General features: G+C 64.9%; 47 protein-coding genes, 1 tRNA gene and 1 pseudogene (1 of these 49 running past the window's edge). 23 read left to right on the forward strand and 26 right to left on the reverse strand.

Features of this window, described 5'->3' with window-relative positions:
- Nucleotides 1–109: 109 nt before the first annotated feature.
- Nucleotides 110–223 (forward strand): annotated as a pseudogene (locus tag VQ045_RS10495) (integrase); the annotation flags it as partial.
- Nucleotides 224–476: 253 nt separating this feature from the next.
- On the opposite strand, the gene VQ045_RS10500 reads toward VQ045_RS10495, so the two are convergent.
- The 3 genes from VQ045_RS10500 to VQ045_RS10510 all read right to left on the reverse strand — a co-directional run bounded on the left by VQ045_RS10500 (nucleotide 477) and on the right by VQ045_RS10510 (nucleotide 3768).
- A tRNA-Met gene (locus VQ045_RS10500) sits at nucleotides 477–553 on the reverse strand.
- A 175-nt stretch (nucleotides 554–728) separates the two neighbouring features.
- Entirely contained in the window at nucleotides 729–2396 is a 1668-nt protein-coding gene (locus tag VQ045_RS10505) for a long-chain-fatty-acid--CoA ligase (protein ID WP_331830062.1), read from the reverse strand.
- A gap of 130 nt (nucleotides 2397–2526) precedes the next feature.
- Nucleotides 2527–3768: a Zn-dependent hydrolase gene (locus VQ045_RS10510; RefSeq protein ID WP_331830063.1), complete on the reverse strand. Its 1242-nt coding sequence runs from the start codon at nucleotides 3766–3768 to the stop codon at nucleotides 2527–2529.
- Between the two features lie 144 nt (nucleotides 3769–3912).
- On the opposite strand from VQ045_RS10510, the gene VQ045_RS10515 reads away from it, so the two are divergent.
- The 7 genes from VQ045_RS10515 to VQ045_RS10545 all read left to right on the forward strand — a co-directional run bounded on the left by VQ045_RS10515 (nucleotide 3913) and on the right by VQ045_RS10545 (nucleotide 11920).
- On the forward strand, nucleotides 3913–5469 hold the full coding sequence (locus VQ045_RS10515; RefSeq protein WP_331830064.1) for an ABC transporter substrate-binding protein: 1557 nt from the start codon (nucleotides 3913–3915) through the stop codon (nucleotides 5467–5469).
- Nucleotides 5466–5819, forward strand: coding sequence for an MmcQ/YjbR family DNA-binding protein (locus VQ045_RS10520; RefSeq protein ID WP_331830065.1), 354 nt, complete (start codon nucleotides 5466–5468; stop codon nucleotides 5817–5819). The genes VQ045_RS10515 and VQ045_RS10520 overlap by 4 nt, the downstream gene beginning before the upstream one ends.
- 5 nt (nucleotides 5820–5824) lie before the next feature.
- Complete coding sequence (locus VQ045_RS10525) at nucleotides 5825–6769, forward strand: ABC transporter permease (protein WP_331830103.1); 945 nt, start codon at nucleotides 5825–5827, stop codon at nucleotides 6767–6769.
- Nucleotides 6769–8706 (forward strand): dipeptide/oligopeptide/nickel ABC transporter permease/ATP-binding protein, encoded by a 1938-nt coding sequence (locus VQ045_RS10530; protein ID WP_331830066.1) that lies wholly within the window; start codon nucleotides 6769–6771, stop codon nucleotides 8704–8706. Before VQ045_RS10525 ends, VQ045_RS10530 begins: the two co-directional genes overlap by 1 nt.
- A complete protein-coding gene (locus VQ045_RS10535; protein WP_331830067.1) occupies nucleotides 8699–9682 on the forward strand; it encodes an ABC transporter ATP-binding protein in 984 nt (327 codons plus the stop codon). Before VQ045_RS10530 ends, VQ045_RS10535 begins: the two co-directional genes overlap by 8 nt.
- A gap of 22 nt (nucleotides 9683–9704) precedes the next feature.
- A complete protein-coding gene (locus VQ045_RS10540; protein ID WP_331830068.1) occupies nucleotides 9705–10475 on the forward strand; it encodes a FadR/GntR family transcriptional regulator in 771 nt (256 codons plus the stop codon).
- 86 nt (nucleotides 10476–10561) lie between these two features.
- Nucleotides 10562–11920 carry a sensor domain-containing diguanylate cyclase gene (locus tag VQ045_RS10545; RefSeq protein WP_331830069.1) on the forward strand — a complete coding sequence of 453 codons (1359 nt, stop codon included), beginning with the start codon at nucleotides 10562–10564 and terminating at the stop codon, nucleotides 11918–11920.
- Nucleotides 11921–11964: 44 nt separating this feature from the next.
- Here the strand turns inward: VQ045_RS10545 and VQ045_RS10550 are convergent, their stop codons facing one another.
- The 8 genes from VQ045_RS10550 to groES all read right to left on the reverse strand — a co-directional run bounded on the left by VQ045_RS10550 (nucleotide 11965) and on the right by groES (nucleotide 20193).
- Nucleotides 11965–12345 (reverse strand): DoxX family protein, encoded by a 381-nt coding sequence (locus VQ045_RS10550; protein ID WP_331830070.1) that lies wholly within the window; start codon nucleotides 12343–12345, stop codon nucleotides 11965–11967.
- A 171-nt stretch (nucleotides 12346–12516) separates the two neighbouring features.
- On the reverse strand, nucleotides 12517–13905 hold the full coding sequence (fumC, locus tag VQ045_RS10555; RefSeq protein WP_331830071.1) for a class II fumarate hydratase: 1389 nt from the start codon (nucleotides 13903–13905) through the stop codon (nucleotides 12517–12519).
- Nucleotides 13906–14079: 174 nt separating this feature from the next.
- Nucleotides 14080–14769 (reverse strand): Isoquinoline 1-oxidoreductase subunit, encoded by a 690-nt coding sequence (locus VQ045_RS10560; protein WP_442879848.1) that lies wholly within the window; start codon nucleotides 14767–14769, stop codon nucleotides 14080–14082.
- A gap of 17 nt (nucleotides 14770–14786) precedes the next feature.
- Nucleotides 14787–16946, reverse strand: coding sequence for a xanthine dehydrogenase family protein molybdopterin-binding subunit (locus tag VQ045_RS10565; RefSeq protein WP_331830072.1), 2160 nt, complete (start codon nucleotides 16944–16946; stop codon nucleotides 14787–14789).
- Nucleotides 16947–16949: 3 nt separating this feature from the next.
- Nucleotides 16950–17408, reverse strand: coding sequence for a (2Fe-2S)-binding protein (locus VQ045_RS10570; protein WP_327622448.1), 459 nt, complete (start codon nucleotides 17406–17408; stop codon nucleotides 16950–16952).
- A gap of 282 nt (nucleotides 17409–17690) precedes the next feature.
- Nucleotides 17691–17873: a CsbD family protein gene (locus VQ045_RS10575; RefSeq protein WP_327622447.1), complete on the reverse strand. Its 183-nt coding sequence runs from the start codon at nucleotides 17871–17873 to the stop codon at nucleotides 17691–17693.
- Nucleotides 17874–18149: 276 nt separating this feature from the next.
- Complete coding sequence (gene groL / locus VQ045_RS10580; RefSeq protein ID WP_327622446.1) at nucleotides 18150–19799, reverse strand: chaperonin GroEL; 1650 nt, start codon at nucleotides 19797–19799, stop codon at nucleotides 18150–18152.
- A gap of 97 nt (nucleotides 19800–19896) precedes the next feature.
- Complete coding sequence (groES, locus tag VQ045_RS10585; RefSeq protein WP_327622445.1) at nucleotides 19897–20193, reverse strand: co-chaperone GroES; 297 nt, start codon at nucleotides 20191–20193, stop codon at nucleotides 19897–19899.
- A 284-nt stretch (nucleotides 20194–20477) separates the two neighbouring features.
- On the opposite strand from groES, the gene VQ045_RS10590 reads away from it, so the two are divergent.
- Nucleotides 20478–21341, forward strand: a complete 864-nt coding sequence (locus VQ045_RS10590; protein ID WP_331830073.1) for a TIGR01459 family HAD-type hydrolase — start codon at nucleotides 20478–20480, stop codon at nucleotides 21339–21341.
- On the forward strand, nucleotides 21338–22321 hold the full coding sequence (locus VQ045_RS10595; protein ID WP_331830074.1) for a bifunctional riboflavin kinase/FAD synthetase: 984 nt from the start codon (nucleotides 21338–21340) through the stop codon (nucleotides 22319–22321). Before VQ045_RS10590 ends, VQ045_RS10595 begins: the two co-directional genes overlap by 4 nt.
- Here VQ045_RS10595 and VQ045_RS10600 read toward each other — a convergent pair.
- The gene (locus VQ045_RS10600; RefSeq protein ID WP_327622442.1) at nucleotides 22318–22665 is read right to left on the reverse strand and encodes a hypothetical protein; all 348 of its coding nucleotides are present in this window, start codon (nucleotides 22663–22665) and stop codon (nucleotides 22318–22320) included. The genes VQ045_RS10595 and VQ045_RS10600 overlap by 4 nt on opposite strands.
- Before the next feature lie 302 nt (nucleotides 22666–22967).
- Between VQ045_RS10600 and ileS the strand changes: the two genes are divergently transcribed.
- Both ileS and VQ045_RS10610 read left to right on the forward strand, forming a co-directional pair.
- Entirely contained in the window at nucleotides 22968–26057 is a 3090-nt protein-coding gene (gene ileS, locus VQ045_RS10605) for an isoleucine--tRNA ligase (RefSeq protein WP_331830075.1), read from the forward strand.
- Between the two features lie 209 nt (nucleotides 26058–26266).
- A complete protein-coding gene (locus VQ045_RS10610; RefSeq protein WP_331830076.1) occupies nucleotides 26267–26944 on the forward strand; it encodes a hypothetical protein in 678 nt (225 codons plus the stop codon).
- A gap of 58 nt (nucleotides 26945–27002) precedes the next feature.
- Here the strand turns inward: VQ045_RS10610 and VQ045_RS10615 are convergent, their stop codons facing one another.
- On the reverse strand, nucleotides 27003–27431 hold the full coding sequence (locus tag VQ045_RS10615) for a nucleoside deaminase (protein ID WP_327622486.1): 429 nt from the start codon (nucleotides 27429–27431) through the stop codon (nucleotides 27003–27005).
- Between the two features lie 217 nt (nucleotides 27432–27648).
- Between VQ045_RS10615 and VQ045_RS10620 the strand changes: the two genes are divergently transcribed.
- The 5 genes from VQ045_RS10620 to VQ045_RS10640 all read left to right on the forward strand — a co-directional run bounded on the left by VQ045_RS10620 (nucleotide 27649) and on the right by VQ045_RS10640 (nucleotide 33683).
- On the forward strand, nucleotides 27649–29346 hold the full coding sequence (locus VQ045_RS10620; protein WP_331830077.1) for a pseudouridine synthase: 1698 nt from the start codon (nucleotides 27649–27651) through the stop codon (nucleotides 29344–29346).
- Between the two features lie 6 nt (nucleotides 29347–29352).
- Nucleotides 29353–29937 carry a 16S rRNA (guanine(966)-N(2))-methyltransferase RsmD gene (gene rsmD, locus VQ045_RS10625; protein ID WP_331830078.1) on the forward strand — a complete coding sequence of 195 codons (585 nt, stop codon included), beginning with the start codon at nucleotides 29353–29355 and terminating at the stop codon, nucleotides 29935–29937.
- An 87-nt stretch (nucleotides 29938–30024) separates the two neighbouring features.
- Nucleotides 30025–31440: a M16 family metallopeptidase gene (locus VQ045_RS10630; protein WP_331830079.1), complete on the forward strand. Its 1416-nt coding sequence runs from the start codon at nucleotides 30025–30027 to the stop codon at nucleotides 31438–31440.
- A gap of 28 nt (nucleotides 31441–31468) precedes the next feature.
- A complete protein-coding gene (locus VQ045_RS10635; RefSeq protein ID WP_327622436.1) occupies nucleotides 31469–32800 on the forward strand; it encodes a M16 family metallopeptidase in 1332 nt (443 codons plus the stop codon).
- 4 nt (nucleotides 32801–32804) lie between these two features.
- Nucleotides 32805–33683, forward strand: a complete 879-nt coding sequence (locus tag VQ045_RS10640) for a patatin-like phospholipase family protein (RefSeq protein WP_331830080.1) — start codon at nucleotides 32805–32807, stop codon at nucleotides 33681–33683.
- Nucleotides 33684–33695: 12 nt separating this feature from the next.
- On the opposite strand, the gene VQ045_RS10645 is transcribed toward VQ045_RS10640, so the two are convergent.
- The 3 genes from VQ045_RS10645 to VQ045_RS10655 all read right to left on the reverse strand — a co-directional run bounded on the left by VQ045_RS10645 (nucleotide 33696) and on the right by VQ045_RS10655 (nucleotide 37498).
- Nucleotides 33696–34727 carry a DNA topoisomerase IB gene (locus VQ045_RS10645; protein WP_331830081.1) on the reverse strand — a complete coding sequence of 344 codons (1032 nt, stop codon included), beginning with the start codon at nucleotides 34725–34727 and terminating at the stop codon, nucleotides 33696–33698.
- A gap of 405 nt (nucleotides 34728–35132) precedes the next feature.
- Complete coding sequence (locus tag VQ045_RS10650; protein ID WP_327622433.1) at nucleotides 35133–35555, reverse strand: VOC family protein; 423 nt, start codon at nucleotides 35553–35555, stop codon at nucleotides 35133–35135.
- Complete coding sequence (locus tag VQ045_RS10655; RefSeq protein WP_442873031.1) at nucleotides 35552–37498, reverse strand: monovalent cation:proton antiporter-2 (CPA2) family protein; 1947 nt, start codon at nucleotides 37496–37498, stop codon at nucleotides 35552–35554. The genes VQ045_RS10650 and VQ045_RS10655 overlap by 4 nt, the downstream gene beginning before the upstream one ends.
- Nucleotides 37499–37565: 67 nt before the next feature.
- On the opposite strand from VQ045_RS10655, the gene VQ045_RS10660 reads away from it, so the two are divergent.
- Genes VQ045_RS10660 through lpxK form a run of 6 tightly spaced genes read left to right on the forward strand, consistent with a single transcriptional unit; the run spans nucleotide 37566 to nucleotide 43149 of the window.
- The gene (locus VQ045_RS10660; RefSeq protein ID WP_331830082.1) at nucleotides 37566–38903 is read left to right on the forward strand and encodes a TldD/PmbA family protein; all 1338 of its coding nucleotides are present in this window, start codon (nucleotides 37566–37568) and stop codon (nucleotides 38901–38903) included.
- A 10-nt stretch (nucleotides 38904–38913) separates the two neighbouring features.
- Nucleotides 38914–39696, forward strand: coding sequence for a 3'(2'),5'-bisphosphate nucleotidase CysQ (locus VQ045_RS10665; RefSeq protein ID WP_331830083.1), 783 nt, complete (start codon nucleotides 38914–38916; stop codon nucleotides 39694–39696).
- A gap of 38 nt (nucleotides 39697–39734) precedes the next feature.
- Entirely contained in the window at nucleotides 39735–39968 is a 234-nt protein-coding gene (locus VQ045_RS10670; RefSeq protein ID WP_331830105.1) for a DUF4170 domain-containing protein, read from the forward strand.
- A gap of 48 nt (nucleotides 39969–40016) precedes the next feature.
- Entirely contained in the window at nucleotides 40017–40793 is a 777-nt protein-coding gene (locus VQ045_RS10675; protein WP_331830084.1) for a lysophospholipid acyltransferase family protein, read from the forward strand.
- The gene (waaA, locus tag VQ045_RS10680) at nucleotides 40790–42121 is read left to right on the forward strand and encodes a lipid IV(A) 3-deoxy-D-manno-octulosonic acid transferase (protein WP_331830085.1); all 1332 of its coding nucleotides are present in this window, start codon (nucleotides 40790–40792) and stop codon (nucleotides 42119–42121) included. The genes VQ045_RS10675 and waaA overlap by 4 nt, the downstream gene beginning before the upstream one ends.
- Nucleotides 42121–43149 (forward strand): tetraacyldisaccharide 4'-kinase, encoded by a 1029-nt coding sequence (gene lpxK, locus VQ045_RS10685; RefSeq protein ID WP_331830086.1) that lies wholly within the window; start codon nucleotides 42121–42123, stop codon nucleotides 43147–43149. Before waaA ends, lpxK begins: the two co-directional genes overlap by 1 nt.
- Before the next feature lie 21 nt (nucleotides 43150–43170).
- Here lpxK and VQ045_RS10690 read toward each other — a convergent pair whose 3' ends face one another.
- From VQ045_RS10690 to VQ045_RS10735, 10 genes are all read right to left on the reverse strand, one after another.
- Nucleotides 43171–43386 (reverse strand): DUF2093 domain-containing protein, encoded by a 216-nt coding sequence (locus VQ045_RS10690; RefSeq protein ID WP_331830087.1) that lies wholly within the window; start codon nucleotides 43384–43386, stop codon nucleotides 43171–43173.
- A 132-nt stretch (nucleotides 43387–43518) separates the two neighbouring features.
- Nucleotides 43519–43902: a hypothetical protein gene (locus tag VQ045_RS10695; protein ID WP_331830088.1), complete on the reverse strand. Its 384-nt coding sequence runs from the start codon at nucleotides 43900–43902 to the stop codon at nucleotides 43519–43521.
- A 329-nt stretch (nucleotides 43903–44231) separates the two neighbouring features.
- Complete coding sequence (gene mutL, locus VQ045_RS10700; protein ID WP_331830106.1) at nucleotides 44232–46091, reverse strand: DNA mismatch repair endonuclease MutL; 1860 nt, start codon at nucleotides 46089–46091, stop codon at nucleotides 44232–44234.
- Nucleotides 46092–46216: 125 nt separating this feature from the next.
- Nucleotides 46217–48283, reverse strand: a complete 2067-nt coding sequence (gene glgX / locus VQ045_RS10705) for a glycogen debranching protein GlgX (protein WP_331830089.1) — start codon at nucleotides 48281–48283, stop codon at nucleotides 46217–46219.
- A 12-nt stretch (nucleotides 48284–48295) separates the two neighbouring features.
- Nucleotides 48296–49924 carry an alpha-D-glucose phosphate-specific phosphoglucomutase gene (locus tag VQ045_RS10710; RefSeq protein WP_331830090.1) on the reverse strand — a complete coding sequence of 543 codons (1629 nt, stop codon included), beginning with the start codon at nucleotides 49922–49924 and terminating at the stop codon, nucleotides 48296–48298.
- A gap of 7 nt (nucleotides 49925–49931) precedes the next feature.
- A complete protein-coding gene (glgA, locus tag VQ045_RS10715; RefSeq protein ID WP_331830091.1) occupies nucleotides 49932–51374 on the reverse strand; it encodes a glycogen synthase GlgA in 1443 nt (480 codons plus the stop codon).
- A complete protein-coding gene (gene glgC / locus VQ045_RS10720) occupies nucleotides 51374–52645 on the reverse strand; it encodes a glucose-1-phosphate adenylyltransferase (protein ID WP_331830092.1) in 1272 nt (423 codons plus the stop codon). The genes glgA and glgC overlap by 1 nt, the downstream gene beginning before the upstream one ends.
- A 166-nt stretch (nucleotides 52646–52811) precedes the next feature.
- Nucleotides 52812–55313 carry a glycogen/starch/alpha-glucan phosphorylase gene (locus tag VQ045_RS10725; RefSeq protein ID WP_331830093.1) on the reverse strand — a complete coding sequence of 834 codons (2502 nt, stop codon included), beginning with the start codon at nucleotides 55311–55313 and terminating at the stop codon, nucleotides 52812–52814.
- Nucleotides 55313–56968: a glucose-6-phosphate isomerase gene (gene pgi / locus VQ045_RS10730; protein WP_331830094.1), complete on the reverse strand. Its 1656-nt coding sequence runs from the start codon at nucleotides 56966–56968 to the stop codon at nucleotides 55313–55315. Before pgi ends, VQ045_RS10725 begins: the two co-directional genes overlap by 1 nt.
- A 257-nt stretch (nucleotides 56969–57225) precedes the next feature.
- Nucleotides 57226–57671 carry the 3' end of an NAD-dependent succinate-semialdehyde dehydrogenase gene (locus tag VQ045_RS10735; protein ID WP_327622420.1) on the reverse strand. 916 nt of this gene lie beyond the right edge of the window, so only the last 446 of its 1362 coding nucleotides appear in the window; the start codon falls outside the window, past its right edge; its stop codon occupies nucleotides 57226–57228.

A 57671-nucleotide genomic window follows, 5' to 3' on the forward strand; every position in this document is an offset into this window, starting at 1 on the left:
CCCATCAGCGCCAAAATGCCGAAAAGTTCATTGCCCCTGCATCGAGGGCCGCGTAACGTTCAACCCGGCATCGCCGCTCAACGAAGTTCAACAAACTTCGGGACATCCCCGACTGCGCGACCGAGCACTGTTCGATCTGGCGATCGACAGCAAGCGGCGCGGCTGTGACATTGTTAAGGTAAAAACCGGTGAACTCGTGTTGGGCGGGCGCATCCGGGCCCGGGAGGTGCCACCTACGATTACGCTAAGTGGTCCGGGGCAAATCCTAGTGCATGACGGGCCTTGGCGCTAATGCTGGTGAAGCCGGTTCGGATCGCGAAGCCGACCGTTGCAGGACCTTGGGTGCCGGCGGTCCCGGCAAGGTCGAAGTCTACCATCGGCAAATCGGTAGGGAAACCACGGCGGACCTGCCCGGCTTACTGCCGGGCAGGTCCGCCGTGGTTTATATCGCTATAGAAAGTGACTTATGCCGGAAGTGGTTGCGGGGGTAGGATTTGAACCTACGACCTTCAGGTTATGAGCCTGACGAGCTACCGGGCTGCTCCACCCCGCGTCATGGCCGTGCGCCGCTCTGCGCCGCCGGTGAGTGCGATATATGCGAGGCTTGGCTGAATGTGAAGGGGCATTCTCGCTTTTCGGAAAATCAAACCGGATCGGATGGTCGGCCACCCGGATCGCGCCGCAATATCCTCCGCGTGAGCGGCGGTCCCGCGGCAGCTCCGGCCACATCAGTCCCGCAACGCCCGCCGCAGCACCTTGCCCACCCCGGTCTTCGGCAGTTCGTCCTTGAACTCGACCGCGCTCGGCCGCTTGTAGCCGGTGAGATTGTCCTTGCAGAAGGCCTTGACCTGGTCGGCGGTGATCTGCGGATCGCTCGCCACCACGAACAGCTTGACCGCCTCGCCCGAATTCTCGTCCGGGATGGCGATCGCGGCGGCCTCGACGATCCCCGGCATTCGGGTGACCACTTCCTCGATCTCATTGGGGTAGACGTTGAAGCCGGAGACATTGATCATGTCCTTCTTGCGGTCGACGATCTTGAAATTGCCGCGCTCGTCCATGACGCCGATGTCGCCGGTGCGGAAGAAGCCGTCCTTCGTCATCACCTTCGCGGTCTCGTCCGGTCGGTTCCAGTAACCGACCATGACCTGCGGCCCGCGGATGGCGATCTCGCCCCGCTCGCCCATCGGCAATTCCTCGCCGTCGTCATCGATGATCCGCAACTCGGTCGATGGGATCGGCATGCCGATCGTGCCGCTGTAGTCTGTGGCGTCCGTCGGGTTGCAACAGGCCGACGGCGCGGTCTCGGAGAGGCCGTAACCCTCGCAGATGGAGCAACCGGTCCGCTTCTTCCACAGCTCCGCCGTCGCCGCCTGGACGGCCATGCCGCCGCCGAGCGACAGTTTGAGGTGCGACCAGTCGACGGCCCCGGCGTCCTTGTGCCGGGCCAGCGCGCCGAACAGCGTGTTGACCGCCGGAAACGAGTGGAACTTGTATTTTTTCAGTTCCTTCAGCGTTGCCGCGATGTCGCGCGGGTTCAGGATCAGGATGTTGCAACCACCGGTGCGCATCGACAGCATCATGTTCACGGTAAAGCCGAAGATGTGGTAGAGCGGCAGCGCGCAAACCGTGAGCTGCTGCTCCCCTGTCGGGATGTGCTTCATGGCCGGCATGTTCCACAGTTCCGACTGCAGAACATTGGCGATGATGTTGCCATGGGTCAGTGTCGCGCCTTTCGACACGCCGGTGGTTCCGCCCGTATATTGCAGGACAGCGACGTCGGAACGGTCCGACGCGACCGGCGTGAATTGCCTGTCGCGGCCCTTGGCCATCGCCGCCTTGAAGGGAACCGCGTCCGGTAGATCGAATCCCGGCACCAGCTTCTTGATCTTGCGCAGTACGAAATTGACGATGAAGCCTTTGACCGTCGGCAGCATGTCGCCGATGGTGGCCACGACCACATGCTCGACCGGCGTCTCGGCGCGGCAGGTCTCCAGCGTCTTCGCCATATTCTCGAGAATGACGATCGCCCGGGCGCCGGAATCCTTCAGCTGATGCGACAGTTCGCGGGGCGTATAGAGCGGATTGGTGTTGACCACGACCATCCCGGCCCGCAGCACCCCGGCGACCGCGACCGGATATTGCAAGACGTTGGGCATCATCAGCGCCACGCGATCGCCTTGCTCCAGGCCGAGCGACTGCAGATAGGCGGCAAAGATCCGCGACTGCTCGTCCAGTTCGCGAAAGCTCATAGTCGTTCCCATGAAATGGAACGCCGGGAGGTCGCCATGTTTGGCGAAGGCCTCGTCGAGCAACTCGGCCAGCGAGCGGTAGGGAAAATCTGGAAGCTCGGCCGGCACGTCGGCGGGATAGTGCTGAAGCCAGGGTTTCTGCATTGTCGATACCTCCCGTTATCTGAGGGTATCGATAACGCAGTCGCGCGAGAAACGGAATTGGTTTCCCTTTACGTAAACGGAAAAATTACGGACGTTGTCAGCAAGGGACGCGGCGGCCGAAAGCCGGACATCAAACGGCCAGCGATACCAGCGTTCCGAGCAGCAGGTTGGCGCCCTTTTCGATGTCGGGCCAGGCGGTCGCTTCGTCCGGTGCGTGGCTGATGCCGCCCTTGCTGGGAACGAAGATCAGAGCCGAAGGACACAGCGCCTGCATGGTCTGGGCATCGTGACCGGCGCCGGACGGCATCGAGCGGACGGCAATTCCCTGTTTCGGGGCTTCCCCGGCCAAGAGGCGCGCCAGTTCCCGATCGAGCACGACCGGCGGCAGCCAGCTTTTGTCCTCGATGGCGGCTGTCAGGTGATGCCGGGCGGCCGCGGCGGCGATCTCGCCGCGCAGCCGGTCCGTCAATCGCCGCATGACCGCTTCCGAAATGTCCCGAATGATGACGGAGAATTCCGCGGTACCCGGAATCGTGTGCGGGGCATTGGGCGTGAGATCGACCTTGCCGATGGTGATTCGCGATTGCTCGCCGCCGATTTCGTCGATCACCGCGGGGATCGCGCCGGCCACCTCCGCCAGCCCGGCGAAGGCATCGGCGCGCATGTCCATCGGTGTCGTGCCGGAATGATTGGCTGTGCCGCCCAGCCGCACGAAAAGATGGCAGACGCCGGAAACGGAATGGGCGATGCCGATCGGGATACCCGCCGCCTCGAGCACCGGGCCCTGTTCGATATGTAGTTCCAGGAAGGCCCGCACCGAATTCGGCGCGCGCGCCGCATTCAAGATCTCATAGGGGTCGAGGCCGTGCGCACGCATCGCCGCGACCAGGGTAACGCCGTCGGCGTCGCGTGCCTGATCGATCCATTCCCGTGTCACCTGGCCGGCGATCGCCTGGGAACCGAGCATGCCGCCGAAGCGGCCTTCTTCCTCCGCCGTCGCGACAACTTCGATGGCGGTCGTCGGACTTATCCCGGCATCCCGCATCGCCCGCACGCATTCCAGAGCGACGCATACGCCGAGCGCGCCGTCGAAGGCGCCGCCTTCCGGCACCGTGTCGAGATGCGATCCCGTGATGATCGCGGGACCGTCGGCGGGTCCGAACCGGCCGAAGATATTTGCCGCGCCGTCGCGGCGAACCGCGAGACCGTCGGCGGCCATTGCATCGGCGAACCAGTCGCGGACGGCCATGTCGGCCTCGCTGAAGCCGATCCGGTTGAAGCCGCCGGTCCGCGGGTTCCGGCCGAAACCGTTCACGCCGGCCAGAAGCGCTTGCAGGCGGGAAAGATCGATGTGCGCCGTCGCCGAAGGCATCCGAATTCTGCCCCTCAATCAAAGTGTTGTCGCGGTTTCAGGCAAGATTGCCCGAGACGCCGTATAATTGATTATGAATTACACGTTGCCTTCATGCAATTTATCATGATTAATTATCGAAGATAGACAGGCAGGGAGCGCGTTATGAGAAAATGGCTGGCCGCGGCGATCGCCACGGCATTGATGACACTGGCCCCGGCGGCGGTCGCCCAGACGCCGCCCAATGTTCTGGTGGTCGGTCAGATCGCCGAGCCGAAATCGCTCGATCCGCAGGCGGTGACGGCGGTCAACGATTTCCGCATCCTGGTGAATCTCTATGACGGGTTGGTCCGCTACAAGGACGGCACGCTGGAGGTCGAGCCGTCGCTGGCCGAGAGCTGGACGATCTCCGAGGACGGCAAGACCTACACCTTCAAGCTGCGGGAGGGCGTCAAATTCCACGACGGCACACCGTTCAATGCCGAAGCGGTCAAGTTCAACTTTGACCGGATGCTGAAGGAAGATCATCCCTTCGCCGACACGGGGCCGTTTCCGCTCGCTTTCTTCTTTTCCGCCGTCAAGGAAGTGACGGCGGTCGATCCGACCACGGTCGAGTTCAAGCTCGACGCGCCCTACGCGCCTTTCCTGTCCAATCTCGCCTATCCGACCGGCCTGATCGTCTCGCCCGCGGCGGTGGAGAAATACGGCAAGGATTTCGGCCGCAATCCCGTGGGCACCGGCGCCTACAAATTCGCCGAATGGGAGCCGAACGCGAAAATGGTGGCGACCCGGAACGAAGACTATTGGGATGGTGCGCCGGACCTCGAGGCGGTCATCTTCCGGCCGATCACCGACGCCAACACCCGCATCGCCGAGATGCTGTCGGGCGGGCTCGACATCATGGTGGAAGTGCCGCCGGACAGCCTCCAGCAGTTCAAATCCTCCAGCGACTTCGTGGTTCACGAACAGGCCGGGCCGCATCTCTGGTTCCTGATCCTCAACACCAAGGAAGCGCCGTTCTCGTCCAAGGCGGCGCGCCAGGCGGCGAACTACGCGATCAACAAGACCGCACTGGTCGACAACATCCTGCAGGGCACCGCCGAGGTCGCCGCTGGCCCGACGCCGCCGGCCTTCGCATGGGCCTATGACGAGACCCTGGAGCCCTATCCCTACGATCCGGAAAAGGCCAAGGAACTCCTCAAGGAAGCCGGATATGACGGCGAGGAGGTTACCTTCTATGTCACCGAGGGCGGCTCCGGGATGCTCGATCCGGTCGCCATGGGCACGGCGATCCAGGCGGATCTTCAGGCCGTCGGCATGAACGTCAAGATCGAGACCTATGAGTGGAACACCTTCCTCGGCAACGTCAATCCGGGCCTGGAAGGCAAGGCCGACATGGCTGAAATGGCCTGGATGACCAATGATCCGGATACACTTCCGTTCCTTGCCCTGCGCACCGAGGCCTTCCCCGACAAGGGCGGCTTCAATTCCGGCTACTACTCCAACCCCAAGGTGGACGAACTCCTGGAAAAGGCCCGTCAGGTGACGGACCAGGGCGAGCGCGCCGCGCTCTACAAGGAGATGCAGGCAATCGTCCAGGAGGATGCGCCCTGGGTGTTCGTCGCCAACTGGAAGCAGAACGCGGTGACCGCCGCCACCGTCGAGGATTTCAAGCTGCAGCCGTCCTTCTTCCTGATGCTGCAGGACGTGAAGAAGCCTTGACGGATGAAGGATCGCCCCTCGACTGTCTTCGCCGGATATGCCTCGGATTTCCAGAGGCGACGGAGAAGGAAGCGTGGGGCGATCCGACCTTCCGGATCAGGAACCGCATCTTCGCAATGATGAAACTCGGGGACGGCCGGGTCTCGGTCTGGCTCAAAGCCGCCGAGGGAATGCAGCAACTGCTCGTCGAGGCCGATGAAAGGCAGTTTTTCAGACCGCCCTATGTCGGTCAAAAGGGCTGGATCGGCATCCGGCTCGATGACGATCCGGACTGGGACCATATCGCCTATCACATTCGCGAAAGCTATCTCATGGCGGCGCCGAAAAGTCTCCGTGACAAGGTGGCTTGACGATCATGTGGGCCTACATCGCCAAACGCCTGATCGCGGCGATCCCGGTTCTGTTCGGGCTGACGATCATCGTCTTCCTGATCATGGCGATGATCCCCGGCGATCCCGCGACGGCGATCCTCGGTTCCTACGCGACGCCGGAAAACGTCGCGCGGCTCAACCGGGATCTCGGCCTCGACAGGAGCTTGCCCGAGCAATATTTCATCTGGCTTGGCAATCTGTTCCAGGGCGATCTCGGCCGCTCCTACACCTTGAACCGGCCGGTGCTTGACGAGGTGCTGGAACGCTTCTCGGCGACATTGATCCTCGCCGGCACGTCGCTGATCCTGTGCTCGATCTTCGGTCTTCTGGCCGGCATCGTATCGGCCGTCCGGCAATATGGCTGGACCGACAAGATCGTTACGCTCCTGGTGCTGATCGGCATATCGACGCCGTCCTTCTGGCTCGGCCTGCTTCTGATCCTCGGCTTCGCGGTCAATCTGCGGCTGTTTCCGGTTAGCGGCATGTATGCGATCTACGGCGGCGGCGATCTCCTCGACCTCCTGCATCATCTGGCCCTGCCGGCTTTGACCCTCTCCGTCGTCGCGACCGGCGTGATCGCGCGGCTGACGCGCACCGCCATGCTGGAGGTGCTGCGGCAGGACTATATCCGGACCGCCCGCGCCAAGGGCCTGACCGAGCGCCAGGTGATCTTCCGCCACGCCTTCAAATCGGCATTGGTCAGCGTGATTCCGGTGATCGGCATCCAGGCCGGCTTCGTCATCGGCGGCGCGGTGTATATCGAGACCGTGTTCCAGTGGCCCGGCATCGGCTCGATGCTGGTCAAGGCGATCTCGACCCGCGATCTCCTGCTCGTGCAGGGCGGCGTCCTGGTCGTCGCGGCGGCCTATGTCCTGTTCAACCTCATCGCCGACGTCGTGCAGACCCTGCTCGACCCGAGGCTGCGCTGATGATGGACACGACGTTGGCCACTCCCAAACCCAGGGTCCGACGCGGCCGGCCGGGCAGCGCCGCGCTGCTGCTCGCCAACACGCTGGCCACCGGGGGCCTCGTCGTTCTCGTCCTGATCGCGCTGATCGCCCTGGCGGCGCCGGTCCTGCCGCTGGCCGATCCCGACGTCACCGCGCCGGTCGACCGCCTGATGCCGGTGTTCAGCGCCGGACACCCGCTCGGCACCGACCATCTCGGCCGCGATATCCTGTCGCGGCTGATCTGGGGCACGCGGGTCAGCCTCGCGGTCGGCTTGTCGGCCACATTCATTGCCGCCTTCTTCGGCTCGCTGCTCGGCCTCGTCGCGGGTTACGCGGGCGGTCGCACCGACAGTCTTGTCATGCGCGGCATCGATATGGTGATGGCGTTCCCCTACATTCTGCTGGCGCTGGCCATCGTCGCGGTGTTGGGGCCGGGGCTGATCAACGCGCTCTACGCCATCGCGCTGGTCAATATTCCGTTCTTCGCCCGCAACATCCGCGGCCTCACGCTGGGGTTGTCGCGCCGCGAGTTCGTCGATGCCGCGCGCCTGTCGGGCAAGACCCCGGCGCAGATCCTGTTCCTGGAAATCCTGCCGAACGTCCTGCCGGTGATCGTCATTACCATGTCGACGACGGTCGGCTGGATGATCCTGGAGACGGCGGGCCTGTCGTTCCTCGGACTCGGCGCGCAGCCGCCGCAGGCCGACCTTGGCTCGATGCTGGGGGAGGGGCGCAAGATCCTCTTCACCTCGCCCCACGTCTCGGTCATTCCGGGCCTGATGATCTTCGCGCTGGTGATGAGCATCAATTTGTTCGGCGACGGCATCCGCGACGTCCTCGACCCGCGTCTGCGATCCGGCGCCCTGACCCGCCCGGTCGCCCGCACCGCGATCATGCGCGATGTGCCCGCCGAAGCACCCGTTCCAACGGCGGGCGCGGTGCTCGATCTCCAGGGGCTGCGCACCGAATTTCATGTCGGCGGGTCCGTCTACAAGGCTGTCGGCGGCATCGATCTGGTCCTGATGAAGGGCGAATGTCTCGGCCTTGTCGGCGAATCCGGCTCGGGCAAATCCGTCACCGCCATGTCGATCATGGGGCTGGTGCCGACGCCGCCGGGCCGTATCGTCGGCGGGGCGGCCTTTCTCGGCGAGGAAGATATGTTCGCCGTTTCCAATGAGCGGATACGGCAGCTGCGCGGCGCCGCCGTCGCCTATGTCTTCCAGGATCCGCTGTCGACGCTGCATCCGCTGTTCACCGTCGGCGATCAGCTGACCGAGGCGATCCGCGCGCATCAGAGGATGACCGGTTCGCAAGCGAAAAAGCGGGCCATCGACCTCCTCGATCTGGTGCGGATTCCAAACCCGGTCGAGCGGCTGAACGTGTTCCCGCATGAACTGTCCGGCGGCATGCGCCAGCGCGTCTGCATCGCCATGGCGCTCGCCAACGACGCCAAGGTGCTGATCGCCGACGAGCCGACCACCGCGCTCGACGTGACCGTGCAGTCGCAGATCCTGGCACTGATGAACCGGCTGCGCCGGGAGCGCGACACGGCGATCCTGTTCATCACCCATGATTTCGGCGTCGTTTCGGCGATTTGCGACCGGGTCGCGGTGATGTATGCTGGCCGGATCGTGGAAACCGGCCCGACGGAGGCCATTCTGTCGGCCCCGGCCCATCCCTATACGGCAAAGCTGATCCAGTGCGTGCCGGTACTCGGCGAACCGGAGCGCCGTTTCGACGCCATCGCGGGCCGCCCGCCGCTGGTCGACGCCCTGCCGGACGGTTGCGCCTTCGCGCCGCGCTGCCCACGGGCGCGGGCGGACTGCCGAAGCGGCGACATTGCGATGAGCGACGCAGGCGAGGGGCGGGCGGTGCGCTGCCTGTATCCTCTGGCAGCGGGGGAAGCCGATGTCTGACCGGACACTTCTTGCGATCGCGGACGTCGCCAAGATCTTCGGCGGCGGGCAAACCCTGTTCGGCGGGCGAAAGCCGGCGGTTCATGCGGTGCAGAGCCTGTCGCTCGACGTGAAAAAGGGCGAGACCCTCGGGATCGTCGGGGAATCAGGCTGCGGCAAGTCGACCTTGGCGCGGCTGATGGTCGGGCTCGACCTGCCAACCGCCGGGCGTATCACGCTGGACGGCCGCGACCTCGTCGCGGAAGCCAGGCGCGACCGCCGGGCGCTGGCGCGTCAGGTCCAGTACGTGTTCCAGGACCCGGTCGCCTCGCTCAATCCCCGCAAGACCATCCGAACCATTATCGAGGCGCCGCTGATTCACCTCGCCGGGCTGAAGGGCGACGCGCGCGCGGCCCGGCTGGAAGAACTGATGGCCGCCGTCAATCTCGCGCCGGAATTCCTCGAGCGCTATCCGCACGAGTTTTCCGGCGGCCAGGCCCAGCGCATCGGTATCGCCCGGGCGCTCGCCGCCGGGCCGGAATTGATCGTTCTCGACGAGCCGGTCTCCGCGCTCGACGTCTCGATCCAGGCGCAGGTGCTCAACCTCCTGGACGATCTGAAGGACCGCTTTGGCCTCACCTATGTGTTCATCAGCCACGATCTGTCGGTGGTCGAGAGCGTCAGCGACCGCGTCGCGGTGATGTATTTCGGCCGGATCGCCGAGCTCGGCCCGGCGCGCAGCGTCTTCGCGGCGCCGCGGCACCCCTATACCGATCTGTTGATGCGCTCCGCCCCGGCGCCCGGCCGCCATGATTTGATTCCGGAAGACGCCAACACCGAACTGCCCGATCCCTACGATCCGCCACCGGGCTGCGCGTTTTACGCCCGCTGTCCGAACGCGACGGATGTGTGCCGATCCCGGCATCCCCCCCTCGGGCCGGTTCCTGGCGGCGGCGCGGACCACCTTGTGGCCTGTTACCATCCCAATGGGGGCTGATCCCATGCACGAAAAAGCTCCCATGGTCCCGGTTCCGCGCGGTTCGGACAAGGGTCCCAGGCGCCGCAAACGGCCGGATATCATCGCCGACCAGCTTCGTGAGCTGATCGTCGCGCATGGCCTGCGGCCAGGCGATCCGGTCGCGCCGGAGTGGTTCCAGCCTCAAAATCTCAAAGCCTCGCGCGGCACCTTGCGGGAAGCGTTGCAAATCCTTGAGTTTCAGGGGCTGATCACCAGCAGGACCGGGCCGGGCGGCGGCATATTCGTATCGGCCGTCAGTCCGGATCAGGCGATCCGCTTGCTGGACAATCTGTTCCTGTTCGAGCAGCCCTCGATCGCGAATATCTATGCGCTGCGCAAATGGGTCGAGCCGGAACTCGCCGCGAGCGTCGCCGGAAAATTGTCGCCGGAAGGCTTCGAGGCCCTGCAATCCACCATTCGGCTCTATGAGGACGAACCGACGACTGCGGAGGAGGAATACGCCCAGCGTCTCGCCGAGCTCGATTTCCACGAAGAGCTGACGCGCCATTCCGACAACCCGTTGCTGGCCTTCATCGGCAGATTCTTGTTGAGCCTGTTGCGGGAGATGACGGTCTGCCGGGCGATCTACAAGGAGCCCAATCCCGGTCTGCGCGAGACCGGCCTGCATTACCAGGTGCGCCTTTTGCGGGCACTCAAGGCGGGCGATCCGGAACTGTGCCGCATGATCATGCGCGGCCATATGATCGAAGCGGAAACATACATGCTGGAACGCGCCGCGGTTCGGGTGCGCTCGCGCCGGCAAGGGGGATGATGCCCGCTTCCGTCGGAGCATGCGGGCAAGGCAGCGTTAACGATTCTGCGCTAAAAATTGCCCCTTCGGCCTGGGGGTAAAACTTAGTGAGTATCAAGAAAATTTTGCTCGACGAGCTTCCCGGTGTCGTTGACGCGATCGCTGCCAGCGTCGCGGTGATCGGTCTCGATGGTGGAAAACCGGATCGGGTCCTCGCTTGCAACTGCCACTTTCGCCGCATGCTGGGAATCGCCGCGGCTGACGGGCCTGGGGCTCGGCTCAGGAATTTTTTGCCGGGATATGCACGGCGGGACATCGAGGCGCAAATCGAGGAATGCGTTCGGACCGTCACCCCGGTCGAGATCGTGCAGGCCTTCGATCTGGAAGACCGGACGTTCTGGTGGCGCATAGCGGCGCAACCGATCCTGAATGGTGCCCGCGAGCCAGGCGGGGTCTTGCTCACCTGCCTCGATATCACCGAGAAGATCCGCTTGGAAAACGAGCTGAAGACGGCGAATTCCCGCTTCGGCGCTGTCATCCAGTCGGCCTATGACGGTATCGTCACCGTGGATCGGCAGCAGCGCATTCATTTGTTCAACGCCGCGGCCGAGGAGATGTTCGGCTACAGCGCCGAGGAGATTGAGGGCAAACCGCTCAACACCCTCATCCCCGAAAAATATCATGACCGTCACGGTCAGCATTTGGAGAATTTTGCTACGTCGCCGATTTTCTCGCGGCAGATGTTCGAGCGTGGAGGGCGGATTTCCGGCCTGGCCAAGGATGGCACGGAATTTCCCGTCGAGATCTCGATCGCGAAGATCACCGTTGACGGAGCCACCGAATTCACCGCCCTCATCCGCGACATCTCCGAGCGCGCCAAGCTGATCGACGAGTTAAAGCGCCAGGCGTTGATCGATCTGTTGACGGGACTGCCGAACCGGCGGTCCTTTTATGAGCAGGCCGGCCACCAAATCGCATTTGCACGCCGTCACGAACGGCCGCTCTCCATCCTGATGATCGATCTCGATCGCTTCAAGCGGATCAACGACACCAGGGGGCACCCGGCCGGCGACATGGTGCTCAAGGCCATGGCGTCCGCCGGCAAATGCATCCTGCGCCAATCCGACATCTTCGGGCGGCTCGGCGGCGAGGAGTTCGCCGTGCTCCTGCCCGAGACCGATGAGGAGCGGGCCATCGTTATTGCCGAACGATTGCGCCAAGCGGTTGCAAAAGCCCGATTCGAGCACGATTGGGGAGAGCAGGGGCCGATCCCGTTTACCATCAGCATCGGCGTCGCTCCTTGTCTCAAAGACGATGCTGCGATCGAATACGCGCTCAAAAGGGCCGACCGGGCGCTCTATGACGCCAAGCAGGATGGTCGCAATCGTGTCAAGGTCTGGTCAAGGATGCCCGACGCCGAAGCGTCGGGCGAACTGCCGGACGGTGAGGTGCGGAAGGCCGGTTGACCTGCGCGGATCACGCCCGGTTCAAAGCACGAGCGTGATCGCTCTCAGGCGTAGCGGCTTTCGCGCTTGGTCTTGTCGACGGCCATGGCGCCGGCGCCGGAGCCGGCGAGCACCAGGAAACCGCCAGCCAGCGCGATGTTCTTCATCAGGACGTTCGGCTCAGCGAGATGCACCAAGAGACCGGTCGCCACGCAGAACGCCGCCAGTGCGATCGCGACGACGCGGGTCTGGAACCCGGCGAGGATCGCCAGGCCGCCGAACAGCTCCAACGCGCCGGTCAGATAGGCCATCGCGAGCGGTGCCGGAAAGCCAAGGCTGCCGAGATAGCTGGCAAAGCCTTCAGCACCGGTCAGCTTGCCGAAGCCGGAGACGATGAAGATGATCGACAGGAGGACCCGGCCGACGAGGATAAGGGTGGGGTTCATGAAAGACTCCGTCTGGCGGGAGAGGCCTGTGCCTCTCTCCATGTTCCGATGTCCCCAGGTAAACGAAGAGGACGCCGAATACAGCCGGGCTGCAGCCGACGAAACGTCAACCAAAAGCGATACAATCGAAAACGAAGGGTGACGATCGGCCTGAGCTGCTCTTCCGCCGCCTCAGCCGGGGTGGATCATCGCCGCCGGATCGACGATGCGGTCGTAATCCGCCTCGGAGACGAGGCCACTGGCCACCGCTTCCTGGCGCAGGGTCGTGCCGTTCTGGTGCGCCGTCTTGGCGATCTTCGCGGCGTTGTCGTAGCCGATGGTCGGCGCCAGCGCCGTCACCAGCATCAGCGACTGTTCCATCAGACTCCTGATCCGGTCCTCATTGGCCTCGATCCCGTCCACGCAATGTTCGGCGAAGCTCTCCATCGAATCTGCCAGCAGCCGAATCGAGGAGAGAACCGCGTTGGCGATCACCGGCTTGAAGACGTTGAGCTCGAAATGGCCCTGACTGGCCGCGACGGTGACGGTGGTGTCATGGCCGAAGACTTCGCAGGCGACCATGGTGATCGCTTCGGCCTGGGTCGGATTGACCTTGCCGGGCATGATCGAGGAACCGGGCTCGTTGGCCGGCAAATTCAGCTCGCCCAGACCGGAGCGTGGTCCGGAGCCGAGGAAGCGGATGTCGTTGGCGATCTTCATCAGATCGGCCGCCAGCGAATTGAGCGCCCCGTGGAAGAAGGTCAGCGCCCCGTGCGAAGCCAGCGCCTCGAACTTGTTCGTTGCGGTGCGGAACGGCTCGCCGGTGAGCGTGGCGATCTCGGCGGCGATCGCGGTGTCGAAGCCTTCCGGCGCGTTGAGGCCCGTGCCGACAGCGGTGCCGCCCTGCGCCAGCGCATAAACGCCGTCGAGGGCATCGCCGATCCGCTTCTTCGACAACTCCAAAGCCGCCGCGTAGCCGGAAAACTCCTGGCCGAGCGTCACCGGTGTCGCGTCCTGGGTATGGGTGCGGCCGATCTTGATGATCGACGCATATTCCTTGGCCTTGGCGTCGAGCGAGGCGTGCAGCCGGTCCAGTGCGGGGAAGAGGCGCTCCGTCGTCTCGACGACCGCCGCGACGTGCATGGCGGTCGGAAAGACGTCGTTGGACGATTGGCTCATATTGACGTGGTCGTTGGGGTGGACCGGCTTTTTCGAGCCCATCGTGCCGCCGAGCGCTTCGATCGCCCGGTTCGAGATCACCTCGTTGACGTTCATGTTGGTCTGCGTGCCAGACCCGGTCTGCCAGACCACCAGAGGAAAGTGGTCGTCGAGCCGGCCGGCGATGATCTCGTCGGCGGCGCTTTCGATCGCGTCGGATATCTCGCCGTCGAGCCGGCCCATCGACGTGTTGACCCGCGCGGCGGCCTTCTTGACCGTGGCCAGCGCGACGATCAACGGCATCGGCTGGCGGTCGCCGCCGATCTTGAAATTGTTGCGCGAGCGTTCGGTCTGGGCGCCCCAATAGCGGTCGGCCTCGACCTCGATCGCGCCGATGGAATCGGTTTCGGTCCGGGTGCTCATCTCATGCCCTCGCTGCTCTGCCATGTCGTTGCGGCCTGCTTAGCTGGCGCGCGTCCGGATCGAAAGAGGCGTGGGCGGCGTAAAATCGGTTTAGATGAAGCCAGGGTTCGACGGGCGGCAGTGCCAAAAAGAAAACGGGCGGATCGAAAGACCCGCCCGTCCGAGGCTTTAGCCTTACGCGGCCGGGCAGTGGGCTCCGGTCGCGACCCATGCTTCGTAGAGCTGGCCGAACTGTTCCTGCGTGCCCGGCGCCGGCCTCCGGCCCTTGCCCGGGTTCCAGCCCCAGCCGACGAGATCGTCGGTCGCCATGTGCTCGACCAATTCGGCCAGCGTCTTGCCGCCATTGCGGTTTTCGTCCTTGATCTGCGCGCAGATCTCGCCGAGCGACTTGCCCTCCCACGCCATTTCGACCGGGGCGAGATGCCAGTTGGGGTTGCCGGGGATCGACTGGATGTCCTCGGTCTGGGCGACGACCTGGGCGTTTTCCGGCCCATGGCAGGTGTTGCAGGTCATGCCGGGCGCGCCGAAGTTGGCCTCGCCACGCACCACCGGCGGTTCGTGGATCGCCATGTCGTCACCTTGCAAAGGCGAGTCGCCGCGCGGATGGCAATTCACGCAACGGGGATCCTGGAGCACCTTGCCGGTCTCCTCGAAGATGGCGATCGAGCGCTCCTTCTCATCGGCGATGGAATCGAAGTCGGCGACCGACTTCAGCGACCCGGTGTCTGTATCGGCTACCGCGGCCGGCGAGGCGGGCGCCTCGGACGCGCTGTCCTGGGCCAGGCCGGGTCCCGAACCCAGGATAAGGCTGGCGGTCAGAGCCATAGCGGCCCAACGGCCGGCCAGAATTTTTGATGCTGTCACTTTGAATATCCCGTTGTTCACGATGTCAGCGCCTTCACCAATGGCAATTGCCGCACCGGCTGGCTGGTCAGGCGGCGCCAGGCATTGGCGACGGCCGGTCCGACCGGCGGCGTGCCCGGTTCGCCCACGCCGGTCGGCGCCTCGCTGGATTCGATGATCGCCACCTCGACCTCGGGCATTTCGTTGATGCGCAGCGACCGGTAGTCGTGGAAGTTGGACTGGACGATCTCGCCGCCCTCGCCGAGGGTGATCTGGTCAAAGAGGACCGCGCCGAGGCCATAGCCAATGCCGCCTTCCATCTGCGCGCGGATGATGTTGGGGTTGACGGCGACACCGCAATCGACGGCGCACCAGACCTTATGCACCCGTGGCTCGCCCCTCTCGCCGATCGAGACTTCGGCGATCTCGGCGACATAGGTATTGAAGGATTTATGCACGGCGACGCCACGCTGGCGTCCGTCGGCGACGGGCGATCCCCAATCGGCAATCTCGGCCGCCTTGCGCAGGACATTGGCGCGACGAGGATCGTTCTGAAGCAGGGCGAGGCGACCCTCGACCGGGTCCTTGCCGGCCTTCTCCAGCAGTTCGTCGATGAACGTCTCGACGGCAAAGCCGGTATGACTGTGACCCACCGAGCGCCACCACAGCACCGGCACCGGAAGCTCGACATTGTAGGCCCGCACCCGCAGATTGGAAATCCCGTAGGGCATATCCGCGGCCCCTTCGACGGTGCTCTCGTCGAGGTCGGTCTTCTTCATGACCGACTGGCCGACGATCTGCTGGTCCCAGGCGACGATGTTGCCGTCCCGATCGATGGCGCCTTCCAGCGAATGCACGTAGATCGGCCGGTAGAAGCCGCCGCGAATGTCGTCCTCGCGGGTCCACATGTGTTTGATCGGCCGCGTCATGCCGGAGGCTTTGAACGCTTCCGCCGCCTCACGCATGTAGGGAGACCCGAACTGTGCGCGCCGGCCGAAGCTGCCGCCGGCAAGCTGGGTATTGACCCGCACCTTGGCCGGATCGACGCCGCACACATCGGCGATCGCCGCCTTGTCCTGGCCAGGAAACTGCGAGCCATTGTAGCAGTCGATCGACCCGTCCTCGGCCTGGATCAGCACCGCGTCGAGCGGCTCCATCGGTGCGTGGGCGAGGAAAGGAAAGGTGATTTCCGAACGCAATGTGGTGATGCCGTCAGCGGACAAGGCGCTTTCGGTATCGCCATTGTTGGTCGCTTCGAGGCCCTCACTTGCGAGCAGCTTGCGATAATCGGCGTAGATCGCCTCGCTGGAGCGCGTCTCCGCCGCGCTGAGATCCCAGTCGATCGTCAGCGCCGCCCGCCCTTTAAGCGCGGCAAAGGTGTTTTCGGCGAACACCGCGACGCCTTGCGTGATCTGCTTGACGTCGATGACGCCGGGAACCTTGCGGGCCTCGGTGTCGTCGAAACCCTTCACCGTGGCGCCGAAATGCGCGGGGTGAGCGACCATGGCGATCAGCATGTCGTCGGCGATGACGTCGAGCGTGAACACTGCCTGACCATTGGTCTTTTCCGGCGTGTCGAGTTTTGGCCGGTCGGTGCCGATCAGCACGAAATCCTTCGGGTCTTTCAGCACGGGATCGGCCGGCGCCTCCATGGTGGCGGCTTTCTCGGCCAGTTCGCCGAAGCCGGACTCCTTGCCCGACGCTTCGTGCCGGATGCGCCCCTTGGCGACGGTGATCTCTCCGGCCGAAACGCCCCACTCATCGGCGGCCGCGGCGACCAGCATCGCCCGCGCGGTGGCGCCGGCCTTGCGCATCTGTTCGTAGGAATTGGCGATCGCGGTCGAGCCGCCGGTTCCCTGAATGCCGAAGGCCAGATTGGCGTAGAGTTCGTCATTCGCAGGGGCGGCCGCGACCCGCATCTGGCCCCAATCGGCGTCGAGTTCCTCGGCCACCAGTGTGGTCAGGCCCGTATAGGGACCCTGGCCGAACTCGATATGCTTCGACAGCACAGTGACGACGCCGTCCGGCGCGATGCGCACGAACGCATTGAGATCCTGGACCGGTCCCGCCGCGCCGGCCGGCGCGCCTTGCAGCAAGGAAGCCGCGGCTCTGCCGCGCATGGCGAGGCTGACGCCAATCACGAGGCCGGCGCCAGCGAGGAAGCCGCGCCGTGTCGTTTGGATGCTCTGGATATTCATGGGTCAGCCCTCCAGCTTCGCGGCGGCGTCATGGATCGCCTGGCGGATGCGGACATAGGTGGCGCAACGGCAAATGTTGCCGGCCATCGCGTTGTCTATGTCCTCGTCGCTCGGCTTGGGATTGAACTGCAGTAGTGAGACAGCCGACATGATCTGGCCGGACTGGCAATAGCCGCATTGGGGCACGTCGATCGCCGTCCAGGCGGCTTGGACCGCTTCGGCCTCGCGACCCTCGGCCCCTTCGATGGTGGTAACGCTGGAGCCGTCAACCGTCGAGATCGGGGTAATGCAGGAGCGGCGGGTCATGCCGTCGAGATGGACGGTGCAGGCGCCGCATTGGGCGATGCCGCAGCCATATTTCGTGCCGGTCAGTTTTTCCGCGTCGCGGATCACCCAGAGCAGCGGTGTGTCGGGATCACCGTCGAACGTCTTCTCTTCGCCGTTAAGCGTGAAATTGATCAAGCAAGCCTCCTTGCGGTTGGCTGAAAGGGAGCGGCCGGAAATTTCCCGCGGCCGAAAATTAGCATTTGCTAAAACTTAGCCGCGGCCTTGCGCGAGACAAGTGCAGCTACGTGGCCGAAAAGCGGAACTCTGTGTTCACCTCTGGTCTCTGGGCGGATCCACTGACGGCAACCACGGGCGTGGTGGGCAGGTCGATCCCCGCCGACGTTGGCGAAGGGGCGAAACAAAAGGGCCGCTCCAGCGTCGGAGCAGCCCTCGATGTCAGTCCGGTGCGACCAATGGTCACTTCACTTGGTCGCGCACCGCATCCTTGACCTTGCCGTAGTTCTTCTGGGTCTTGCCCTCGACCTGGTCAATCTGACCTTCGGCTTCCAGCCGCTCGTTACCGACGGCTTTGCCCGCTGCTTCCTTGAGCTTGCCACCGACTTCCTTGGCGCCGCCCTTGATCTCGTTCTTGTCGACCATCGATCCATTCCTTTGAGAAATAGTCCGGCGAACTGCCAGGCTTCGGAAAAACAAACGCATTTCCTCGGCGCGCGTTCCGAAGATGGATCGATAAATCGTTGGCCACGACCTGGAATCGAAAAGGGACCCGGCGATGCCGAGCCCCTTCCATAAACAGCAGTCTGCGATGCTGGACTTCTTAGAAGTCCATGCCGCCACCCAAAACCGGGCTTGCCCGGTTTTGGCACTTTGGAGTGATGGGCGGCTTGATGCCCTTCCGCGAAGCCTGACGGCTTCTTAGAAGTCCATGCCGCCCATGCCGCCCATGCCGCCGGGCATGCCGCCGCCCATGCCGCCGCCCGAATCCTTCTTCGGAGCCTCCGAGATCATCGCCTCGGTGGTGACCAGCAGGCCGGCGACCGAAGCCGCGTCCTGGAGCGCCGAGCGCACGACCTTGACCGGATCGACGATGCCCATCTGGATCATGTCGCCATATTCGCCGGTCTGGGCGTTGTAGCCGAAGGTCACCGACGAATTGTCGAGGATCTTGCCGACGATGATGGAGCCTTCGGCGCCAGCATTGGTGACGATCTGGCGAAGCGGAGCCTGGAGCGCGCGGCGCACGATGGTGATGCCGGCTTCCTGGTCCTGGTTCTCGCCCTTGATCGTCAGGGCATTGGAGGCGCGCAGCAGAGCGACGCCACCACCGGCAACGATACCCTCTTCAACAGCCGCGCGGGTGGCGTTGAGCGCGTCGTCGACGCGGTCCTTCTTTTCCTTGACCTCGACCTCGGTCGCACCGCCGACGCGAATGACCGCGACGCCGCCCGCCAGCTTGGCGAGACGCTCCTGCAGCTTCTCCTTGTCGTAGTCCGAGGTGGTCTCCTCGATCTGGCCCTTGATCTGGCCGACACGGGCCTGGATCTGCTCCTTCTCACCGGCACCATCGACGATGGTGGTGTTTTCCTTGGTGATCGAGACCTTCTTGGCGCGGCCGAGCATGTCGAGCGTGACATTCTCGAGCTTGATGCCGAGGTCCTCGGAGATGACCTGACCGCCGGTGAGGACGGCGATGTCCTCGAGCATCGCCTTGCGGCGATCGCCGAAGCCCGGCGCCTTGACGGCGGCGATCTTCAGGCCGCCACGCAGCTTGTTGACGACGAGCGTGGCCAGAGCCTCGCCTTCGACGTCCTCGGCGATGATGATCAGCGGCTTGGAGGACTGCACGACGGACTCGAGCACCGGTAGCAGCGCCTGGAGGTTGGAGAGCTTCTTCTCGTGCAGGAGGATGTAGGCGTCCTCGAGCTCGGCGACCATCTTCTCCGGGTTGGTCACGAAGTAAGGCGACAGATAGCCGCGATCGAACTGCATGCCCTCGACGACTTCGAGCTCGGTCTCGGCGGTCTTGGCTTCCTCGACCGTGATGACGCCCTCGTTGCCGACCTTCTGCATGGCGGCGGCGATCATCTCGCCGATTTCCTTCTCGCCATTGGCCGAGATGGTGCCGACCTGGGCGACTTCGTCCGAGGTCTCGATCTTGCGAGCCGAGGCCTGCAGAGCTTCGACGACCTTGATGACGGCCATGTCGATGCCGCGCTTGACGTCCATCGGGTTCATGCCGGCGGCAACCGACTTGCCACCCTCGCGAACGATCGCCTGGGCGAGAACCGTCGCGGTCGTGGTGCCGTCGCCGGCCTTGTCGTTGGTCTTCGAGGCCACTTCGCGCACCATCTGGGCGCCCATGTTCTCGAACTTGTCCTCGAGCTCGATCTCCTTGGCGACGGTGACGCCGTCCTTGGTGATGCGGGGCGCGCCAAAGGACTTGTCGATGACGACGTTACGACCCTTGGGGCCGAGGGTCACCTTCACCGCGTCGGCGAGGATGTCGACGCCGCGCAGCATGCGTTCACGTGCGTCGCGGCCGAATTTTACTTCTTTAGCTGCCATGGTCTTAATTCTCCCGGGCGCGCCATCGAAGGCCGCGCCGTTTGAAGTTTCTTGGAATGTCGTTGTGGAACGTCGGCTCAGGAGCCGTCGCTCGTCTTCAGCCGACGATACCCATGATGTCGGATTCCTTCATGATCAGAAGGTCTTCGCCGTTCAGCTTGACCTCGGTGCCCGACCATTTGCCGAAGAGAATACGGTCGCCGGACTTGACGTCGAGCGGAACGACCTTGCCGGACTCGTCACGCGCGCCGGAGCCGACCGCGATGATCTCGCCTTCCTGGGGCTTTTCCTTCGCCGTATCCGGAATGATGATCCCGCCAGCGGTCTTGGCTTCGGATTCCACCCGGCGTACGACGACGCGATCGTGCAGGGGACGGAAATTCACAGCTGCCATGTTCGTTGAACCCTTCGTTGAACGAATACGGCCGGACCCAGAACGGGACCCGGCTCGAAGAATTTGGCACTCACCAATGGAGAGTGCTAACGACGAGGCAGATAGGGTGGCGAGCGACGCGATGTCAAGATGTCGGCAACGACGGACGACAGGATTTTTATGGGCTGGCCAAGCCGGATAGGGCTGGTCCTCGCGGGCGACCAGCCCGGTCGGCCAGTGCCTTGACCCGCTGGCGGCCCCCCTCTATCGCGTCGGGCGATCAGTTGAAAGATAACGGGCCGTCGATGGACATCACCACTCCCGGTAATTCCGGCATCAGTCGCAAGATAAAGGCTCTGGCTGAGATTTCCACCGGTTACGACGCGCTGTTCTGCGACGTGTGGGGCGTCGTCCACAATGGCGAGCGCAAGCACCCGGCCGCCGAAGCCGCCTTGACGGAGGCGCGCGCGGCGGGCGCCAAAGTGGTTCTTTTGACCAATTCGCCGCGCCCCTCGGCCAGCGTCATCGACCAACTCGATGCGCTGGAGTTTTCGCGTGATGCCTATGATGCGGTCGTCACCTCCGGCGACGCCACCCGCGCGCTGATCGCGGAGACCGGAGGGCCGGTCTTCCATCTCGGCCCGGCACGGGACATCGAACTGTTCGACGGGCTCGGCGTCGAGCGGGTTGGCGAGGCGGACGCGGCGGTGATTGTGGCGACCGGCCTCTACGACGACGAGGCGGAGACGCCCGCCGACTATGGCGAACTGCTGTCCCGGCTGCATTCCCGTGGCCTGCCGATGATCTGCGCCAATCCCGACATCGTCGTGCATCGCGGCGACCGGTTGATCTACTGTGCCGGCGCGCTGGCGCGTGACTATGCCGCCCTCGGGGCGACGGTCCATCTCGCCGGCAAGCCGCATCGGCCGATCTACGACGTCGCGACCCGGGTGGCCGGCATGTCCGATCGCGCGCGCATTCTCGCCATCGGCGACGGCCTGATGACCGACATCAAGGGCGCCAACGATTTCGGCATCGATGTGCTGCTGATCACCGACGGCGTCCATGGTGACGAGTTCGGCGGACCGGACCCCGACGCCGAGGCGGTCGTGCGGGTCTTGCGCGAACGCGGTCTCGACGCCCGCACTTTCATGGCGGCGCTGGCATGACGAATGGCGCCGCGCTGCGGCTTGGCGGCATCGCGGACATTCCCGAGAGCCTTGCCGGCTGCGTCGTCGCGGTCGGCAATTTCGATGGCGTCCATCGCGGCCACCAGGCGGTGCTCGCGGTCGCGCGCGAATTGGCCGAGGCCGAGGGCCGGCCGCTCGTCTGCCTCACCTTCGAGCCGCATCCGCGCACGGTCTTCCGTCCCGACCTGCCCGTTGCGCGACTGACCCCGGCGCCAATGAAAGCGCGGCTTCTCGGAGCGCTTGGGTTCGACGCCGTGGTCGAGCAGCCCTTCGACCGGGCCTTTGCCGCGCTGGAGCCTGAGGCCTTCGTCGAAACCGTTCTCGTTGATTGCCTGAAATCCCATCACGTCGTTGCCGGCTTCGACTTTCACTACGGCGCCAAGCGCGGCGGCACCCCGCAGACGCTTGCCGAGTCGGGCCCGCGCCACGGCTTCGGCGTGACGCTGGTGCCGGCTTTCGCCGACGAGGGCGGAGAAACAGTCTCGTCGAGCCGTATCCGTGCGCTTCTCGAAGCCGGCGACGTCGCGGCGGCGGCCGGCCAGTTCGGTTATCGCTGGACCATCCGCGGCGAGATCGTCCACGGCCAGAAGCTCGGCCGCAGCCTCGGCTATCCGACCGCTAATCTGGTGCTTGAGCCCGACGAGATGCTGAAGCACGGCATCTATGCCGTGCGCCTGCGCCGCGCCGACGGCACGCTGCATGACGGCGTCGCCAGCTTCGGCCGCCGCCCGACCTTCGACAATGGCGCGACATTGTTCGAGACGTTCCTGTTCGACTTTTCCGGCGATCTCTATAGCGAAACGGTCGACGTCTCGATCTTCGCCTTTTTGCGCGGCGAGGCACGTTTCGAGAGTGCCGAGGCCCTTGTCGCCCAGATGGACCGAGATGCCGAAGAGGCGAAGGCGGTACTCGCCGGCGTGGCGCCGCTCTCGCCGCTGGACAACGCGATCGCGTTTTAGCCGGCCTGCCTTGGTCTCGGCGCCGGAGCCGACACCATAATCGGCGAGCGAGCGGCCGGCGGAGAGAACCATCCGGCCAAGCGTTTGCGTTTGCCGCCCTTCGGCCCCTCGTCATCGTCGGGAAAGCGCCCGTTGAGCATGATCACCATGCCGATCTGAACGCTCGAAAAGGTCAGGCCGAGGAAATAGATGACCAGCCCGATCGCCAGCGGGCCGGAATCCGAGCGGGCGATCGTCGTCCCGAAACCGCCGATATCGGCAAGCGCCAGCACGGCGACGAAGAACGCGGCGGCACAAAAGCCGATCAGCGCGTTGCGGGCGAGAAAGCGAAAGAGATGGGGCATCGCGACCTCCTTACGGGGCGTCGAGCAGGCGTGCCGGCCCCGATGTTCGAAATTATATCATTCGGCTAGTCAGGCCAACGTGGCGCTTGCCTCCTTGATGCAGGCCGTCGCGCCTGCCTTTCCTTCGCTTGCCGGACTTGCTAAAGGCTCGGACCATGCTCAGTCCGCGCGCGCATTCCGTTTTCATACGAATTAGCCGCCCGGCCTTCTGACCGGCTCGGCCGGGGAGGGTCCGGGTTTGCCGGCCGCCGCGCCACCACCGCTTTTTTCCTTTGTGCCGTGCTTTGATCGCGGCGGACGACATGGCTGACATCATGAGCGACACCAAGACGACAGATTCCGACGGCGCCGTCGATTATTCCAAGACGCTGTTTCTGCCCGAGACCGACTTTCCGATGCGCGCCGGTCTGCCCAAGGCCGAGCCCGAATGGCTCGCCAAATGGGACGGCATGGATCTCTATGGCACCTTGCGCAAAGCCTCGGAAGGCCGGCCGAAATACGTCCTGCATGACGGGCCGCCCTACGCCAACGGCAACCTGCATATCGGCCACGCGCTGAACAAGATCCTCAAGGACGTCATCACCCGCTCGTTCCAGATGCGCGGCTACGACGCCAATTACGTCCCCGGCTGGGACTGCCACGGCCTGCCGATCGAGTGGAAGATCGAGGAGCAGTACCGCGCCAAGGGCAAGAACAAGGACGACGTGCCGGTCAACGAGTTTCGCAAGGAATGTCGCGACTTTGCCGCTCATTGGGTGGGCATACAGACCGAGGAGTTCCGCCGCCTCGGCGTCGAGGGCGACTTCAAGGACCCGTATCTGACCATGGCCTATGGGGCCGAGTCGGTAATCGCCGGCGAGCTGTTGAAGTTCGCCATGTCGGGCCAGCTTTATCGCGGCTCCAAGCCGATCATGTGGTCGGTGGTGGAAAAGACCGCGCTGGCCGAAGCCGAGGTCGAGTACCACGATCATGAGTCGGATACGGTGTGGGTGAAGTTTCCGGTGAAGGAGGTCGTCGCCGTCGATTTTTCGCGTGAGCTTTCAGATGAGGCTGCAAAAAAGTTAAACGAGCGATACACGGCTTTGCGGTCGGCATCAGTTGTCATCTGGACAACGACGCCCTGGACGATCCCCGGCAACCGTGCCGTCGCCTTCTCGCCCCGCATCGCCTATGGGCTCTACGAGGTCACTGCGCTGGACGACGCCGAAAATCCCCGCTGGGCGATGCAAGGCGAAAAGCTGATCCTTGCCGACGCGCTCGCGGCGGAGGTTTTCGCCAAGGCGCGTGTGCCGGAGGCGGGCTACCGACGCATTGATGACGTCGCGGCTGACGAACTTGCTGCGCTAACCTGTCACCACCCGCTCGCGGGACTCGGCGGCGGCTACGACTTCCCCGTTCCCCTCCTTCAAGGCGATCACGTCACCGACGAGGCGGGTACCGGTTTCGTTCATACCGCGCCCGGCCACGGCCGCGAGGATTTCGATGCCTGGATGGCCGCCCGCCGCGATCTCGAAGCGCGCGGCATCGACACGGCGATCCCCTTCACCGTCGACGACGACGGCTTCTACACCAAGGACGTGCCGGGCTTCGGGCCGGACGCGGAAGGCGGTCCCGCGCGCGTCATCGACGACAAGGGCAAGAAGGGCGACGCCAACAAGCGTGTCATCGCCGCGCTGATCGAGCGGAACAATCTGCTCGCCCGTGGCCGCCTGAAGCATCAGTACCCGCATTCCTGGCGCTCCAAGAAGCCGGTGATCTTCAGGAACACCCCGCAATGGTTCGTCCACATGGACGAGGATCTCGGTGGGTATGGTTTGGACGCTGGCGCCCCCCTCCCTACCGGTGGGGAGGGTGACACCCTCCGCTCCCGCGCGCTCGCCGCCATCGACGACACCCGCTTCGTGCCGACATCGGGCCAGAACCGGCTGCGCGGCATGATCGCCGACCGGCCGGACTGGGTGCTGTCCCGCCAGCGTGCCTGGGGCGTGCCGATCTGCGTTTTCGCCGACGAGAATGGCGAGATCCTCAAGGACGAGGCGGTGAACGCCCGTATCCTCGAAGCCTTCGCGGAAGAGGGCGCCGACGCCTGGTTCGCCGACGGCGCCAAGGAACGCTTCCTCGGCAACGAACACGATTCGCAGAAGTGGACCATGGTCCGCGACATCCTGGACGTGTGGTTCGATTCCGGCTCGACCCATGCCTTCTGCCTGGAAAAGCGGCCCGACCTCAAATGGCCGGCCGACCTTTATCTCGAGGGCTCCGACCAGCATCGCGGCTGGTTCCACTCCTCGCTGCTGGAATCCTGCGCCACACGCGGCCGGGCGCCCTATGACGCGGTGCTGACCCATGGCTTCGTCATGGACGAGGAGGGGCGGAAGATGTCGAAGTCCCTCGGCAACGTCGTCACCCCGCAGGACGTCATCAAGCAGTCCGGCGCCGACATCCTGCGGCTGTGGGTGATCAGTTCCGATTATTCGGAGGATTTGCGGCTCGGCAAGACCATCCTGCAGACCAACATCGACAGCTACCGCAAGCTGCGCAACACCATGCGCTGGATGCTCGGAACGCTCGCCCACGACACCGGCGAGACGGTGCCGCTGGCCGAGATGCCGGAGCTGGAGCGGCTGATGCTGCACCGGCTCGCCGAGCTCGACGAAGTGGTCCGCAAGGGCTACGACGGCTTCGACTTCAAGCGGATCAGCCGGGCGTTGCTCGATTTCGTCGTGGTCGAGCTGTCGGCCTTCTACTTCGATATCCGCAAGGATTCGCTCTACTGCGATCCGCCCTCGGCGGTCCGCCGCAAGGCCGCGCTGCAGGTCGTGCGGACGCTGTTCGACCATCTGGTCACCTGGCTCGCACCGATGCTGCCCTTCACAATGGAGGAGGCGTGGCTGTCGCGTTATCCGGAGGCGCGGTCGGTGCATCTGGAATCCTTCCGCGATGTCGATCCGGCCTGGCGCGACGACGCGCTTGCCGCCCGCTGGCAAAAGCTGCGCCGAGTCCGCCGCGTCGTCATGGGCGCGCTGGAGGAACAGCGGCGCGCAAAGACCATTGGCTCGTCGCTGGAGGCCGCACCTGTCCTCCATCTCGACGACGCCAATCTGCGCGCGCTCGCCGCGTCCGTCGATTTCGCCGAGATCGCTATCACCAGCGGCCTCGACATCTCCGGCGAGCCGGCGCCGGCCGAGGCCTTCCGCCTGGTCGACACGCCCGGCATCGCTGTTATCTTCCGCAAGGCCCAAGGGATAAAATGCGCCCGGTCGTGGAAGATCACCGACGATGTGGGATCGGATTCCGATTTCCCCGACGTTTCGGCGCGCGACGCGGCGGCCTTGCGGGAATTGGGCGCGACCACGGCGCGCGTCCTCCAGGAGGCTGAAGGTTCGTTATAGGCTCGTGAATTGCGCCAATGGACGGCTCTCCCATCGAAGATGGCGGGGTAAAACCGCCAACCGCGCTTGCGCGGTGATGGAGAGCGGCTTAAAAATGCGCCCGGAATTCGCCTGAATTTCGTGGCATCCGCGGGCCGCGTCCGGCGACTGCCGGCCGCCGCCCCTCCGCTGACATGAGGGCGGCAAATTCGGCTAGGGGGCCGTATCGTATGACGAAGACAGTTCGATTCGCGTTTCACGCGATGGCCATCGGCGCGGTCGCGCTGGCCCTCTCCGGCTGTCTCGGACCGACCTACGGCACCGGCAAGTCGCAGGGCGAGACGCTGTTCGACGATCTCAACAACGTGGTTTCCCTTGGGGGTAGCAGCGATGCCGCCCAGATCGCCTACGCCCCGCGACCGGAACTGGTGAAGCCCGACAACACCAGCATTTTGCCGCCACCGCAGGCAACCCGCAACACCACTGGCGATCCCAACTGGCCAGAATCGCCGGAGCAGCGCGCGGCGCGTCTGCAGGCGGCCGCCTATCAGGGCGATGGCCCCGTGCCGGCCGATGTTGCGACGGCGCGCAAGGAAGGCGTGACCCAAGCCTATCTCGATCGCGCGGGCGGTAGCGGTTACAAATTCGACAACGGCAGGCCCGACACCACGCTTTCGCCTGGAGAACTTCGCAGCCGCGGCGAACTCATTCGTCAGCGCCAGCGCGACAGTCAGCAGGGCAGCGCGACCCAGCGCAAATATCTGAGCGAGCCGCCGATCGCCTATCGCAAGCCGGCGGCCACGGCGCCGGTTGGCGATCCGGGCGAGGACGAGAGCGTCAAGGAGCGGAGGATGCGCGGCAGCGACGGCAGTATCGGTTCGAAAATCCGCAACCTGCTGCCGTTCTGATCACCGGGGCGGGACACCCAGGCCGCAATTGGCTTTTCAGTTGCGCGACGTGCCGGTCTCAGCGTCTGGCGCGGAAGAAATCGCGCAGGATCGTTGCGCTCGCGCTTTCCGCGATGCCCGCATAGACCTCCGGCGCGTGGTGGCAGGTGGGCTGGCTGAAGAAACGCGGACCTGCCTCGACGGCGCCGCCCTTCGGGTCGCTGGCGCCGAAATAGAGCCGCCGGATTCGCGCGAAGGAGATCGCCGCGGCGCACATGGCGCAGGGCTCCAGCGTTACATAGAGATCGCAGTCCGGCAGCCGTTCCGAGCCGAGCGCCGTTGCGCCAGCGCGGATAGCGAGGATTTCGGCATGAGCGGTCGGATCGTGGCGTTGGCGCGTTTCGTTGCCGGCCCGGGCGAGGATTTCGCCGTTTCGCACCAACACGGCGCCGACCGGCGTCTCGCCGCGTTCGGCCGCGTCGCGGGCTTCTTCGAGCGCGACATCCATGAAATTCTGACTGGCCACCGTCGGGTTCCTCTCGCTCCAGGGGTGACGACCTGTTAGAGCGATCCACGGTCGGTGCGCGGATCGACTGAAGCTCGTCGCGCCCTTCGCCGCGCCGCAGACCGGTCTTTCCAGCCGATCCGGCATGCCGGACAAAGGCAAATTTTATTCGATCTGAGGGGTTCCCGAGGCCAGGGTCCGCCGCAGCAAAGGCAATGGCATGAGCGATACGACGAACGGCGACGACAGGAAAGGCCGCGGCCGCAAACCGGGTGATGGCGGCGGTGCGCGTGGCGGCAAGAGTGGCGGCGGCGGCGAAAAGCGCCCCTTCCGGCCGCGCGCCGAAGCCCGGACTGGCGATCGGCCGGACGCCGGCAAGCCACGCGGTGACCGTCCCTCGTCGGACAAGCCGCGGCCCGGCCGCGCCGGGGGCGCTGGCGCCGACGGCGAGCGCAAGCCGTTCACGCCGCGCAGCCGCGGAATGGCCTCCCATGGCGGGCCACGAAGCGAGAGCGGCGACGGCGCGGCGTCGAAGCCGCGCAGCTACGGACAGCTCGCTCATGATTCCGGGAAAGCCGAGCGCAAGCCAAGGCCTGAGGACAAAGAAAGACGGCCACCACGGACGGATCGTCCTGCGAGCGCCGACGCGGAAGCGACGATGCCGGGCAAGATGCGGATCGCCCGGCGGCTGGCGCGGGCGGGCATCGCCTCGCGCCGCGACGCCGAGGGCATGATCGCCGACGGCCGGGTGCGGGTGAACGGCAAGGTGCTCGACACGCCGGCGCTGGACGTAACCGCCGCCGACAGGATCGAGATCGACGGCGCACCGCTGCCGGCGATCGAGCGCACGCGCTTGTGGCTGTTCCACAAGCCGGCCGGGACGGTCACGACGAACCGCGATCCGGAAGGGCGTCCGACCGTTTTTGAACGGCTTCCGAAGGATATGCCGCGCGTCCTCACTGTCGGCCGGCTGGATATCACCACCGAGGGCCTGCTGCTCCTGACCAATGACGGGGGTCTGGCGCGCATCCTCGAACTACCCGCGACCGGGTGGCTGCGCCGCTACCGCGTCCGCGCCCATGGCGCGATCAATCAGGCGCGCCTCGACGAGCTGCGTCAGGGCATCGCCATCGACGGCGTCTTCTATGGCGCGATCGAGGCCAGTCTCGATCGCGAGCAGGGCTCCAACGTCTGGCTGACGCTGGGCCTGCGCGAAGGCAAGAACCGCGAGGTCAAACGCGTCCTCGCGCATCTCGGCCTGGACGTGAACCGTCTGATCCGGCTCTCCTTCGGCCCCTTCCAGCTGGGCGACCTCCCCGAGGGCTCGGTGCAGGAGATCAAGGGACGGACGCTGCGCGACCAACTCGGCGATCGCCTGATCGAGGAGGCCGGCGCCGATTTCGACGCGCCTGTCGCCAAGCCCTTCTCCAACAAGCCGGTCGAGGCCGAACAGCCGAACGAGGATCTGCGCCCGATCAAGCGCGGCGACTGGATTTCCGCCAGCGAGACGGCGCCGAACAAGAAGCGTGCCCGCGAGGCCAAGCGCGAGGATGCCCTCGGCCGCCTGGACACGCGCGCACCGCGTCCGCAGCGCGGCGAGCGGCCGGACAGGCCGGAGCGCGGCGGCGCCGGCAAGCGCTTCGACGGTTCGAAGAAACCCTATGGCGATCGCGGCGCGGCGTCTGCCGATGGCGACAAGCCGGCGGCCAAGAAGCCGTTCGGGGAAGGCAAGCGTTCGGCCAATGTCTGGATGGCGCCGGGCGCGCGGCCACAAGGCACGAAGAAGGGGCTGGCGGCTCAGGAGCGGCCGCAGCGCCGGGGACCGGGAGGCGGGGGCAGGCCACCCGCCGGTGCCGGTTCGACCGGGCGGGAGGGCGGCGATAGACCGCGCGGCCCGCGACCGCCGCGCAAGGGCTGAGCCGCGATGCGCATCGTCGGGGGTGAATTTCGTGGCCGCCGCCTGGCGACACCGAAGACCGACGCGATCCGCCCGACCACGGATCGCAACCGCGAGACCCTGTTCAACGTGCTGGCCCACAGGGGCGGCTTCACCCTTGATGGGTCCCGGGTGCTCGATCTGTTCGCGGGTACCGGCGGGCTGGGGCTGGAGGCCCTCTCGCGTGGCGCTCGCTTTTGCCTCTTCATCGAGGAGGGTGTCGAGGGCCGGGGGCTCGTGCGCGAGAATGTCGAGGCCTTCGGGCTGCAGGGGCGATCGAAGATCTTTCGGCGCGATGCAACCAGGCTCGGCGGCGTCAGCACGATGGAGCCGTTCTCCTGTCTCTTTGCCGATCCGCCCTACGGCAAGCGGCTCGGCGAGGCGGCGCTGGTCTCCGCCCGCGATGGCGGCTGGCTGAAGCCGGGCGCGCTCGCCGTGATCGAGGAGGCGGTCTCCGCCCCATTCGAGACCCCGGACGGCTTCACGCTCGAAGAAGAGCGGGCCATGGGCGAGACGATTTTGCGCTTTCTGGTGGCCGCGTCCGACTCCTCGTCCCTGAAACCGGCGACCTAACTAAACCGTAATTGGTCACGATTCCTGCGATCCGCCATAGTCCGGGCGTCCCTGACCAGACGCATTGAACGAGGATCAGACCGAACGATGAAGCTTTTCTCGCGCCAGATCGGCTTGTCGGCTCTCGCCGTCGCCTTCGCTTTGCCGCTTGCGGCCCGTGCCGAAACGGTGGCCGCACCGAAGGCCGAGGCCGCGACGCAGCAGGCCACGGCCAAGGAAAAGGCCGCGGAACTCTCGACCTTCATGCTCGACAACGGGCTCCAGGTCGTGGTCCTGCCCGACCATCGCGCCCCGGTCGTGACCCAGATGCTCTACTACAAGGTCGGCGCGGCGGACGAGGCGCCCGGCGAAAGCGGCATCGCCCACTTCTTCGAGCATCTGATGTTCAAGGGCACCAAGAGTAATCCGGAAGGGACTTTCTCGCGGGCCGTCGCCGAGATCGGCGGTCAGGAGAACGCCTTCACCACCTCGGACTACACCGGCTACTATCAGCAGATGCCGGCCGACGCGCTGGAAATGGTTATGACCTTCGAGGCGGACCGCATGGAGAACCTTGTGCTCTCCAAGGAAACGGTGGCACCCGAGCGCGACGTCATTTTGGAAGAGCGCCGGTCGCGCGTCGACAATGATCCCGGCTCGCAGCTCGCCGAGGCCGTTCAGGCGGCACTGTTCCAGAACAGCCCCTATGGCGATCCGGTGATCGGTTGGCGCTCGGAGATCGAGGCGCTGTCGCGGGACGGCGCCGTCGCCTTCTACGACAAATATTATACCCCCAACAACGCGATCCTGCTGATCGCCGGCGACGTGACCGAAGCGGAAGTCCGCCGGCTGGCCGAAAAGACCTATGGCAAGGTTGCGCGCCGCGCCGAACCTGGCGAGCGCGTCCGGCCGGTGGAGCCGGAGCCGTTGGCCGCGCGGACGGTGACGCTGACCGACGCGCGCGTCACCCAGCCGTCGATGCAACGGGCCTATCTCGTGCCTTCCGATACGACCGCCGATCCGGGCGAGGCCGAAGCGCTTGATGTCCTGGCTGACGTTCTTGGCGGTGGCACCACGAGCCGGCTGTATCGCGGCCTTGTCGTCGACAAGGCGATCGCCGCCGGCGCCGGTGCCCACTACGCCGGAACCGCGCTGGAGGAGGGACAGTTCGTCGTCTACGGGATGCCGCGGGGCGAGGCGAGCCTGGAGGAGATCGAGGCGGCGATCGATGCCGAGATCGCCCGCATCGTCGAAAAGGGCATCACCGCGGAGGAACTGGAGCGCGCCAAGAACCGCGTCCGCAAGGATGTCATCTATTTGCGCGACAGTCAGACCTCGATGGCGCGCCGTTATGCCGCGGCGCTTTCGACGGGCCGCACCATCGCGGATGTCGAGGGTTGGCCCGAGCGGATCGAGGCGGTCACCGTCGAAGACGTGGCGGCCGCGGCTCGGAAATATCTCCAGCCGAAGCGCTCCGTGACCGGCTATCTGCTGCCGGAGCCGTCCGCCGAAACCCGCTCCTGATTTTTCGCATCGCGGAAGGAAGAAACCGTTGAAGCCATTCGCCAATCCGTTTGCCGGCGCAGTCGCCGCCCTGACCCTGTCCCTCGGTCTTTCCTTTGCTTCGCTCGGCCCGGTCGGCGCGGTGGAAATCCAGGAGGTGACGAGCCCAGGCGGGATCAAGGCCCTCCTCGTCGAGGACTACACGAACCCGCTGATTGCCATGAAATTCGCTTTCAAGGGCGCCGGCTCGACCCAGGATGCAGACGGCAAGGAAGGCACCGCCAATTTGATGTCGGGTTTGCTCGACGAGGGTGCCGGCGAGATCGACAGCCGCGCGTTTCAGGCGCGTCTCGACGATCTCGGTGTCTCGCTGAGCTACGACGCCAGCCTCGACAATTTCACCGGCAATTTCCGCACCATCGTGGAGTTCGAGGACGATGCCTTCGATCTCTTGAAGCTGTCGGTCAACGATCCGCGTTTCGACGAGGAGCCGGTGGCGCGCATCCGTGGTCAGATCAAGGCCGGCATCCTCGCTGACCAGAACGACCCCGGCGAACTTGCCGGCAAGGCATTCCGCGAGACAGTCTTCGCCGGCCATCCCTATTCGCGCCCGACTGAGGGCACCCTGGAAAGCCTCGACAAGGTGACGTCCGAGGATTTGAAGGCTTTGCGCGGCAAGACCTTCGCCAAGGACAATTTGTATGTCGGCGTCGTCGGCGCGATCAGCCCGGAAAAGCTGGGTGAAAGGCTCGACGCTGTTTTTGGCGCCTTGCCGGAGACGGCCGATCTGAAGCCGGTTTCCCAGACCGAACCGGTCACCGGCAAGACCATCGCCGTCGAGCTTGACGTGCCGCAAACGGCGATCCAGTTCGCGCTTCCCGGCGTCATGCGGAACGACGAGGAATTCTTCGCCGCCTATCTGATGAATCATATCCTCGGCGGCGGCTCGTTCACCTCGCGGCTCTATACCGAGATTCGCGAAAAGCGTGGTCTTGCCTATGGCGCTGGCTCGTGGCTGGCGAGCTACGATCATGCCGCCGTGCTCGGCGCGAGCACCGCGACCCGCTCCGACAAGGCGGCCGAAAGCATCGAGATCATCCGCGACGAACTGAAGCGCATGGCGAAGGACGGTCCGAGCGAGGAGGAACTCGCCAAGGCCAAAGCCTATGTCAAAGGCTCCTACGCCATCCGCAATCTCGACTCCTCCCTGGCGATTGCCTCGACACTCGTGGGGATTCAGCTCGACGACCTCGGCAACGACTATATCGATCGTCGCAAGGCGATTATCGATGCCGTGACGATGGAGGAGGTGAAGCAGATTGCGCGCAAGCTGCTCTCGGACGAACCCACCGTCATCACCGTCGGCCCAGGCGGAGCCTGACGGCGTGAGCGATTTCGCGCTGGCGCTTGGCGGCGGCGGTGCCCGTGGCATCGCCCATATCCACGTGATCGAGGCGCTCGATGAACTCGGCGTGCGGCCGAAGCGCATCGTCGGTTCCTCGATTGGCGCGATCATGGGCGCGGGCTACGCCGCCGGCATGAGCGGTGCCGAGCTGCGCGCCTTCGCGCTCGACAGCTTTGCCCGCAAGCGGCTCGTGCTGTCCCGGCTCTGGCAAACGCGGCCCACGCCCTTCCAGGACTTCATGAGCGACGGGGCCCTGCGCTTCGGCCCCTTCGATGCCGAGCGCGTGCTGTCGGTCTTCCTGCCCGCCGATCTGCCGACGACCTTCGAGGGCCTCGAAATACCGCTCGGGGTGATGGCGACGGACTTCTACGCCCGCACCGAGTGCGAGATCGACAGCGGCGACCTGCTCAGCGCCTTGGCGGCCTCGGCGGCCATCCCCGCCGTGTTCCGCCCGATTCGCCGGGACGGCAAGGTGCTGTTCGACGGCGGTATCTTCAATCCGCTGCCTTTCGACCGGCTGCGGGGCAAGGCCGACCTTGTCGTCGCGGTCGACGTCAACGGCGGTCCGGTGGGCAGTGGCGACACCATGCCGACGCAGATGGAGGCGATGTTCGGCGCCTCGCAGCTGATGATGCAGTCGATCACCGACTCCAAACTGCGGATGTGCCCACCCGACCTGCTGCTGCGCCCATCGGTGTCGGGTTATCGGGTGCTCGATTTCCTGCGGACGCGGCAAATCCTCGAGGAGACGGCCTCGTTCAAGGAGGAAACGAAACGCGCGCTCGGCCGCCTGTTGGGAGACCAAGGCACCGCGGCGGCGGTCGAAAACGCCCGCGCTGGGAGAGCCTCGGCGCGCTGAGCGGGCGCCCTTCTATTGGGCGGTCTGTTCGAGAAACCGCATCAGCCCGGTCTCGACCCGGGTCAGCCCATCGCGCCTGCGGCCCTTCATCATGTCTGGCGGCAGATTTTTCTCCTCGAAGGCCTGCACGATCCGGGGATGGACATACGAGGATCGCGCTACGGTCGGCGTGTTGCGCAGGACGCGTGACACCGATTTCATCGCTGCGGCAACGGCGCGCTTGCGTTTGGCCTCGGTGTCGGCTGCTGAACCCACGTCCTCGACCAGATAGCGCAGCGCCTCGGCCGAGCCGTGGAACGTCCGGAAATCCTTGGCCGAGATTCGTGCCGCGCCGGCCTCGTGCAGATAGTCGTTCAACAGGTTCGCGGTCAGCTCGCGCTGCTTCTTCTTCTGGCCAGGAAACCGGAACAGACGCTGCCCCTTGCCTTTGCGAACCCGCTTCAGCGAGCGCACCAGCGGCTTGTCGGCGATCTCGATGCGGTGTTCCTTGTTGGATTTTCCGACAAATTTCAGAACCGCGACCTTCTTGACGATGCGGAGGTTTCCCTTGCGCAGCGAGGCCACGCCCCGGCCGCCATCGGCCGCATATTTCTCGTGACCTGGCCGCATGGCGGTGAGGTCGATCAGCCGCGTCGCGATCGCCGATGTCGTCCGCCGGTCGACCTTGCTACGGCGCATATCCTTTTCCACCATCCGCCGAAGCCGGGGCAAGGCGCGGCCGAAGCGCAGGAGCCGCTCGGTCTTTACCGCGTTGCGCACGTTCACCCATTCGTCATGGTAGCGATATTGCAGCCGGCCCTTCTCGTCGCGGCCGATCGCCTGGATATGGCCGGTCGCCTCGATACAAATCCGCACGTCGGTCCAGGCCGGCGGGATCACCAGCGCCTTGACCCTTCGCTTGATGTCCTTGTCGGTGATCGGCTCGCCATCGCGGAAACAGATGCGGAACCCCTTGCCGTTCAAACGCCGCTCGACGTCGAAGGTCTCCGGCGCGACGACGCTAAGGCCAAACCGTTCGGCGTGGAGGGCGAGATGTCGGTTCATCGGGAGACGTCATGCATCCGGCGTGTTCTTCGGCCCTCGGAAACGCCAGCTTTGCGAAACCGGTTCCGACGCCTGGAGTGAGATTGTAGAGTTGCCTATCGGTCTCGAAGCGGCGGATGTGTCTCAGTCGACTGCCTTATGCGGTAAGAGCAACCAATCGTGAATAAAATCAACAAACGGGATTAAATGCGTTAAAGATTTGAAAAAAAGACAATCGAGATTCGGCGTCACGAAAGGCCCGTCATTCTGACGGCGAGACCTGCTGGAGCGGAGATTGGGCGCCGTGTCAGGGAATCCTTGACGGGCATAGGCGCGCTTGGGAGGGCGTGCCCTGGCACGACCCATCCCTTCCGCGATTTGGCGTCGCTTACCGTGGTACGCGACTGAGCGTCGCCGCGCTGGGCCTCAGCTCGCGAAAACCCGGTTCATGTCCGAGAAACCCTTGAATTCGAGGGCATTGCCGGAGGGATCGTAGAGAAACAGCGTCGCCTGTTCGCCTGGCTCGTCCTTGAACCGGATCATCGGGCGCTTGATCCAGTCGACGTCGTCGCGCTCCGTCAGGCGATCGGCGAGTGCCTGCCAATCGGTCATCGTCAGCACGACGCCGAAATGCGGGATCGGCACGGCGTGGCCATCCACCTGGCCGCCGCCGTCGGCTTTTGTCATTCCGGGACGGCTGTGCGCCGAGAGCTGATGGCCGAACAGATCGAAATCGACCCAACTCTCAGAGGATCGGCCGATATTGGCGCCGAGGACATCGCGGTAGAATGCCCGGGTTTCCTCGAGGTCGCGAACGGGAAAGGCAAGGTGGAACGGTGTCGTGCTCATCGGGACTGGACCTTGTCGAAGTTGCGGCGGCGCCCGGCAAAGGGGCGCCCACGGCGGCGTTTGCGTGGAGGGCCTTCGTCGATCGGTGACGTGTCTCCGTTCTCATCAGCCGATTTTTCGATGGCTTGCAAGGAGGGGCGCGGCTTGACCAGCGGTTCGGGGGTGACGACGCGCGTCGTCACCATGTCGTTGCCGGCGTAGAAGCCTTCGGCTTCCTGCAGCTTCAGCCGCGCCTGATCCCGCCGCCTGACGTCCTCGACGATGCGATCGGCGAGTTCCTCCTCGATTCCGAAGGCGTCGAGCGTTGCCGCACCGAAGGCCAGCGCTGATTCGACCGTCTCCCGTATTTCGAAATCCACACCACGGGCGCGGAGCGACAGCGCGTGCGAGCGGTCGTAGGAACGGACATAAAGGCTGACATTGGGGAATTCGGATCGGATCAGGTCGACGACCCGATCCGTGGTTTCGCGCTTGTTGGTGCAGACCGCGACGAGCTTCGCCTTGCGGATGCCAGCCGCCTCCAGGACGTCCTTGCGCAGGCCGGAGCCGAAATAAATCCGGAAACCGAATTTGCTCGCGTTACGGATGCGCTCGGCCGAGGAATCGATGATCGTCACGTCGATGCCGCTGGAAAGCAGGACCTGCGCTGCCATCTGCCCGAAGCGTGAGAAGCCAACCATCAGAACGGCCGAACCGGCGCCTTCGAAATCCTCTTCCAAAGTCTCTTCTTCGGTATGATCGATGGAAAACCGTCGCCCGAGCCATGTGGCCAACGGTGTCAGCGCCATCGACAGCGTAACGATCGCGATCAGCAGCGAGGAGGTCTCGCGCGGGAAGATCAGGCTCGCGGCCGCGGCGGTGAAGAGGACGAAGCCGAATTCGCCGCCCTGAGCAAGGAGTCCCGAAACCCGCACGGCGGTCGCATGGCTTTGGCCGAAGGCGCGGGACAGGAGATAGATGAAGGCCGCCTTGACGATCATCAGGACCGGTGTGAGGACCAGAATCATCAGCCAGTTGTCCGTGATCACCGACAGGTCGAGCGACAGCCCCACCGCGATGAAGAACAGACCGAGCAATAGCCCGCGAAACGGTTCGATATTGGCTTCGAGTTCGTGCCGGTAGGAAGATTCGGCCAGCAGCACGCCGGCGATGAAGGCGCCCATCGCCATGGAGAACCCGGCGGCCTCCATCAACATCGCCGAACCAAGCACCACGAACAGCGCCGCGCCCAGCATGACCTCGCGCGCGCCGGACGTCGCCATGATCCGAAACAGGGGGTTGAGCAGGTATTTCCCGACGACGAGCAGCGCTACGATTGCCCCGATCGACAGAGCGATGCGTTCGATATCGACCTCGGCGCCCTCGGAAAAGGGCGCCAGGAACGGAATCGCCGCGAGCAGCGGAACGACGGCGAGATCCTGGAACAGCAGGATGGAAAAGGCCGACTGGCCATGCCGTGTGTTGGTCTCGCCGGCCTCTTCGAGCAGTTGCAGGCCGAACGCGGTCGAGGACAGCGCGAGACCGAAGCCGATCACGACGCCAGCTTGCCAGTTCATGCCGAACAGGATCGCAATCCCCGTCAGCGCCGCGCCCGTCAGCACGACCTGGGTCAGGCCAAGGCCGAAAATCTGCCGTCGCAGCGCCCACAACCGGCTCGCCTTCAATTCGAGCCCGATGATGAACAGGAGAAAGACGACGCCGAGCTCGCCGATATGAAGGATTTCCTTGCCTTCGCCGATCAGCTGGAACACCGGCCCCATCACAATGCCGGCGAAGAGATAGCCGAGCACCGTGCCGAGGCCGATGCGCATGAACAAGGTGCCGGCGACGATCCCGCCGCCGAGAATCAGCACGACTTGCATGAAGAGGGATGTGGCCTGTTCCACTGTCGGCGGCTCGTCCTGTCTCGCGGATTCGGCGGCCGTAAACGCGCCGCCTCGCATTCGGCGTCTTGATGGGTGTCGCGTCGCACAATAGATGGTTCCTGAACGAAAACCAGCGGGCGACATCATGCACGACGATACGACGCGGCTCTTGGCGACCGCCGAGCGGCTCATCGAGACCGCCCGCAAGGCGGGGGCGGATGCCTGCGACGTGGCGGTAGTCCGCTCCTTCGGGCGCTCTGTCTCGGTTCGGCTCGGCAAGGTCGAGGAAACCGAAAGCGCCGAGAGCGAGGATATGTCGCTCCGCGTCTTCGTCGGCCGCCGCGTGGCGACCGTCTCGGCGGACATCCACGCCGATGCCCAGCCGCTCGCCGAGCGTGCTGTGGCGATGGCCAAGGTCTCGCCGGAGGACGCCTTCGCCGGGCTTGCCGATCCGCGGCGGCTGGCGCACGACGCGCTCGATCTCGACCAGTTTGACGCATCGGATATCGACAGCCGGACGATGGTCGAGCAGGCGCTCGCCATGGAAGAGGCGGCGCGCGCCGTCGAAGGCGTGACCAATTCAGGGGGCGCCTCGGTTTCGGCCGGGTCGTCGGGGCTGGTTCTCGCCACCTCCTCCGGTTTTGCCGGTCACCGCATGCGCTCGGGATTTTCCCGCTCGGTCAGTGTCATCGCCGGCGAGGGCGTCAAGATGCAGCGCGATTTCGATTTCGATTCGCGCATCCACTCCGCCGATCTGGCGGCGCCGGAGACGATCGGCCGGAGCGCCGGCGAGCGTGCCGTGCGGCGGCTCGATCCCGGGACCGTTGCCACCGGGCGCTATCCGGTGATCTTCGATCCGCGCATCGCCCGCGGTCTCATCGGCAGCATCGTGTCGGCGATCAACGGCTCGGCGATCGCGCGCAAAACCAGTTTCCTCAAGGACCGGATGGGTGAACGGATTCTTCCGGCGACATTCACCATCATGGACGACCCGCTGTTGCCGCGACGACCCGGCTCGCGTTCCTTCGACGGCGAGGGCGTACGCGGCGAGGCAATGGCGCTGGTCGAGAACGGTGTCCTCGTGAACTGGATTCTCGACTCGGCGACAGCCAAGGAACTCGACCTGGAGACCAACGGCCGTGCCAGCCGTTCGTCCGGTGGCGTCTCGCCATCGGCGACGAACGTGCTGGTCTCGCCGGGCGATATGACACCCGCCGAACTCGTCCGCGAGACCGGGCGGGGGCTTTATATCGACGAGCTCATCGGCCACGGCACCAATCTCGTCACCGGTGACTACAGCCGCGGCGCTTCGGGCTTTCTGATCGAGAATGGCGAGATTACCACGCCGGTATCGGAGCTGACCATCGCCGGAAATCTTCGCGAGATGCTGGCCTCGCTCGCCGCCGCGAACGATCTCGACGAGCGATTCTCCATCGTCGCGCCCACGCTTCGAATCGAATCGATGATGGTGGCGGGGCGCTGACTTGACCGGCATGCGCGACGATCTCGAACTGGTGAAGTCCGCCGCAATGGAGGCCGGCGCGGTCGCCATGCGCTTCTTTCGGCGCGATCCAAGGGTTTGGTGGAAGGAGGGCAATTCACCGGTCAGCGAGGCGGACGTCGCCGTCGATGCCTTCCTGAAGGACGCGCTGGTTGGCGCACGGCCGTCCTATGGCTGGGTTTCGGAGGAGATGGAACGGCCCGAGATTCGCGAAGTGGAGGCCGACCGGTTCTTCGTCGTCGATCCGATCGACGGTACCCGTGCCTATCTGCGCGGCGAGGACACCTGGTGCGTCTCGATCGCCGTCATCGAGCGAGGCCGCCCGGTGATCGGCGTCATCGCCGCCCCGGCGCTTGGCGAGGTGTTCGAAGTGACAGCCGATTCCCCGACGCGTCTGAATGGAGCCGTCTGTTCGGTGAGTCGGCCTGGCACCAGCGACCGGCTTCGCCTCGCGGTTCCCGATGCCATACGCAAGCGGCTTGACGCGGCCGGCGGCGAGCCCATCTTGGCGGAAAAAGCGGTTCCCTCGCTCGCCTATCGTCTGGCTCTCGTGGCCTCGGGTCGGCTCGACGGGACGTTGATCCGTCCGCGTGCCAATGACTGGGATATCGCCGCCGCGGACCTTCTCATCGAGAAGGCCGGCGGGCTGTTGTGCGATCGTGGCGGCGTGCCCGCACTTTACAGAAGCGAGGGCAGGAGGCATGGCCTTTTGATGGCGGCATCACATGATGCTATGGCGCGTGTCAGACAGCTGACGAGAGCGATTCCCGATTGATCTCGCTCGGCGGACCGAGCAACGAGGATTCGATTTTAATGGAAGAGCAAGAGCCCAAGCAACTGCTGCACCTGGTGTTCGGTGGCGAGTTGACAGACCTTCAGAGCGTGGATTTCAAGGATCTCGGAAGCCTTGATATCGTCGGAATCTTCCCCGATTACGCGTCGGCCCTCGCGGCTTGGCGGGGCAAGGCGCAGCAGACTGTCGACAATGCGGCCGTGCGCTACTTCATCGTTCACATGCACCGTCTCTTGAATCCGGAAAATGCGTGAGCAGACACCTCAACCATCGCGGTACGGGTCACTATGTCGGATGAAACCATGGCCGACGAGACGGCCGGCAACGCGGCACCCTTGAAGCGGTCCTGGCTTCAGGGGTGGCAGAGACGCTGGCGTCGTATCGGGCGCGATGTGCTTCGCAGCCGGGTCGCCACGGTCCTGGCCGGGGCCGCTATCTACCGAGGCCTGTGCTTCGTGCGCGCGACCCAGAAGGAGGCTCCGGGTTCCTCCGATTGGGAGAGGATTCTCGACGAGGAACATCCGGCCATCGTCGGTCTGTGGCATGGACAGCACCTGCTCGCGCCGTTCTTCCGGCCGCCTAAATTGCCCTATGTGGCACTGCTGTCGCGCAGCGCCGACGCGGAAATCAACGCGATCGTCGTCGAGCGGTTCGGCATCGCGACGGTGCGCGGATCCGGTGGCCGGGCCGGGACGGTCGGTGCGCAAAAAGGCGGAGCCCGGGCGCTGATCGCCCTGCGCCGCTTTCTCGCGGACGGCTTTGGAGTCTGCATGATCGCCGACGTGCCGAAGGGAACGCCGCGAAAGGCCGGTCTCGGCATCGTGACATTGGCCCGCATCACCGGGCGTCCAGTGCTTCCCTCGGCCGCGGTGACCAGCCGCCGCTATGTCGTCTCGAGTTCGTGGGACAAGACCACGGTACCACTGCCGTTCGGCCGTCTTGCCGTGGTCGTGGGAAAACCGATCACCGTTCCCGCCGATGCCGACGATACGATGATCGAAATCAAGCGCCGCGAGATCACGCAGGCGATCAACGCTGCGAACGAGGCGGTCGAGCGGCTTGTGCGAGATGCGCCGTGAGCGACGCGCTCGCCCGCACGGCGCTTGCGGCATATCGTCTCGCCGGATCGCTCGCCTATCCGATGCTCGGCCCCTATGTCGGCTACCGCATTTCGCGCGGCAAGGAGGATCCGGCACGGCGGCGCGAGCGTTATGGCTATGCCAGCATCGAGCGGCCGGATAGCGGGCCGCTATTATGGATGCACGCGGCGAGTGTCGGCGAGAGCGCGGCGGTCGCGCCGCTGGTCCGCGAGATAGCAGCCCATGGCATCAATGTCGTCATGACCACCGGCACGATGACTTCGGCGCATTTCGTCCACGACAACCTCGCCGACTGTGCCATCCACCAATATGTGCCGCTCGACATGAAGCCCACCTTGGCGCGGTTTCTGGATCATTGGCGTCCCGACGTGGCCATCGTGGCCGAGAGCGAAATCTGGCCGATGACCATGCTGGAGCTCGGCCGGCGCCGCATTCCGCAGGTCCTGGTCAACGCGCGCCTTTCGGACAGGTCTTTCAAGCGCTGGAAGTCGGCCCCCTGGCTGGCGGAAGCGCTGTTGGAGAATCTTGCGCATGTCGTCGCCCAGTCGGATGTCGACGGCGAGCGCTTTCGTCTCCTCGGAGCCCGGGCGGTCACTGTCGCCGGCAATCTGAAAGCCGATGTCGGCCCGCCCCCGAGCTCCGAATCGGCGCTTGCCGAACTGCAACGGGTCCTCGGGCGCCGACCCCGATGGGCGGCGCTTTCCACCCATCCCGGCGAGGAAGCGCTGGCCGGGGACGTGCATCGCTCGCTCGCGCAGCGCCATCCCGGTCTCCTCACCATCATCGTGCCGCGGCACGTCGATCGCGGCGACGAGATCGAGCAGGCGTTGCTGGAACAGGGCTTCAAGGTGGCGCGGCGCAGTCGAGGCGAGCAGCCGGACGAGACGACGGATATCCTGCTCGGCGACACCATGGGCGAGATGGGATTGTATCTGCGGCTGACGGACATCGCCTTTCTCGGCAAGTCGATCACCGGGCAGGGCGGCCAGAACCCACTCGAGGCGGCGATGCTCGGGACAGCGGTCCTCTCCGGTCGATTTGTCCAGAACTTCCGCGATGCCTATCAGCGCCTCCTGAAGAACGGCGGCGCGCGGATCGTGCGTGATGGGGAGTCTCTGGCGTCCCATGTCGACCAACTGCTTCGCGAGCCCGAGCGGTTGGCCGACATGGCGGCGGCCGCGGCGGCGACCGTCGAGGAAATGCGCGGCGCGCTTCCCCGCACGCTGCAGTCCCTCCATCCCTTCCTGCATCCGCTGAAGCTGTCGATCAGTCTCGCGCGCCGTTGCCGGCCCGCAATGCCGCGATGATGCTGCAGGAAACCCCGCCTTTCTGGTGGCGGGCGCGCTCGTGGCCGACGCGACTTCTCGCACCGGCGGCGATGATCTACGGGCGCGTCGCCCGGCGCAATCTGGAGCGCGGCGAGCGTGCCGACATCGATGTGCCGGTTTTGTGCGTCGGCAATTTCACCGTCGGCGGCGGCGGCAAGACGCCGACCGCGATGGCGCTTGGCCGGGCGGCGAAGGCGGCGGGCCTTCGGCCCGGTTTCGTCTCACGCGGTCATGGCCGATCGGGCCGTGGGGCGGTCGCGGTCGACCCGGAGCACCACTCGGCGGGCGAGGTCGGTGATGAGCCGCTGCTGCTCGCAACCGTCGCGCCCACTGCTGTGGCGGTTGATCGCAAACAGGCGGCGGCGCTTTTGAAGCGCGAGCATGGCGTCAACTTCATCATCATGGATGACGGGTTCCAAAGTTCGCGCCTGTGGATCGATTACGCGCTCATCGTGATCGACGCGCGGCGCGGGCTCGGCAATGGCGCCGTCATCCCGGCGGGACCGGTGCGGGCGCCGGTCATCGACCAGATCCGCTTGGCGGACGCGCTGCTCGTGGTCGGTCAGGGCGATGGCGGCGACACGGTGATCCGGCGGACGGCGCGAGCCAACAAGCCGGTCTTCGAGGCCGCGTTGGAGCCGCGCGACGGCGATCGGTTCGGCGGCATGCGGGTGCTCGCCTTCGCCGGCATCGCCGATCCGACGAAGTTCTATGCGAGCCTTGCCGCGCTCGGCGCCGAGATCGTCGAGACCCGCGACTTTCCCGATCACCATGTTTTTTCGAAAGGCGACATGGACGAGTTGTCCGCCGCTGCCTGGCGATCCGGACTGCAATTGGCCACGACCCGCAAGGACGCGGTGCGGTTGGCGACGGGAACGACCGCGCAGCAGCTTTTCTTCAAGGAATGCGAGGTGCTCGACGTCGATCTGCGCTTCGAGCCGGACAGCCTCGGCGCGCGGATCGTGCGCGACACGCAGCTGGCGTTCCGGCGCCGCAAGTTCAGGTAGGATTTCCTCCCGAAAGCGGCTTTAGCGCTTTTGGCCGCCGGCCTCCATCTCGCGCCGGAACGAGGCCTCGCCGTCGATATAGGCTTCCTGACGTTCCACGCTCCAATAGCGCAGGAGATCGAGCGGAATCGCCTCGCCGGTGACGGCGCAGCGCACATAGGCGCCCGGCGTAATGACCTGAAAATCCGGCGTGCCGTATTTGAGCTTGGCCTCGCCGCCGCTCTCCATGCGGTTCATAGATGTCTCCGCTTTCGGTGGACCAAGCATGAAAGGCCGGTCGATCGGCTGCTGACTAACGCCGGGCCGAAGAGGCGTCAAATGTCGAGCCCAGTCTAAACTAGTGTTCGATGACCGTCGTGTCGCTCTCGTCTACGGCAGCCGCCCCTCGATGGCCCCGTTTTCGCGGGGGCCTATCCGCTCCGTCTGTACGAGTTCCTTCAGCTTTTCCTTGAACGTGTGGCGAGGATCAATACCGAGAGCTTCTGAAGCAATATCGAAACATGTGCGAATACCTATGGACGCCAGCATATGAAGGTCATTGTCCAGGGCGCGATAGAGCTCAGCAAGGGCTTCGCCGAGTCGCCCTTCGTGTTCTGCCTCAATCGTATTGCTGAACAGCCAATCTGGTCGGACTCTGGACGCGCTGGCAGGCCAATGCCTCTTTTCCTCCCTGTGGAAAGTCAGAGTTTCTCCGCTGGGTCCGTAATCGTGCTCGTAGTCTTCTGAGTTGCTGCTGACGGTCTCTACGAACACGTGCTCGCATCCTCGACATTCAAGAATATACCAGCCAACATGCCACTGGTAGTCGTCGTCACCGCCGCGCTGAGGGTGAAACCCCCGCACTTCGCAGTTCCGAACGCCCGCGCAGATGCCGCATTCGGCCTTCCGGACTGATCCAACCTCTTCCCCCATCTTCCGCTCGGCACTCCCCCACATGTCCGGACATGTCTACTAACCATATCCCTCCTCGTATGGTCCACAACCACCATCAGCGAGGAAGTTCGCATTGAATATTTCGTCCCGCCCGATAGCAGTTTGCCGGATAGGATTTTAATGCGACTCACCCACACCCGTGAGCCACTCTAACGCCGCCCGAACATCTTCTCGATGTCGGCGAGCTTTAACTCGATGAAGGTTGGGCGGCCGTGATTGCATTGGCCGGACCCCGGCGTGGTCTCCATGTCGCGCAACAGGGCATTCATCTCGTCCGGCTTCAGGTTCCGCCCGGACCGCACCGACCCGTGGCAGGCGATCGTCGCCGCAACATGGTCGATCCGGCCGCGCACCGTATCGGCAGTGCCGAACTCGGCCAGTTCGTCCGCCAGATCGCGAACCAGCCGCTGGCAGTCGACGCGGCCGAGGATGGCCGGCGTCTCGCGCACCGCCACGGCGCCCGGTCCGAAGCGCTCGATGCCGAGGCCGAGCTGCGCGAAGGTCGCGGCGTTGTCGGCGAGACGATCCGCGTCGTCCTCGGGCAGATCGACGATTTCCGGGATCAGCAGCAGCTGGGCGGGAAGGGGGCGGCCATGCAGCGCCGTCTTCAGTGCCTCGTAGACCAGCCGCTCATGCGCCGCGTGCTGGTCGACGATGACGATTCCGTCTTCGGTCTCGGCGACGATGAAGTTGCTGTGGAACTGCGCCTTGGCCGCGCCCAGTGGGTGATCGCGTTCTCCCGCCCCTGTGTCGGTCCCGTCACCCGGCGGCTGCAACGGCGCGTCCGCGTGATCCTGACCGAATACCGGTTCCGCATCGCCTCGCTCCAGCGTCGCCGCGTCACAGGCGCCGTTGAGCGGGCGGAAGGGCGATGCGCCGACATCGTAGGCCGCCTGTCGCGGTGCTGCGAAGCCGCCGGGGGCGAAGCCCTCGAAGCGGCGCGAACCGGGCGCGACCGTGGTGGCGCCGTCCGGCCGGAAACGCGCCATCAGGCCGGAAGCATTGGCGGTCGAGGACCGCAAGCCCGCCTCGGTAAAAGCCTGGCGGATCGACCCGACGACAAGGCCGCGCACCAGGCCGGGATCGCGGAAGCGCACATCGGCCTTGGCCGGATGCACATTGACGTCGACCAGCGCCGGGTCGAGCGTCAGGAACAGCACCGCGATCGGGTGGCGGTCCTTCGCCAAAACGTCGGCATAGGCGCCGCGCAGCGCCGACAGCAGCATCTTGTCGCGCACCGGCCGGCCGTTGACGTAGAAGAACTGCGCCAGCCCGTTGCCGCGATTGAAGGTCGGAAGCCCGGCGAAGCCCTCGAGCCGGACCTCCTCGCGCACGGCGTCGATGGCAATCGCATTGTCGCCGAACTCGGCGCCGACGACGGCGGAGATGCGATGAATCCGGTCGGCGTGCGACACCGCCTCGAAGATCGTGCGGCCGCGGTCGGGACCGGCCAGCTCGAATCGCACTTCGGGAAAGGCGATGGCGATGCGGCGGACGATCTCGGTGATCGCGGCGCCTTCCGCCCGGTCGCTCTTGAGGAATTTCAACCGCGCCGGCACGGCGTGGAAAAGATCGCGGACCTCGATCACGGTTCCCTTGGACAGGGCCGTCGGTCGCGGGCCGTCCAGACGGCCGCCATCGACGGAGATCTCATGGGCCTCGGCGGCGCCGTCGGCGCGGGATTTCAACGAGAGCCGCGCGACCGAGCCGATCGAAGGCAGCGCCTCGCCGCGAAAGCCGAGCGTGTCGATGGCCTCGAGACCCCCGGCAAGCTTGGAGGTGCAGTGCCGGCGCACCGCGAGCGGCAGTTCGCCCGCCGGAATGCCGCAGCCGTCGTCGCTCACCCGGATCAGATTCTTGCCACCGCCGGCGGTCGCGATCTCGATGCGCCTTGCACCGGCATCCAGCGCGTTCTCGACCAGTTCCTTGACGACGCTCGCCGGCCGCTCGACCACTTCGCCAGCGGCGATCTGGTCGATCAGGGCATCGGATAGCTGGCGGATGGGCATGGTCTGCAATCGGCCGGGTTCGGACAGGAAAAAGGGAGCGCGGCCCATGCCGACGCTCCCTTCCTTAGTACCGTCTCGTTGCTGTCGCGGCAAACCGGTTCGCCCGCCGGCCTGTGGACGAAGGATCAAGCTTCGCCGTCGTCCTGTTCCTCCAGCATGATGAAGACCGAGCGCGACTGCACCACGACGCCGTCGGCGTGATCGATCCGGCGCGGCTCGAGCTGCGGCCAATCCGACTGGATCTGCAGGCAGTAGACATGGCCCTCGCGTGGCTCGGGCAGCGTCACCGCAACATCCTCTTGGGTGCCGTTGACGTAGATCACCGCCCGCTCGCTTTCGCTGTCGGCTTCGGTCTTCGGCGAATAGACCGACATGCCGACGAAGCGACGCTCCGGATCATTCCAGTCGTCGTCTTCCATGGCGTGGCCGTCTTCCCGCAACCAGATCACGTCCTCGACATCGCCGCCTTCGACCAGTTCGCCGGTCAGAAAGCGATCGGCATTGAGCGCCGGGTGCTCACGGCGCAGTTTGGCCAGCTTGCCGGTGAATTCGATCAAGCCCTCGTCGGCGTTGTCCCAGTCGAGCCAGGTAATCTCGTTGTCCTGGGCATAACCGTTGTTGTTGCCGCCCTGGGTGCGGCCGAACTCGTCGCCGGCGACGATCATCGGCGTGCCGCGCGCGACCAGCAGCGTCGCCAGCATCGCCCGGATGTCCTTGCCGCGCGCGTCGATGATCGCCGGATCGTCGGTTTCGCCTTCGACACCGTTGTTCCAGGAGTGATTGTCGTTGTGGCCGTCGCGATTGTCCTCGCCATTGGCCTCGTTGTGTTTGTCCTCGTACATGGCGATGTCGGCGAGGGTGAAGCCGTCATGGGCGGCGATGAAATTGACGCCCGCCGAAGGCAGCCGGCCGTCGTGATTGTAGAGGTCGGCGGAGCCGGCAAGCCGCGTCGCCAGCGCCCCGATCATGCCGGCCTCGCCCTTCCAGAACTTGCGGACGTCGTCGCGGAACTTGTCCTGCCACTCGAACCAAGGCTTGGGGAAATTGCCGACCTGATAGCCGCCGGGACCGACGTCCCACGGTTCGCCGACATGGATGCGATCCTTCAGCACGTCGTCTTTTTCAATCATCTTGAAGAACGGCGCGTCGTGGGAGAACCCGTCCGGCAGGCGGCCGAGCACCGTGCCGAGATCGTAGCGGAAGCCGTCGATGCCGGTCGCCTGAACCCAGGTACGCAGCACATCGATGAACATCTTGGCCACCGGTTCCTTGTGGGTCGCCATGGTGTTGCCGGTGCCGGTGTCGTTCAGCATGAACTCCGGCTCGCCTTCGGGATGGCGGTAGTAGAGCAGATTGTCGAGGCCGCGATAGCAGATCGTCGGCCCTTCCTCGGAGCCCTCGCCGGAGTGGTTGAAGACGACGTCAAGGAGAACCCGGATGCCGCGCGCGTGCATCGCCTCGACGACCTTGCGAATCTCGGCGAAGCCACCAGGGGCGAGGCGTGGGTCCGGCGCCATATGAGTGATCGGGTTATAGCCCCAAGCGTTGGTCAGGTTGAAATTGAGGAGATGGCCTTCGTCGATCCAGGCGGCGAGCGGCATCAGTTCGACCGTGTCGATGCCGACCTTCTGCAAGTGATCGAGGAAGTATGGCTCGGCCAGCGCCGCGACGGTACCGCGAATTTCCGCCGGCACGTCCGGGTGCCGCTGAGAATAGGCGCGGACCAAGAGTTCGTAGGTGAGCCCGGGGTTCGCAAAGGGCAGCGGCTTGGCGTCGCGGTCCGGCGCTGTAACGATGGCGCGCGGCAGGAACGGAGCGCTGTCGATCTGGCGTTCGGGGGGGGCGGTCAGCGCCGGGCGGTAGGTGAACGGCCGGTCGAGCTGCACCGCATAAGGGTCGACCAGGAATTTCGAATAGTCGAAGCGGTGGCCTTCCTCAGGCTTGTAGGGTCCGACGGCGCGCAGGCCATAGCGGGTGCCGGCGGCCAGGCCCGGCACAAAGCCGAACCGAGTGCCACCATCGCGCCCGGGAAGCGGGATGCGGTCGGTTTCCTGGGTGCCGCCCTCATCGAAAAGGCAGACATGAATCTCGTCGGCATTCTCGGAATAGACTGCGAAATGCACGCCGCCGTCGTCAATCGTCGCACCGAGCGATGCGGGAGCGCCGCGCTCGGCTGTGATGGTGTTGCTCATTGAGCCTCTTGGTCAGGTGATGACGTCCGGGTGGGACCGGCCCGTACGGTTCTTGATCTCTCCGATAACATCGGCGGTGTCGATCAGTTCCGCCAGTGCCTCTTTCGGTGCGATAGCATGTTTGGCTGCGTCCGGCTCGTAGCGCTCGATATAGACGCGCAGCGTCGCGCCCTTCGTGCCGGTGCCCGACAGGCGGTAGACGATCCGCGACCCGCCGGAAAAGACGATCCTCACGCCCTGGCCGGTGGCGACCGAGCCGTCGATCGGATCCTTGTAGGAAAAATCGTCGGCTTCAGAGACGACGAGCGTGCCGAAGCGTTGCCCGGCCATCGAGGCGAGCCGGTCATGCAGCGATTCCATCAGGCCGCGCGCCGCCCGGGTGTCGATCTCCTCATAGTCGTGGCGCTGATAGAAGGTGCGGCCGAATTCCGTCCAATGGCCCTCGACAATTGCCTTCACGCTCTCGCGGCGCTCGGCGAGAATGTTGAGCCATAAGAGCACGGCCCACAGGCCGTCCTTCTCGCGCACATGGTCGGAGCCGGTGCCGGCGCTCTCCTCGCCGCAGATCGTCACCTTGCCGGCGTCGAGCAGCGTGCCGAAGAACTTCCAGCCGGTCGGCGTCTCGTAAAGATCGACGCCGCGCTTCTGCGCCACCCGGTCGGCGGCCTGGCTGGTCGGCATCGACCGCGCGATTCCGACAATGCCCTTGGCGTAGCCGGGCGCCAGATGGGCGTTGGCGGCCAGAATCGCCAGCGAATCCGACGGCGTGACGAGAATGCCCTTGCCGACGATCAGGTTGCGGTCGCCGTCGCCGTCCGAGGCGGCACCGAAATCCGGACCATCCGGTGCCATCATCTCGTTGATCAGGACTGCCGCATGAACGGCGTTGGGATCGGGATGACCACCGCCGAAATCCTCCTTCGGCTCTCCGTTGATCACCGTTCCGGCCGGCGCGCCAAGGCGGTTTTCGAGGATTTCCCTGGCATAGGGGCCGGTGACCGCATGCATGGCGTCAAAGCGGAGGGTGAAACCGGAAACGATCAGTTCGCGAATCTTGCCGAAGTCGAACAGCGTCTCCATCAATTCCGCATAGTCGGCGACCGGGTCGACCACCTCGACCACCATGTCGCCGAGTCGGGTCTCGCCGAGATGGGAGATGTTCGGAGCGGTTTCGGTCCACACGCGATAGCGCGAGATCGTCCTGGTCTTTTCGAAAATCGCCTCGGTCACCGCTTCGGGAGCCGGGCCACCATTGGCGATGTTGTACTTGATGCCGAAATCGCCCTTGGGTCCGCCCGGATTGTGGCTCGCCGACAGGATGATGCCGCCCGAGGCGCCGCGCTTGCGGATCAGATGCGAGGCGGCCGGCGTCGACAGGATGCCGTCCTGCCCGACGATCACGCGACCGTAGCCGTTCGCGGCTGCCATCCGGATCGCGGTGAGGATCACCTCGCGGTTGTAGAAGCGCCCGTCGCCGCCGATGACGAGGCTTTCGCCGGCGTCGCTTCCGGCGGCGTCGAAGATCGCCTGGATGAAATTGGCGGCGTAATGCGGCTTCTTGAAATGCGCGACCTTCTTGCGCAGACCGGACGTGCCGGGTTTCTGGTCGTCATAGGGCTGGGTCGCGATCGTTTCGATCATGGCGGGCCTATTCCTTGATGAGATCGCGGTAGAGATCGGCATAAAGCCGGGCGCTGGCGCGCCAGGACACATCAGCGTTCATGGCGCAGATTTGCATGTCCCGCCAGCGCTTGCCATCGTCGTAGAGGCGGTGGGCGCGCTCGGCCGCTTCGATCAGCGCCGGAGCCGAAGGCGGCGAGAAGATGATTCCGGTCGCCACGCCCGCGCTGGCGGCGGCGTAATTGGCGTCGATCACCGTGTCGGCGAGTCCGCCGACCTTGGTCACGATGGGAATGCAGCCATAGCGCAGCCCGTAGAGCTGGGTGAGACCGCAGGGCTCGAACCGGGATGGGATGAGGATGGCGTCGGCCCCGGCCTGCACCCGGTGCGACAGGGTCTCGTCATAGCCGATTCTCACCCCCACCCGGTCCGGATGCCGGGCATGGGCAGCCAGGAATTGCCCTTCGATCATCTGGTCGCCCGAGCCGACGACGACGAGGCGGATGCCGCGCTCGACCAGATCGTCGCAGGCGTCGGCGACGAGATCGAGACCCTTTTGCCAGGTCAGGCGGCTGACCACCGCGAAGATCGGACCATCGTCGCGCCTCAGGCCGAACTCGCCCTCCAGCGCTCGCTTGTTGTGGCTGCGGGCCTTGGGCGAGCGGGCGCTGTAGGTCTTGGCGATCGCCGGATCGCTCTGCGGGTCCCACACCTCGACGTCGATGCCGTTGACGATCCCGACGAGCCGGTCGCCGAGCCCGCGCAGCAGCCCGTCCAGTCCCATCCCGCCCTCGGGCGTGAGGATCTCCTCGGCATAGGTCGGGCTCACGGTGGTCACCACGTCCGCCGCGTGCAGGCCGCCCTTCAGATAGCCGACATTGCCGTAATACTCGACGCCCTCGATCGACCATGTCGTTGCCGGCAAGCCCAGATCGGCGAAGATGTTGCTAGGATAATTGCCCTGGAAGGCGAGGTTATGGATGGTCACCACCGTCCGCGGCCGCGGCTTGTTGGAGACCGCGAGATAGACCGGCGTGAGCGCGGCCTGCCAGTCATGGGCATGGACGATGTCCGGCGAAAAGCCGGCGATCGCGCCCTGCGCCACGACGGCGCCGGCCTTGGAAAGCGCCGCGAAGCGCGCCCAATTGTCGGGGTGATCGTAGCCGGCCGGGGTGACGTAAGGACCGCCGGGCCGATCGAACAGGTGCGGCGCGTCGAGGACGAGAAGGTCCAGCTCCCCATGCCGCACGGCGCGGATCTCCGCCTTGCCGCCGAACAGGTTGGCGAACCGGCACGCGATCTTGCCGCGCCCGACGCGCTTGAGCACGTCGGGATATCCCGGCATCAGGGTGCGGACGGCGAAGCCGTGCTCGGCCAGCGCCAGCGGCAGGGCGCCCGCGACGTCGGCGAGCCCACCAGTCTTGATCAGGGGAAAGACCTCCGAAGCGACGGAGAGCACGCTGGTCGTCATCAGTAGGCCAGCCTGTCGATCATTGGTTTGGTCACCAGGCAAATTCCGCTCTCGGTTCGCCGAAACCGCTTGGCGTCGAGCTCCGGATCCTCGCCGATAACCAGGCCGTCGGGGATATGGACGCCGCGATCGATGACGACATTGGAGATCCGGGCATGTCGGCCGATGTGACATTGCGGCAGAACGACCGCGTGGTCGAGCCGCGAATAGGAGCTCTGGCGCACACCGGTGAACAGCAGCGACCGGTTCAACATGCCGCCCGAGATGATGCAGTCCCCGGAGACCAGCGAAGACACGGCCATTCCACGGCGTCCCTCCTCGTCATGGACGAACTTCGCCGGCGGCACGATCTCGGCATAGGTCCAGATCGGCCAGTCGCGGTCGTAGATGTCGAGCGGCGGGATGATGTCGGTAAGATCGATATTGGCCCGCCAGTATGCGTCGATGGTTCCCACGTCGCGCCAATAGGCTTCGGTGTCGGGCTCGGCCGCCGAGCGCACGACCGAAGCGCTGAAGCGATGGGCGTAGGCGCTGCCGTGCTTGACAATATGCGGAATGATGTCCTTGCCGAAGTCGCGGTTGGAGTTCGGATCGGCGGCGTCCCGGCGCAGCTGGTCCATCAGGAAATTGGTCTCGAACACATAGATGCCCATCGAGGCGAGGGCGGTGTCCGGCCGGCCGGGGATCGCGGGCGGATCCGCCGGCTTTTCGACGAAATCGGTGATCTTGTAATTTTCATCGACATGCATGACGCCGAAGGCGACGGCTTCCATGCGCGGCACTTCCAGACAGCCGACGGTGACGTCAGCGCCGCTGTCGACATGCTGCTGCAGCATGATCTCGTAGTCCATCTTATAGATGTGGTCGCCAGCAAGAATGACGATGTAGCGCGGCGCGTAGTCCTCGATGATATCGATGTTTTGATAGACCGCGTCCGCCGTGCCTTCGTACCACTGGGTTTCCGAGACGCGTTGGCTGGCCGGCAGGATATCGAAGCTCTCATTGCGGCCGGGTCTGAGGAAGTTCCAGCCGTGCTGCAGATGGCGGATCAGGCTGTGCGCCTTGTATTGGGTGGCGACGCCGATGCGGCGGATGCCGGAATTGATGGCGTTCGACAGCGCGAAATCGATGATGCGCGTCTTGCCGCCGAAAAAGACGGCGGGCTTGGCCCGCGTATCGGTCATTTCCATCAGCCGGCTGCCCCGGCCGCCAGCCAGCACATAGGCCATGGTGTCGCGAGCCAACGGTCCGGCGCGTCTGTTGTCAGGCATGATTCCTCCCACAAGATCTTGCAGGGGCGGCCCGAGCGTCGTTCGCCGCGATCCGACTTCGAATGCTTCCTTGTCCCGCGCCCTGTCCTTAGAGAGCACGATATAGCGTACGCGGGTCAAGCGGCCACACCAAGCCAGCGTCGCCGAACGTCGAACGGCTAGGGCGTTAGCGGTCGCCTCTCGGACCTGCTTTCCAGATGTCGCGCGCATATTCCCGGATCGAGCGATCCGAGGAGAACCAACCCATGCGGGCGGTGTTGTGGACCGCTTTCGCCTGCCATTCGTCCGGGCGTTGCCACAGGGCGTCGAGTTGGCGCTGGGTGTCCCAATAGGCCTTGAAGTCGGCGCAGGTCATCCACCAGTCGTTGTTGTAGAGGTTCGACACCAGGGAATGGTAACGGGACGGGTCGTCGGGCGAGAACACGCCGGAGGAAATCGCGTCCAGCACCTCGCGAAGCAGCGGCTGTCCCTCGATGATCGAGCGGCCGCTGTGGGTTTCGCGCCGGCGTTCCGCCACCTGTTCGGCGGTCAGGCCGAAGATGAAGATGTTGTCCTCTCCCAGATGCTCGAGCATCTCGACATTGGCGCCGTCGAGGGTTCCGATGGTCAGGGCGCCGTTGAGCGCGAACTTCATGTTGCCAGTGCCCGATGCCTCGAGCCCGGCCGTGGAGATCTGTTCGGACAAATCGGCCGCCGGCATGATGATCTCGGCGAGGCTGACATTGTAGTTCGGGATGAACACGACCTTCAAAAGGCCGCGCACCGAGGGATCGGAATTGATCATCTGCGCGACGTCGTTGGCGAGATGGATGATTTCCTTGGCCTGGGCGTAGCTCGGCGCGGCCTTGCCGGCGAAGATTTTCACCCGCGGCGTCCAATCGTGCTCGGGATGGGCGCGAATCTGGTCGTAGAGCGCGATCGCCTCGATGATGTTGAGGAATTGCCGCTTGTATTCGTGGATGCGCTTGACGTGGATGTCGAAGATCGCGTCGGGGTCGACGCTGGTCGCCATCCGTTCGCCGATGAGGTCCGACAGACGCTCCTTGTTGCGGCGCTTGACCGCCGCGAAACGCTCGCGAAAGGCGGAATCGTCGGCGAGCGCGTCGATCTCGCGGATCTTCTCGATGTCGTCGAGGAAGCCGGGGCCGATCGCGTCGGTGATCAAGGCGGTGAGGTCCGGGTTCGCCTGCATCAGCCAGCGCCTCGGGGTCACGCCGTTGGTCTTGTTCTCGATCCGGTCGGGATAAAGCTCGTGCAGATGATGAAAGACGGTCTCCTTCATCAGCTCCGTGTGCAGGGCCGAGACACCGTTCACCGCGTGGCTGCCGACGAAGGCGAGCTGGCCCATGCGCACCCGGCGGCCGTTGCCCTCGTCGACCAGCGAAATCGCGGCGATCTTGGCGTCGTCGAAGCCCTTGTCCTGCGCGGCCGCACGGATGATGTTGGCGTTGATGGCGTAGATGATCTGCATCTGCCGCGGCAGCAGCCGCTCGAACAGATGGATCGGCCAGTGCTCCAGCGCCTCCGGTAACAGGGTGTGGTTGGTGTAGGAGAAGGTTGCCCGGGTGATGTCCCAGGCGGCGTTCCATTCAAAGCCGTGGACATCGATCAACAGCCGCATCAACTCCGCGACGGAGACTGCTGGATGGGTGTCGTTGAGCTGGATCGCGACCTTGTCGGCGAGGTTCGAAAGGGTTTCGTTCTTTTCGAGGTGGCGCTTGATAACGTCCTGGAGCGAGGCGGAGGAGAAGAAATACTCCTGCCGCAGGCGCAATTCCTGGCCGGCCTGGTGCGAGTCAGCGGGATAGAGCACCCGGGTGATCGCCTCGGCCTTGTTGGATTCGACCAAGGCGCCGATGTGGTCGCCGGAATTGAAAGCATCGAGCAGGATCGGGTCGAGCGCCTGGGCGCTCCACAGTCGCAGCGTGTTCACCTGTTCGCCGCGCCAGCCCACCATCGGCGTGTCGAAGGCGACGGCGAGCACGCGCTCGGCTGGCCGCCAGACCTGCCGTGCCGGATGGCCGGGCTCCTGTATCGATACCACCTTGCCGCCGAAGCCGATCTCGTAGGCGGAATCGCGCCGTTCGAACTCCCACGGATTGCCGTGGACGAGCCAGGTTTCCGGCAATTCGACCTGCGCGCCGTCGGCGATCTCCTGGCGGAAGAAGCCGTGGACGTAGCGAATGCCGTAGCCGAAGCCGGGAACGCCGGTCGAAGCCATCGATTCCATGAAGCAGGCAGCGAGCCGGCCAAGGCCGCCATTGCCGAGCGCGGCGTCCGGCTCGAGCAGTTCCACCATGTCGAGTTCGACACCATAGCGGGCGAGGGCCTCGCGGATCTGTTCGGTCAGCCCGAGATTGCTGATCGCGTCGCGCAACATGCGGCCGATCAGGAATTCCATCGACAGATAGCAGACCTGCTTTTCGTTGCTGGCCGCGATCCGGTCGGCGGATTCAAACCAATGGTCGATAATGCGGTCGCGGACGGCGAGCGTCGTGGCGCGCAGCCAGTCATATTTGCGCGCCGCGTCCGGGTGCTTGCCGATCGAATAGGTCAGCTTTTCGACGATCTGGCGCGCCAGCGTATCGGAGTCGTTGAGCCGCGGCTCCAGCTTTGCCGCGCCGTTGCTGTTGCGGGCGGCTTCGGCCGTCTTGAGCGTTGCGGACATCAGGAACCTCTCATGGTGCGTATCGCCGTGATCAGTCCGGCTGTGGAGCCGTCCCGGCCGTCGGCCTCCGCTTCGCCGGTGACCACCGGCACAAGTTTCATCGCCAGTTCCTTGCCGAGCTCGACGCCCCACTGGTCGAATGCGTTGATGCCGTAAAGCTGGGCTTCGACGAAGACGCGGTGCTCATAGAGCGCGATCAGCCGGCCGAGCGTCGCCGGATCGAGCTGCCGGTAGAGGATGGTCAGCGACGGACGTTCGCCGGGAAACACCCGGTGCGGCGCGATCTGTTCGGCCTCCGCCTCGCTTCGACCGGCCGCGATCAACTGCTCGCGGGCCTCGTCGAGCGTGCGGCCGCGCATCAGCGCCTCGCTCTGGGCCAGACAATTCGCCAGCAGGAGGTTTTGATGGGTCTGCATGTCGGACGGCTCGTGAGCGCGCGCGCCGACGAGGAATTCGACCGGAACGACGTCGGTCCCTTGATGCAAGAGCTGGAAAAACGCGTGCTGCCCGTTCGTCCCCGGCTCGCCCCAGACGACCGGTCCGCTGACCGCGACCGGCTGGCCGTCGAGCCCCACTCGCTTGCCGTTCGATTCCATGTCGAGCTGCTGGAGATAGGCCGGAAAGCGGGCGAGCCGCTGATCGTAGGGAATGATCGCCCGCGTCGGATAGTGGCAGACCGCGCGGTGCCAATAGCCGACGAGGCCGAGCAAAACGGGAAGATTCTCGCCGAGCGGGGCAGTCTTGAAGTGCTGGTCGACATCGCGTGCGCCGGCGAGAAATTCGCGGAAGCGCTGCGCGCCGATGGCGATCATCAGCGGCAGGCCGATCGCCGACCAGATCGAATAGCGTCCGCCGACCCAGTCCCAGAAGCCGAAGATGCGATCCTCGGGGATGCCGAAACTCGCGACCTTGTCGAGGGCGGTGGAAACGGCGGCAAACTGCTCGGCCACCGCCGCCTCGCCGAGCGCGGCGACGAGCCAGCGCCGCGCCGTGTCGGCATTGGTCATCGTCTCGATGGTGGTGAAGGTCTTCGAGGCGACGATGATCAGCGTCGTCGCCGGATCGAGGTTCTTGAGCGTATCGGCGATGTGGGCGCCATCGACATTCGAGACGAAATGGATGCGCGGACCGTCGTGATAGGGCGCGAGCGCGAGAGTCGCCATGGCCGGGCCGAGATCGGAGCCGCCGATGCCGATATTGACGACGTCGGTGATGGCGCCGTCGTGCGCTCCGCGGACCTCGCCGTTGCGGATGCGCTCGGCGAAGGCGCCCATCGCGCGCAGCACGTCTTCGATCGCGCCGCTGACCGGCTCGCCGTCCGCTCTATAGCCATCCTTGGGCTCGCCCCTGAGCGCGACATGGAGAACCGAGCGGTCCTCTGTCTCGTTGATCCGCTCGCCGGCAAACATCGCGTCCCTTCGTGCCTCGACCCCGCGCTCTCGGGCCAGGTCGAGTAGCGCGGCGCGCGCTTTAGCGTCGATGGCGGTCTTCGAATAATCGAGAACGACGTCGCCGAGACGCGCGGAAAAGCGCGCGAATCGCTCGGGATCGTCGGCGAACAACTGGCGGATTCCGCGTGACAGCGCCGTTGTTGCGATAATGGCGAGTTCGCCGCGGTCGTCGTTCGGGGTGTTGCGATTGTTAGGTTGGCTCATTCTGGCTGCAATCCGCCGTGTGTGTTTTGCCGAGCCCCCGATCCCCGCCTGGGCCGGGATTTTTAAGCGGGTTGCGCATGAGAGGCAAACGATCTGCCTGTGGAAAAGTGACGCATTTTCGGGCAGTGGGGAAATCTGCAACACAAATCATCGACAGTGCCAGTTGGGTTCGTGGCTGTTTGCCTGACTGCGGAGCAGGTCGTCTGCATCTGAATTGGAGCGGGAGACCGTCATTCGAATGGCGGCCTCCCGCAAGGTCAGTCGATTGTCACGGTCTTTGCGTTCATGAACGCGTGAATGCCCTCATGGGAGAGTTCGCGCCCATAGCCGGATTTTTTGACGCCGCCGAAGGGGAGGCGCGAATCGGAGGCGGTCATGCGGTTGATATGGGTGCCGCCCTGGTCGAGGTCGCGGACGAAACGCTCCTGCTCCTTCGCCTCGTTGGTCCAGACCGAGCCGCCAAGCCCGAATTCGGAATCGTTGGCGAGTGCGATGGCTGCGTCGATAGACCGCACCTTAAAGAAGATCGCGCAGGGGCCGAACAATTCCTCGCGATAGGCGGGGGCCGCCTCTGGAACGTCCGCCAGGATCGAGGGCTGGAAGAAGTAGCCCGGTCCCTCCGGCGCGCTGCCGCCGGTAACCAGCTTGGCGCCGACCTTCGTCGAGCGCGCGATCTGGTCGTCGATGTCCTCGACGCCGGCCT

The organism is Aurantimonas sp. E1-2-R+4 (genome assembly GCF_036549515.1).
Lineage (GTDB): Bacteria > Pseudomonadota > Alphaproteobacteria > Rhizobiales > Rhizobiaceae > Aurantimonas > Aurantimonas coralicida_A.

Excerpts from the sequence above, each read along its gene's own strand:
- VQ045_RS10610 (WP_331830076.1), top strand. The coding sequence starts at position 26,267 with ATGACGAAGACAGTTCGATTCGCGTTTCACGCGATGGCCATCGGCGCG.
- rsmD (WP_331830078.1), top strand. The coding sequence starts at position 29,353 with ATGCGCATCGTCGGGGGTGAATTTCGTGGCCGCCGCCTGGCGACACCG.
- VQ045_RS10710 (WP_331830090.1), bottom strand. The coding sequence starts at position 49,924 with ATGATCGAAACGATCGCGACCCAGCCCTATGACGACCAGAAACCCGGC.
- VQ045_RS10660 (WP_331830082.1), top strand. The coding sequence starts at position 37,566 with ATGCACGACGATACGACGCGGCTCTTGGCGACCGCCGAGCGGCTCATC.
- fumC (WP_331830071.1), bottom strand. The coding sequence starts at position 13,905 with ATGAGCACCCGGACCGAAACCGATTCCATCGGCGCGATCGAGGTCGAG.
- VQ045_RS10575 (WP_327622447.1), bottom strand. The coding sequence starts at position 17,873 with ATGGTCGACAAGAACGAGATCAAGGGCGGCGCCAAGGAAGTCGGTGGC.
- VQ045_RS10725 (WP_331830093.1), bottom strand. The coding sequence starts at position 55,313 with ATGTCCGCAACGCTCAAGACGGCCGAAGCCGCCCGCAACAGCAACGGC.
- glgA (WP_331830091.1), bottom strand. The coding sequence starts at position 51,374 with ATGACGACCAGCGTGCTCTCCGTCGCTTCGGAGGTCTTTCCCCTGATC.
- lpxK (WP_331830086.1), top strand. The coding sequence starts at position 42,121 with ATGCTGCAGGAAACCCCGCCTTTCTGGTGGCGGGCGCGCTCGTGGCCG.
- mutL (WP_331830106.1), bottom strand. The coding sequence starts at position 46,091 with ATGCCCATCCGCCAGCTATCCGATGCCCTGATCGACCAGATCGCCGCT.
- VQ045_RS10665 (WP_331830083.1), top strand. The coding sequence starts at position 38,914 with ATGCGCGACGATCTCGAACTGGTGAAGTCCGCCGCAATGGAGGCCGGC.
- VQ045_RS10675 (WP_331830084.1), top strand. The coding sequence starts at position 40,017 with ATGGCCGACGAGACGGCCGGCAACGCGGCACCCTTGAAGCGGTCCTGG.
- VQ045_RS10565 (WP_331830072.1), bottom strand. The coding sequence starts at position 16,946 with ATGAATATCCAGAGCATCCAAACGACACGGCGCGGCTTCCTCGCTGGC.
- groES (WP_327622445.1), bottom strand. The coding sequence starts at position 20,193 with ATGGCAGCTGTGAATTTCCGTCCCCTGCACGATCGCGTCGTCGTACGC.
- ileS (WP_331830075.1), top strand. The coding sequence starts at position 22,968 with ATGGCTGACATCATGAGCGACACCAAGACGACAGATTCCGACGGCGCC.
- VQ045_RS10525 (WP_331830103.1), top strand. The coding sequence starts at position 5,825 with ATGTGGGCCTACATCGCCAAACGCCTGATCGCGGCGATCCCGGTTCTG.
- glgX (WP_331830089.1), bottom strand. The coding sequence starts at position 48,283 with ATGAGCAACACCATCACAGCCGAGCGCGGCGCTCCCGCATCGCTCGGT.
- VQ045_RS10645 (WP_331830081.1), bottom strand. The coding sequence starts at position 34,727 with ATGAACCGACATCTCGCCCTCCACGCCGAACGGTTTGGCCTTAGCGTC.
- VQ045_RS10650 (WP_327622433.1), bottom strand. The coding sequence starts at position 35,555 with ATGAGCACGACACCGTTCCACCTTGCCTTTCCCGTTCGCGACCTCGAG.
- groL (WP_327622446.1), bottom strand. The coding sequence starts at position 19,799 with ATGGCAGCTAAAGAAGTAAAATTCGGCCGCGACGCACGTGAACGCATG.
- VQ045_RS10615 (WP_327622486.1), bottom strand. The coding sequence starts at position 27,431 with ATGGATGTCGCGCTCGAAGAAGCCCGCGACGCGGCCGAACGCGGCGAG.
- VQ045_RS10535 (WP_331830067.1), top strand. The coding sequence starts at position 8,699 with ATGTCTGACCGGACACTTCTTGCGATCGCGGACGTCGCCAAGATCTTC.
- VQ045_RS10620 (WP_331830077.1), top strand. The coding sequence starts at position 27,649 with ATGAGCGATACGACGAACGGCGACGACAGGAAAGGCCGCGGCCGCAAA.
- VQ045_RS10540 (WP_331830068.1), top strand. The coding sequence starts at position 9,705 with ATGGTCCCGGTTCCGCGCGGTTCGGACAAGGGTCCCAGGCGCCGCAAA.
- VQ045_RS10600 (WP_327622442.1), bottom strand. The coding sequence starts at position 22,665 with ATGCCCCATCTCTTTCGCTTTCTCGCCCGCAACGCGCTGATCGGCTTT.
- VQ045_RS10550 (WP_331830070.1), bottom strand. The coding sequence starts at position 12,345 with ATGAACCCCACCCTTATCCTCGTCGGCCGGGTCCTCCTGTCGATCATC.
- VQ045_RS10630 (WP_331830079.1), top strand. The coding sequence starts at position 30,025 with ATGAAGCTTTTCTCGCGCCAGATCGGCTTGTCGGCTCTCGCCGTCGCC.
- VQ045_RS10690 (WP_331830087.1), bottom strand. The coding sequence starts at position 43,386 with ATGAACCGCATGGAGAGCGGCGGCGAGGCCAAGCTCAAATACGGCACG.
- glgC (WP_331830092.1), bottom strand. The coding sequence starts at position 52,645 with ATGCCTGACAACAGACGCGCCGGACCGTTGGCTCGCGACACCATGGCC.
- VQ045_RS10505 (WP_331830062.1), bottom strand. The coding sequence starts at position 2,396 with ATGCAGAAACCCTGGCTTCAGCACTATCCCGCCGACGTGCCGGCCGAG.
- VQ045_RS10670 (WP_331830105.1), top strand. The coding sequence starts at position 39,735 with ATGGAAGAGCAAGAGCCCAAGCAACTGCTGCACCTGGTGTTCGGTGGC.
- VQ045_RS10595 (WP_331830074.1), top strand. The coding sequence starts at position 21,338 with ATGACGAATGGCGCCGCGCTGCGGCTTGGCGGCATCGCGGACATTCCC.
- VQ045_RS10530 (WP_331830066.1), top strand. The coding sequence starts at position 6,769 with ATGATGGACACGACGTTGGCCACTCCCAAACCCAGGGTCCGACGCGGC.
- VQ045_RS10510 (WP_331830063.1), bottom strand. The coding sequence starts at position 3,768 with ATGCCTTCGGCGACGGCGCACATCGATCTTTCCCGCCTGCAAGCGCTT.
- VQ045_RS10655 (WP_442873031.1), bottom strand. The coding sequence starts at position 37,498 with ATGCGAGGCGGCGCGTTTACGGCCGCCGAATCCGCGAGACAGGACGAG.
- VQ045_RS10515 (WP_331830064.1), top strand. The coding sequence starts at position 3,913 with ATGAGAAAATGGCTGGCCGCGGCGATCGCCACGGCATTGATGACACTG.
- VQ045_RS10590 (WP_331830073.1), top strand. The coding sequence starts at position 20,478 with ATGGACATCACCACTCCCGGTAATTCCGGCATCAGTCGCAAGATAAAG.
- pgi (WP_331830094.1), bottom strand. The coding sequence starts at position 56,968 with ATGAGCCAACCTAACAATCGCAACACCCCGAACGACGACCGCGGCGAA.